Consider the following 57,671-nt stretch of genomic DNA (forward strand, 5'->3'; position numbering starts at 1 on the left):
TCGCGACGCCTTCGTATCGCCGCGCCGAACGCGCAGCGCTAGAACGTGCCGCGTACTGGCTCGAACGCGTGGGTCTGAAGGACGTGGCGAACCGCGAGGCGGGCACGCTGTCGTACGGCCATCAGCGCCGCCTCGAAATCGCGCGCTGCATGATCACGGACCCGCGTCTGCTGATGCTCGACGAACCGGCGGCCGGTCTGAATCCGCAGGAAAAGATCGAGCTGCAGCATATGGTCGATGGACTGCGCAACGAGTTCGGAATCTCCGTACTCCTGATCGAACACGATATGAGCCTCGTGATGGGCGTCTCGGACCGCATCCTCGTGATGGAACACGGCAAACCGATCATGATCGGCAAGCCCGAAGAAGTGCGCAACGACCCGCGCGTGATCAAAGCCTATCTCGGAGAGGACTGATGCTGAAGCTGGACAAGGTCCATACCCATTACGGCGCGGTGGAAGCGCTGGCGGGCGTGTCGATCGAAGTGAACAAGGGCGAGATCGTCACGCTGATCGGCAGCAACGGCGCCGGCAAGACCACGCTGATGATGACCGTGTGCGGCACGCCGCGCGCATCGTCGGGCCACGTGACGTTCGAAGGTCGGGACATCACGCGTATGCCCACGCATGAAATCATGCGTCTGGGCATGGCGATCTCGCCGGAAGGCCGTCGCGTGTTCCCGAGCCTCACCGTGCTCGAAAACCTGCAGATGGGTGGCTTCTTCGCCGCGCAGCACGAGATCGACGCGGGCATCGAGCACGTTTTCAAGCTGTTTCCGCGCCTGAATCAGCGTGCAAAGCAGCGTGCGGGCACGATGTCGGGCGGCGAGCAGCAGATGCTGGCGATCGGCCGTGCGCTCATGAGCAAGCCGCGTCTCTTGCTGCTCGACGAGCCGACGCTCGGCCTCGCGCCGCTCGTGATCGCGCAGATCTTCGACATCATTCGCACGATCCGCGAAGAAGGCGTCACGGTGTTTCTCGTCGAGCAGAACGCGAACAAGGCGCTGCATGTGGCCGATCGCGGCTACGTGCTCGAAACGGGGCGCGTGGTGCTGGCCGATAGCGCCGACAACCTGCTTGCCAACGACGACATCAAACGCGCGTATCTGGGCGGTTAATAGATAGTTAGCGCGCTTTTAGCGCTACAGGGCGTGACGGAACGGCCCGCGCGGTTTCCCTTTAAAGAGGGCGATTGCGCGGGCCGTTCGCATTTGAGGCGGCGATTCAGTCGCCGCGCTCGGTGAACCCGCGCGGCAGTTGCGCGAGTTGGGCAACGAGCCGCATCAGATCGGCCTGGCCGCGCGTGGCGGTCTTGGCGAAGATGTGATGCAGATGCGTGCGCACCGTGGAGGGAAGAATCCGCAACGTCGCCGCGATCGCGCGCGGATTGCCGCCGTTGCCGACTTCGCCGGCGACGCGCGCTTCGGCAGGCGTGAGCGCGTAGAGCGCAATCAGGTGCTGCTCGATGCCGTGCGGCACGGCCTGGGGATCGTTCACCATCAGCATGGCCAGGCCGGGCCGTGCGCCAAGCGGAGAGATGAGCACTTGAAGCGCGATGCCAGGTATGCCCGCCGTCGTGCGCTCGACGAGCATCGCGCTGCCCGTGCGCGTGGATGCGCCGTCGCCGTCGCCTGCGGCGCTGGCGATCGACGCATGGAGCCGCTGCGTGGCTTTCGGTGACGGCGTCTGCAATCCGCGCGGGCTTTCGCGCAATCCTTGCGGCTGCGCCAGCAGCGCGGCGGCGGCGCGATTGGCAAAGACCACTTGTGCTGCGTTATCGACGATCAACACGGCTTGCGCAAGACCGTCCAGCGCATCGAAGGCATCGAGCGCCGCAAGCGCAGTCAGCGGACCATTCGGTTCAGAGCGCACGATGGGGGAATTGCAGCCGCGAGGGTGAGAAGTGTGGCTGCGCAGCAAAAAGGCGCAGAATGAACCGCATGAGCCACGTTAGCAAACGGCCCGCACGCGCCATGCGCCGCAGCAAGCGCAAGCTGTGCCTCAATGAATAGACGATAAAACTTTCAATAAGATTTCGATTTGATGCGTTTCTCTTTCTTCCTGTGACGGAAATGACGGGGACTGGACAACTGGGCCGCGCTCACGATAATGGTTCGTCCCGCGAGGGACGCGGCACCTTATGCCGGCGCCGCGTAAAGAACACATGAGTTAGACCGGAGAGTTGTTGGATGTCTGAAGAGTATGAAGTGCACGGGCCGCACGATCACGCGGTCGAACATGCGGCGGGCGGCCACGGCCATGGCGGCCATGGGGCCGAAGCCGGAAGCGGGCGCGATCCCTTTCCGGGCCGCATGGCGGTGATGACGGCGATCCTGGCGTCGATCGGCGCCATCCTCTCGTATCAGAGCGGCAACAGTGAAAACCTCGCGCTCTATTACAAGAACGAGGCCGCGATTCACAAGACCGAGGCCGCAAATCAGTGGGCTTATTACCAGGCCAAGGGCGAAAAGCAGAATCTCGCCGAACTGGGCGCGTCGCTGGCCGCGCTCGCGCCGAATGCCGCCGAAGCCCAGCGGCATTTCGCCGCCGATGCCGACCGCTATCGCCAGCAGAAGGACCCGATCCGCGTGAAAGCCGAGGCGCTGGAGAAGCAGGTGCAAGCCGACGATGAGCAGGCTGAACATCTCCTGCACGGCCACCATCGCTGGGCGCAAGCCACCACGCTGATCCAGATATCGATTGCCTTGACGGCGATTACCTTGCTCACGCGCCGCAAGTGGCTGCTGCGCACATCGGTGGGTGTTGGCGTTGCGGGTGTGGTGATGGGCGCGCTTGCGTTCTTCGCGGGCTGATTGCGCCAGCGAACGCCGACAAGCGCTGGCACAAACGCTGGCACAAGCGCCGGCAAATTCTAGCCGCCACACACGATGGCGGTCAGCAGCAGCGGCACCACGGATTTGACCGTGGCGTCGCTGTTCGCCTCGCTCACGCGCGTGCGGACCGATTCCGCCGGAGCGGACACCACGACGCCATAGAGCGGCGACTTGATCTCCTTGCCTGCGCCGCGGCGAAACAGGTCGTCGTCGCGCGCATAGCCGAGCACGACATAGATCGGGAAGCCGAACGCGCTCATGCGGCTGCCTTGTGCGGGGCGGAACGCGTTGACCGAATTCGCCTCGACCCGGCTCGGCTTCGGGTCGATGGACTTTTCTTCAATCAGTGTCGAAATAAATTCATGCGGATTCGACGTGCAGTCGAACCGTTTGTCCTGCGCTTGCTGAGGTTGCGCGCCGAGCGGCGCGCAAAATCCCAGCAGCGTCGCGAGGGCGGCGAAGGCGGACAGACAAGGCACCACGGGGACTCGACGCTGTTTCATGGCAGTGACGATGGCAGGAATGGCTACCGCTTGAGTTCCACTGGGGTCCATTCGACACCGAAACCGCCGTCCTGTTCAAGGGGGCGGCATACAAATTGCGCACATCTGCGCCGTGCCGCCCTCCTGCCAGGTGCCATTGCAGCGGTGATTACAGCATCGACTTGGCCTGACTCAGGATCTTGTCGCATACCTGTTTGGTGGCGGCCTGCTTGAGTCCGCTGCCGGAGAGGTCGAGTTGCTGGCCGTTGCCGGCGGTGAGAATGCCGCTGCTGCCTTTCTCGTAGCCGCTATCGGTGGTGGAGGCGCCGCCGGGCAATTTGCTGAGCAGCGAGTCTTTCACGTTGCCGGCCGCGTCCGCGTTCAGGTAATTGTTCTTGATGCAGAACTGCAGCAGGCCCGTGACGTTGCCCATGCTGTTCGAGCTGACCGACGAGCCCGAGAGCGAGCCAAGTCCGCCCAGATTGCCGAGCGCGCCCGAGGTCGAGCCGCTATTGCCGCCCTGGTTGAGCAGGTTGCCGAGTTGGGCCTGCGCGGTATGCCAGGGCGCGAGCAGGGCGGCGGCCATAGCCGCGGTGGCGGTCACGGCGATCAACGCGCGCGTGCCGCGCGATGTGGATGTTTGCATACACGATTCTCCTTGAGGGCCATGGCCTTCGTACTATAGACGGAATCGTCGCGTGGCTTTTGCAAGGTGGCTGTTTGCACATGCGGCCAGCATGAAACAAGCGATACGACCGGCGTGTTGAATGCAATTCATCGCGCTGTCATTTGTTGCGGGCACAACCGAGTTTCGGGAGAGAGGGCGGGACAAAATTGATGCGCGATGTTTGAAGTCGCTGCAATTGAAATTGAAATCGAAATTGCGGAATAAAGGTATTCAAGTGGAGATGGCCGTGCGATGGGGTCGGGCACGCGATGCGGAAAGTAACTCGCATTAACACGCCGATACGACGCTACAGCAGCACAACAGGTGTCTTGCAGGATGCCTACGATGATGAAAATGCCTTATTACAGGGGCTTTTCTGGTAAAACGCCGAGGGCTTGCGCACCGTTTTGCAAGCGCGACCGGGCATATTTCGCGCCACGCAAGCTGTGACTTTGTTTCTAACCGTAACACTTATTACGGTCCTCCTCATTGGCTGGTTTCAGGTGGTATGCTTCCTGCACAAATTCTCCCTTGCACGAGTGAGACCACGTTCTTTGCGTCAATACTGTGAATACGCGCACAGTCAAAGTGCAGCCGGTAACGCAAATGAACAAGTCATATAAGCATATGGTGCAACCGAGCACGCCCACGCGGACAGCAAGATCCGCGAGCGACGCTCCGTCACTGCAGCCCCGGTCCGGCTGCGTGGAGAACAGCATGAATTTCGAAGAACTGAGCGACGACGAGTGGATGGTTGTGTCCTCGCTCGTATCCGATGAACCGCCTATACGGCTCAATCGCCGCGGCCGCCCGCGCGCGGAGCCGCGCGTCGTGGCGAACGCCGTGCTGTGGATCTTGACGACTGGCGAGTCCTGGTCGCGTCTGCCCGCACGCTATCCGTCCGGACCGACTTGCCGCCGCCGTTTCGAAGAATGGCACGTCAGCGGCACGCTTCTTGAGCTGGTGCAGTTGCTCACGCAGCGCGGCCGCAGCTTCATCTATGTGCCCGAGCCTGCTCAGGCGCAGGTCGCGGCGAGCCCGCAGGCTACGCCCGCCGTGGCCGTCGTAGTCGAGGAAGCCACTGAAGACGACGGCTTGCCCGCCGTGTACTGGAAGAGCCCGGAAGCGTGGCAGGCGCCCGCGTCGCTGGCCGATGTGGCTCCCCTGGCTACCAACCCGGCTGCCAACCCGATCGAGAGCATGACCCGTCAGCTTGCCCGTCTGGACGAAGCCTTGACGCAGGCTCAGCATCGCACGCCCGCCGCGAAGGCGGGGCAGGCGTCGCCCATGGTCCCGCCGCAGGCCGACGCTAGTGCCGGCGCCGCGCGTGTGAAGTCGCCTACAGCAGCGCCCACTGTAGTGCCCACAGTCGCGCGCACGCTCGTGCCCGAAGAAAACTTCGAGGTCTCCAGTCTCGCGCCGCAAACCGGGCAGATCGCCGAATGGCGCGGCTACGTGATCCATCTGAGCGTGGAGCGGGCGCGTAGCCGCATGCATCGCGGCATGTATCGCGCGGCAGCGGAAATTCTCAAGGATGGCAGGCGCGTCGAGCGCACCGGCCTTATCGGCCCGGCGTTCGACGATGCCGATGCGGCTCGCCACTATGCGTTCGACTGGGCACGTCAGTGGATCGATCGCGAAGGCCCGCACGCGTCGGGCGGCGGCGTCGATGGTGCCGACGGTGCCGATACGGACCCCGAGGACAAAGGCCCGGATGTTTCGCTCGCGCGTGCTCACGGCAACAACGGCGGCGTGGTCACACGCGCAATGCCGGTAGCCTCGCCGGCTTTGGCGACCGCTGCCTCGCACGTCGTCGCCAACGGCGTGCGTCACGCGCCGCTGCAACGCTATAGCAACAGTGCGCTGCGCACGCCCGGCGATACCCGCGACGGCTCGTCCGCCACCGGTGCCGAGCGCCATCCTCAGGCTTCGCGCTACAGAACGCATCTGAGCTAGGCGGCGGCCTGCTGCATCACCGGCCGCCGCTGTCACCCGCGCTGTTCCGCTGTTCGTCGAACGTAATTCCAGTTCCATCTTTCTGCCCGGCTACGCCGTCAAACGGGTTTTCGATTCGAGGGTTCCGATTCGAAATCGATCATTCCCGTTGCGGCGCATGCCGTGCTGTCTCCGTCTATTTTCATCTGTAGCGGGGCGCTCGCGGGTGCCCCGTCATGTACCAATTCGCCCGAGCCCTTGCGGACCCGGGCGTTTCCATCACTGCCGGCCGTATTGATCGTCGAGACGCACGATATCGTCTTCGCCCAGATACGAACCCGACTGCACCTCGATGATTTCGAGCGGCATCTTGCCCGGATTTTCGAGCCGGTGCGCCACCCCTAACGGGATATAGGCCGATTCGTTCTCCGAAACGATAAATCGTTCCTCGCCGCGCGTGACGAGCGCCGTGCCGCGCACGACGACCCAGTGCTCAGCGCGATGATGGTGCATCTGCAACGACAGGCGCGCGCCGGGTTCGACCACGATGCGCTTGACCTGGAAGCGCTCGCCGCTATCGACGCTGTCGTAGTGACCCCACGGGCGATGCACGAGACGGTGGGCAACCGCTTCGCTGCGGTTCGAGGCTTTCAGGCGCTGGACGATCTTTTTCACGTCCTGCGCGCGCGAACGGTCGGCTACGAGCACTGCGTCGGCGGTTTCGACCACCACGAGATTCTCGGTGCCCAGGCAAGCGATCAACCGGCCGTCCGAGTGCGCAAAGGTGTCGCTCGCGCCTTCGAACATGACTTCGCCCTGGGCCACGTTGCCGGCGTCGTCTTTCGACGCAACCTGCCAGACCGTGTCCCACGAACCGAGATCGGTCCAGCCCGCCGCGAGCGGCACCACGACGCCGTTGGCCACCGACGTATCGCCCGACAGCGGCTCCATCACCGCATAGTCGATCGAGTTCGACGGCGAGCGCGCGAAGCATTCGGGATCCACGCGGAAGAAGTCGCCATCGGCCTTGCCGTGCTCGACCGCTGCCGTGCAAGCCTCGTAAATCGCGGGCTGAAAGTGGCGAATCGCCTTGAGCCAGGTGGAAGCGCGCACGATGAAGATGCCGCTGTTCCACCAGTAGCGCTGCGAGGCGACGTACTGTTGCGCCAGTTCGATATAAGGCTTTTCGACGAAGCCATTGAGGCGCCGTGCGCCATCAGGCTCCTGCGTTGCCAGCGGTTCGCCCACATGGATGTAGCCGTAGCCCGTTTCCGGACGCGTGGGCACGATGCCCATCGTCACGATCTGTCCGTTGGCCGCGTGGCGCACGCCGTCTGCCACGGCGGCCTGAAATGCCGGAAGATCCGCGAGCGCGTGATCCGCTGGCATCACCACCATGATGCCGTCCTGCTGTGTCGAGATCACCGACAAAGCCGCGATTGTCAGCGCCGGCGCCGTGTCGCGCGCGAGCGGTTCGAGAATCAGGCGCGCTTCCTTGCCGGCCGCGCGAACCTGGTCGGCAGTGGTGAAGCGGTGCTCCTCATTGCACACGATCAGGAGCTTGTCGGCGAGCGTCACGCGCTCGGCGAGGGCGTCGAGCCGCCCCGCCGTATCCGCGAGCAGGGAACGCTCGCCGACCAGGTTGATCATCTGCTTCGGGTATTGCTCGCGCGACAGTGGCCACAGCCGCGAACCCGCGCCGCCGGCCAGCACCACGGGACAGACCTGCAATGCGTTATGCGCATCGCCGGGCGCTTCTGCCTGGTGTGCCTGATGAGCCGCGCGTGCCGAGGCCGTTGCGGAACCCGTATCCGTCATCTCGCTCTCCTGAAAAGGGGTTTCGGTTCTGCGATTTGTAGCATGCTTAAAATCGCAATAAAAAGAGTCGTAAAGAAGAAAACGAAAAATATTCGGATTAAATTGAAAAATGTCGATTCGTCATGAATGAATTCGAATAAAAATAAAAAGAAAAATAGGGAATGTGACCGCAGTGTTACGAAATAAATTCAGGCTCATTGTGAGGGATCCGGAAAAATTTTCCGTCCGCAATGCGTGATGAAAGCCTTGCCGGAAAGCCTTCGTGGCAATCGTTGCCGAAAAAATCAGACAAAAAATAGGTCGTTAGCAACGAAACATTTGGAGATACTTTTTGGACTTGCGCGCGGAATTTTTATAGCGCTTTATTAGGGTTTATTCGGATGCGCTTTTGCAGCGCCGGAGCGATCCCGGTGCAGATCCCCTGATTCCCGTAGCGGCGGCCATGATGCAAATCGTATGGCTGCATTTCATTTTTTCAACCGAGGTGCCGGACATGCTGAGCGTTCTAGCCAGGATTATCGATGTTGCCGCCATCGCCGCCGGCGCGCTGCTTGCGGCCGCCCTGCACCACGGACGGTTCGCTGCGCTCTCCGATCCGGAAAGCGTGGCGCTCGCATTTAATTGCGTGCTGGCGATCTGGATGTTTCCCGCCTTCGGCATCTACCAGTCGTGGCGCGGCAAGTCGCTTTATGTGCTGGCGGCGCGCGTGTGCGCCGCATGGATCGCGGTCGAATGCACGGGTATTCTGCTGAGCTTCAGCGTGCACCGTGCCGATTCGCTCTCGCGTGTCTGGCTAGCCTACTGGGTGGTGGCGTCGGTCGCTTTCCTGATCGTTTCCAAGGCGCTCGTGCATATGGTGCTGCGCAGCCTGCGCCGCGAGGGCTACAACCAGAAGGCGGTCGCCGTAGTGGGTGGGCCCCGCTATGCGCGCTTCCTCGTCGAGCAAATGAAGAGCCGCCCGGAAGCGGGTTTTCATCCCGCACTCGTGTACGACGAGGATAGCGATGCCGACGGCGATGCGCGCCTCGACGGCGTGCCGGTCGAGCGCAACCTGCAGGCCATGCTCGAATTCGTGCGCGAGCATGACGTGCGCGAACTGTGGCTTGCGTTGCCGATCACGAAAGAGCGCACGATTCACCGCATCGTCATGGCGATGCGCAACGATTTCGTGAACATCCGCTTCATTCCCGATGTGCGCAGCCTGTCGTTCTTCAGCCAGCCCGTGGTCGATCTGCTTGGCGTACCGGCGATCAATCTCGCGGCTTCGCCGGTGACGGATCTGAGCGTGCTGCCCAAGCGTGTGTTCGACATCCTGTTTGCCGGGGCGGTGCTGGTCGCGCTCGCGCCACTCTTCGCGCTGGTCGGGCTTGCGGTGAAGCTCACGTCGAAGGGGCCGGTGTTTTTCAGGCAGCGCCGCAAGGGGCTCGACGGCAACGAGTTCGAGATCTACAAGTTCCGCTCGATGAAGGTGCACGCGGAAGTCTCGGGCCAGGTCACGCAGGCGCGCCGCAACGATCCGCGCGTGACGCGCGTGGGCGCGTTCCTGCGCCGCACGAGTCTGGACGAACTGCCGCAATTCATCAACGTGCTCAAGGGCGAGATGTCGGTGGTGGGACCGCGTCCGCACGCGCTCGCGCACGACGACATTTACAAGGACCTCGTGCGCGGCTACATGGCGCGCTATCGCATCAAGCCGGGCATTACCGGCTGGGCGCAGGTCAACGGCTTTCGCGGCGAAACCGATCGCGTGGAAAAAATGCGCGACCGTGTGCGCTTCGACCTGCACTACATGCAGCACTGGAGTTTCGCGCTCGATCTGCGCATTGTCGCGATGACCATGTGGAAGGGCTTCGCCGGACAGAACGCGTACTGATCATAAGCATGTCGAAATAATGAATCGAATACGAATTAAACACGCATCGAATTCACATTGAGCATACCAGGCGCGCGCCGTGCGCAGGTGGACGCGGCCCTGGTGGACATCAACAGGCAATCACATTTGAGGTGGGCATGAATCTGACGATCATTGGCAGCGGTTATGTGGGTCTCGTGACGGGCGCGTGTCTGGCCGACATCGGCAACGACGTGTTCTGTCTCGACGTGGACCAGCGCAAGATCGACCTGCTCAATCAGGGCATCGTGCCGATTCACGAGCCGGGCCTGAAGGAAATCATCGAACGCAACGTGCGCGCGCGCCGTCTGACGTTCTCGACCGATGTCGAAGCCGCCGTCGCCCACGGCGACGTGCAGTTCATCGCGGTGGGCACGCCGCCCGACGAGGACGGCTCCGCCGACCTCCAGTACGTGCTGGGCGCCGCGCGCAACATCGGCCGCATGATGAACGGCTTCAAGGTCATCGTCGATAAATCGACGGTGCCGGTCGGCACGGCGGCGCTGGTGCGCGACGCGATCGCCTCCGAGCTGCGCAAGCGCGGCGAGAGCCACATGTTCTCGGTGGTGTCGAATCCGGAGTTCCTGAAGGAAGGGGCCGCCGTGGACGACTTCGCGCGGCCCGATCGCATCGTGCTCGGCTGCGACGAAGACGTGCCGGGCGAGCGTGCCCGCGAGCTGATGAAGCGCCTGTACGCGCCGTTCAACCGTAATCATGAACGCACGCTCTATATGGACGTGCATTCGGCGGAATTCACCAAGTACGCCGCCAACGCGATGCTGGCCACGCGTATTTCGTTCATGAACGAACTGGCGAATCTGGCCGATCGCGTCGGCGCCGATATCGAAGCGGTGCGCCGCGGCATCGGCTCCGATCCGCGTATCGGCTATGACTTCCTCTACGCGGGCTGCGGTTACGGCGGATCGTGCTTCCCGAAGGACGTGAAGGCACTGATGCGCACTGCTGAGGATTTCGGCGAGCCGCTGCAGATCCTGCGTGCCGTGGAAGCGGTGAACGAAACCCAGAAGCAGGTGCTGGCGCAAAAGATCGTCACGCGCTTTGGCTCCGATCTTACGGGCCGGACGTTCGGCCTGTGGGGTCTCGCCTTCAAGCCGAACACCGACGACATGCGCGAAGCGCCGAGCCGCACGCTGATTGCCGAACTGCTTGCGCGCGGCGCACGCGTGCAGGCCTACGATCCGGTGGCGGTCAAGGAGGCGCAGCGCGTACTGGAAATCGATCTGCAGAAGACGCCTGGGCAGCTCGAACGTCTCGTCTATGCGAACGACGCGATGGAAGCCGCGCACGGCGCCGATGCGCTCGTGGTCGCGACCGAATGGAAGGTGTTCAAGGCGCCGGACTTCGAAACGCTCAAGGCGCAGTTGAAAGCGCCCATTGTGTTCGACGGGCGCAATCTGTACGAGCCGCTTTCGCTGCAGGAACTCGGTATCGAATATCACGCCGTGGGCCGCGCGAGCGCCACGCAGGCGAGCCGCGCGCGCGCCGAAGCGGCCACGTCGACGCAATCGACACAATCGCCACAAGCGAAGCAATCGCAGCTGACCGCGTAATTACGCAGTCAAAACGAGGAGTCATGAGTCCATGTTCAACGACGTATTGATCGTCTGCCATGCGAATGTTTGCCGCTCGCCAGCGGCGGAACAGCTCTTTCGTGCACGTCTTCGCGAGCGCGCGGTCGAGCATGCAGGCGCGTTTCATTCGGCGGGTCTGCGCGCGCAGGAAGGCGCGGACATGGACCCGGTGATGCAGCGTCTGCTCGCCGAGCGCGGCGTGGAGGTCGGCGAGCACCGCGCGCGCCGCCTCACGAGCCGCCTCGTGCGTCAGGCCGACCTTGTACTGGTCACGGAGCGCCAGCAGGTGTGGGCGGTCGAGCGGATCGAGCCGACCGCGCGCGGCAAGGTGTACGCGCTCGGCAATTGGGAGAACTCGGACGTCGCCGATCCGCATGGACTCGATGAGGCCATGTATCGCGACAGTCTCGAGTTGATGGATCGTCTGGTTAAGGGATGGCTGAGCCGAATATGCCAATGAGTAAACTCAATCTGATGAGCGCGCTGGCGCTGAGTGTTTTCGTTTCCGCGTGCGCAACCGCGCCCGGCAACTACCTCGATACTTCCAGCCTCAAGGAGCAGCCGGGCAATCAGCCGCAGCAGCAGTACGACGTGCATCTGATCGACTCGCAGCTCGTCATGCAGCAGGCCCAGGATGCCGCGGCGGCGCAGAAGAGCGATCTGCCGCCGTCGAAGTACGCGTCGCCGGCCGACTACGTCTATCACCTCGCGCCTCAGGACATTCTGGGCGTGACGGTGTACGACCACCCGGAACTGTCCACGCCGCAAGGCTCGACGTTCTCGACGGGCGGCAACACCACGCAGACGGTGGGGCAGGCGCTCACGCAGCCGTACACCAATGCGTTGTCGGGGCAGTCCGACCCCTACGGGCAGACCATCGCGAAGGACGGCACGATCTACTTTCCGTTCGTGGGCCGCGTGATGGCCGCGGGCAAGACGCCGGGCCAGTTGCGCGATCAGCTTGCCTCGGGCCTCGGGCCTTACATCAAGAATCCGCAGGTGGACGTGCGCGTGCTCGCCTACCGCAGCCAGAAGATCCAGGTGACGGGCGACGTGAAGACGCCAGGGCCGCTTTCGATGAGCGACGTGCCGCTCACGCTCGTCGACGCCATCACGCGTTCGGGCGGCAGCACCGACAACGCCGACATCAATCGCGTGCGTCTCACGCGTAACGGCAAGCTCTATGTGCTCGACGCCAACCGCATGCTCGATTCGGGCGACGCGACGCAGAACGTGATGCTGCAGGACGGTGACATCGTCAATGTGCCAGATCGTTCGGATAGCAGAGTATTTGTGATGGGCGAAGTGAAGACGCCGCTTCAGACCGGCCTGATTCGCGGCAATCTGACGATTGCCGATGCGCTCACGGCGGCCGGCGGCATTCTCGATACGGATGCCAACCCGCGTCAGATCTTCGTGATGCGCGGGATGAAGAGCAATCCGACCCAGCCGGAGATCTACCGCCTCGACATGACCCAGCCCGACGCGATCATGCTGTCGTCGCAATTCCAGCTCAAGCCGCTGGATGTCGTGTACGTCGGCACGGCCGCCTCGACCACCTTCAACCGTGTGTTGCAGCAGGTTCTGCCGACCGTGCAGACGGTCTTCTACCTGAAGCAGATCACGCGCTAGGAGCGTGGGGTCATTCCTTCCTCGCAACACGAGTTAATACGGGATCGAATCGTGAGCATTCAAGCCAACAGTCAGGCGGCCCCGGCGGCCCGCACAGAGGAAGAGGACGTCGTCCTCGGCCAGTTGCTGCGCGTCATCATCGACGACATCGGCTGGCTCATCGCGATCGCGGCGGTGGTGGTCGGCTGCGCCGTGTTTTATTGCTTCGTCGCCAAGCCGGTCTATACGGCCGACACCCAGGTGCGCGTCGAGCAGGCCGATTACACCTCGCAGGCGCTGACGCAAACGCAGTCGGGCGCCAACATTACGAGCGGTCAGCAGGGCTCCCTGCCGACCGATGCGGAAATCCAGATGATCCAGAGCCGTAGCGTGCTCGAACCGGTCGTCAGGCAGTTCAAGCTGAACTTCACGGTCTCGCCGGTGACGCTGCCGGTGGTCGGCAGCCTTGCCGCGCGTCTGGCGACGCCGGGCACGCCTTCGCGCCCGTGGTTCGGCCTGAGCAGCTATGCGTGGGGCGGCGAAGTCGCCAACGTGGATTCGATCGAAGTCGCGCCCGAACTCGAAGGCAAGAAGCTCACGCTGACCGCTTTGGACGACAATCGCTATGTAGTGTCGAGTCCGAACGGTGTGCGTCTGCTCGAAGGCACAGTCGGTCAGCAGGTGCAGGGCGGCGGCGTCACGATGCTCGTGAGCGATCTGAAGGCCCGCCCCGGCACGCGATTCACCGTTGTGCGCATGAACGACCTGGACGCCGTCACGGGCTTCCAGAACGCGGTCAAGGTACAGGAGCAAGGCAAGCAGACGGGCGTGATCGACATCTCGCTCGAAGACAACGATCCCGATCACGCCGCCCAGGTGGCCAACGCCGTCGCCGAATCGTATCTGCGCGAGCACGTCGCCACCAAGCAGGCCGATGCGAGCAAGATGCTCGACTTCCTGCGCAGCGAGCAACCGCGCCTGAAGTCGGACCTCGAACACGCCGAAGCCGCGCTCACCGCCTATCAGAGCAAGTCCGGCTCGATCAACGCCAGCGACGAAGCCAAGATCTATCTGGACGGCAGCGTGCAGTACGAGCAGCAGATTTCGGCACTGCAACTGCAGATCGCTTCGCTGCAACAGCGCTTTGGCGACCAGCATCCGGTGCTGATCGCGGCGCGCCAGCAGCTCGCGCAACTGCAAGGCGAACGCGCCAAGTACGACACCAAGTTCCGCGACCTGCCCGCGACCGAAGTGAAGGCCGTGCAACTGCAACGCGACGCGAAGGTGGCGGAAGATATTTACGTGCTGCTGCTCAACCGCATTCAGGAGCTTTCGGTGCAGCGCGTGGGCACGGGCGGCAACGTGCATATCGTCGATCCGGCGATGCGTCCGGGCAAGCCCTCCAAGCCCAAGAAGCTGCTGATCATCTCGGCGGCCGCGATGCTTGGCCTGATCCTCGGCACCGGCTTCGTGCTGATGCGCCGGAACATGTTCAAGGGCATCGTCGATCCGGACGTCATCGAGCGCAATTTCCAGTTGCCGGTGTACGGTCTCGTGCCGCTCTCGGCCGAGCAGGCGGTACTGGAAAAGCGCGCGCCCGTGCGCGGCGGCACGCGTCTGCGCGAAGTGCTGGCGAACGCAGCGCCCAAGGACCTCACGGTCGAAAGCCTGCGTTCGTTGCGCACCTCGCTGCAGTTCAGCGTGATGGATGCACGCAATCATGTAGTCGTGCTGACGGGTTCCGTACCGGGCGTGGGCAAGAGTTTCCTCACGGCCAATCTGGCCGTGCTGCTCGCTCATTCTGGCAAGCGCGTGCTGATGATCGACGGCGACATGCGCCGCGGTGCGCTCGAACGTTATCTGGGCGGCCCGCAGGAAAACGGTTTTTCCGAGCTGCTTTCGGGGCAGATCGCGCTGGACGAGGCCATTCGTGCGACCGAAGTGGATAACCTGCACTTCATCTCGTGCGGCCGCCGTCCGCCTAATCCGTCCGAGCTGCTGATGTCGCCGCGCCTGAGCCAATACCTCGAAGGACTCGCTAAACGCTACGATATTCTGCTCATCGATACGCCACCGGTGCTGGCCGTGACCGACGCCGCCATTATCGGCGGCCATGCGGGCTCGACCTTCGTCGTGCTGCGCTCGGGCATGCATACCGAAGGCGAAATCGCCGATACGCTCAAGCGTCTGCGCAACGCAGGCGTGCGCGTGACGGGCGGCGTTTTCAACGGCGTGCCGGCGCGTGCGCGCGGCAGCTATGGCTATGGCTACGCTGCGGTGCAGGAATACCTGAGCGCCTGATGAAGGGAGAACACGTGATGAAAGTGACCGTGCTCGTGCCGACGTATCGGCGTCCTGAAGATCTTGCGCGCTGCCTTTCCGCGCTGCTGTGCCAGCAGCGCGCGCCCGATCAGATCGTGATAGTGGCGCGCGCCGACGACGCCGCCACGCATGCCTGTCTCGCCGAACATGTGACGCCGCGCGTGCTCAATGTGGAAGTGGCGACGGTGGACGAACCGGGCCAGGTGGCCGCGCTCAATCGCGGGCTTGATGCTGCGACGGGCGACGTGATCGCGATCACCGACGACGACGCCGCGCCGCGCGCGGACTGGGTCGCACGTATCGCCGCGCATTTCGAGGCCGATGCGAAACTCGGTGCGCTCGGTGGACGCGACTGGGTGCACGAGGAAGGCCGCGTGCTCGATGGCGAGCGTGAGCTGGTGGGGCGCGTGCAGCGCTCCGGGCGCATTGTCGGCAACCATCATCTGGGCGTGGGCGAGGCGCGCGAAGTCGATCTGCTCAAGGGCGCCAATATGAGCTACCGGCGTGCGGCGATCGGCGAATTGCGCTTCGATCGCCGCCTGCGCGGCACCGGCGCGCAGACCCATAACGACATGGCCTTCAGCATGGGGGTGAAGCGCGCGGGCTGGAAGCTCGTCTACGACCCGCTCGTGGCCGTCGATCACTATCCCGCACCGCGTCCCGGCGAAGACCCGCGCAACGCGCAGACGCTCGCGTCGATCCGCAACGGCGCGTTCAATTTCCATCTGATCCTGCGCGGCAATCTCGCGCCGCTGCACCGCGAAACCGCGTGGTGGTGGTGGACGCTGATCGGCACGCGCGTCTATCCGGGCCTCTTGCATACGGGCCTGAGCGTGGTGCGCTCGGGCTCGGCGGGCGCGGCTTTCGCGCGTTGGCGCGCGGTGCGCGGCGGCGCACGCGAAGCGCGCCGGGCGATGGCGTGAAGGAAGCGGCCTGAACGGCATTGCCGAATGAATCGACGCGTCAGCATACGAATTTACGGAGGACCCCGAATGAGCAGTACGACCGTCCACGTGCACCTGTTTTACGGCGCCGATCCGCGCCACTATCGCAAAGGCGAGCATATCGGCTCGCTGTACGGCTATCATCACGCGGAGTCCGCGGAGTTTTCGCTCAACTACGCGCAGGACGCGCGTGAAGGCAAGCCGATGCGCTTCGTGCGCCGCGCGCTGAAGGCGGCGCTCGGCTTCGACTTCATTCACGCCTGGCGCAACCGCCGCGCGATGCTGGCGTCGGACGTGATCTGGACGCATACGGAGCAGGAGCATCTGGCCGTGGCGCTCGTGCTGTTGATGCAGGCGAAGAAGGGCGGTGCGCGGCCTCTGCTGCTCGCGCAGAGCGTCTGGCTGCTCGACCGCTGGCCTGGCTACGGCGGCTTGCGCCGCGCTTTCTACAAGCGCCTGCTCGCGCGCGCCGACCGCCTCACCACACTCGCCAGTGAAAATGCGGCGCTGTGCAAGGATTACTTCGGCCGTGCCGCGACGCCGCTACTGTACGGGCTGAATACACTCGATTTTCCGCCGTGTCCGCCTTCGCACTGGAAGCCGCACACGCCTGTGCGCGTGGCGGCGATCGGCAATGACCGCGACCGCGACTGGACGACGCTCGTAGCCGCCCTGCGCGACGACGCGCGCTACGAAGTGCGCATCGCGACGCGTCGGCGCATGCCGGCCTCGGCGCGCGCCGCGAACGTGGAGATCGTGCGCGTGTCCGGCATCCAGCAACAGCATGCGCTCTATGATTGGGCCGATATCATCGTCGTGCCGCTGCGTCCCAACACGCACGCGTCGGGCATCACCGTGATGCTGGAGGCGGCAGCGCTCGGCAAGCCGATGATTGTCACGAAGGTCGGCGCGCTCGACGATTACTTCGACGATCAAGCCGCGTTCTACGTCGAGCCGTTCAACCCCAAGCAGTTGCGCGACGCGGTCAACGCGCTCGTGGACGATCCCGCACGCGCGCTCGCCCAGGCGCGCGAGGCCTGCGAGCAACTGAATACGCGCGACCTCACGACGGAGAATTATGCACGCCAGCACGCGCAGCTCACGCGCGAGATGCTGCTCGAACGCGATCCGCGCACGCAGACCGCCGCGCGCGCCACGATGGCGGCAGGCACGACCGGCCAGTTGCCGCGCGGGATGTGATCATGCGCGTGCCGTCCACCCTCCCCGGTGCTATGCCGCCTGGCGCGCCCGCAGCGGCCCAGGTGGCCAGGCGCGCGCCGAAATCGGGCCTGCGCCGCGCACTTGGCCGTGACACGCTGCCGGTCATCGCGCTGTGGATGCTCACGGCGCTGCTGATCCTCGCGCATCAGGGCTCGGTCCTCACGCTCGCGTTCCCGGCGTTGGCCATTGCCACGGGCCTGTGGCTCTATTTCGTGAATCCGGTGCGCTATATCGGCTTCATGTGGTGGCTCTGGTTTTTGAGCCCCGAAGTGCGCCGTCTCGCCGATTACGGCAAAGGCGGCTTCACGCCCACAAGCCTGATTCAGGTCGCGCCGCTCGCGGTCACGATGATCAGTGGGCTGTCGCTGCTGCGCTATTACCCCGTGCTAGCGCAGCGTCGCGGTCTGCCGCTGCTGCTCGCGTTGCTCGGCATCGGCTACGGCTTTGTCGTGGGCGTCGTGGCGAACGGTCCGGCCGCCGCCGTGTTCGACCTGGCGAACTGGGTCTATCCGCTGCTGATCGGCTTTCACATCATGGTACTTACGCGCCAGTACGAAGAAACGCGCGACACCATCGTCAATACCTTTATCTTCGGCATGCTCGTGATGGGAGCCTATGGCCTCGTGCAGTTCTTCATCATGCCGCCGTGGGACGCGATGTGGATGATCGGCTCCGACATGAATTCGCAGGGCGACCCCGTGCCGCTCGGCGTGCGGGTGTTCAGCACGATGAATTCGTCTGGGCCGTTCGCCTTCGCAATGATGGGTGCGATGGTGCTCGTGATGGCGGCGAAGCACCGGATACGCTGGATCGCGGCGGCGTTTGGCTTCTTCTCGTTCGCACTCTCGCTCGTGCGTTCGACGTGGGGCGGCTGGGCGATCGCGATGGTGATCCAGTTGATGAAGTCGAGCAACAAGGTGCGCGTGCGCATCATCGTGAGCGCGATCGTGCTTGCGGGTGTCTGCGTGCCGCTGCTGACTTTCGGGCCGGTCGCCGACCGCATGCAGCAGCGTCTTAACACGCTCGTGAATCTGAGCGACGACCAGAGCTACGAGGCGCGTAACCAGTTCTACGCCGATTTCGCCAAAACGGCCTTTACCGATGTGACGGGCGAGGGCCTGGGCGCGACTGGCGCATCGACGAAGCTCTCCAGCAGCAATGGCCAGCTCGGCCAGTACGGCAGCTTCGACAGCGGCGTGATGAACATTCCGTTCGTGCTGGGCTGGCCCGGCACGCTGATGTACATGTCGGGCGTGCTGTGGCTGCTCGCGCGCGCGGTGCGCGTGGCGCTGCGTATGCCCGAGGACCGCTACGTTTGCGCCTGCCTGAGCCTGATGGTGTCGATCTTCGCGATGCTGGTGTTCACCAATTCGCTGGTGGGCACGGGCGGGCTGCTGCTGTTTTCAAGTGTTTTTTCCATTCTCGGCGCGGGGCACTGGCGCAGGATGATGCGGCGCCAGGCTAGCGGCATTACCCCGGTCATTACCCCGACTACGGAGGTCTCCGATTGAGAGTCGCAATCGTCACGCATGTGGTGCGCCATAACGACGGCCAGGGGCGCGTCAACCATGAAATCGCGCGCGCGGCGCTCGATGAAGGGTTCGAGGTCACGCTGGTGGCTTCGCATGTCGCGCCGGAACTGCTCGCCCATCCCAAGGTGAAATGGGTGCGCGTGCAACCGTCCAGGCTATGGCCGACCAACCTGTTGCGTCAGCAGGTTTTCGCGCTCAGGAGTGCACTCTGGCTCAAAAGCCATCGCAGCGAATACGACGTGTTACACGTGAACGGCTTCATCACGTGGGCGCAGGCCGATGTCAACACCGCGCACTTCGTGCACGGCGGCTGGGCGCGCAGCAAGTACTACCCGTTCGGTCTCACGCGCGGCGTGTGGTCGGCGTACCAGTTTGTCTACACGCGGGCGAATGCTGTGCTGGAGCGCTGGGCCTACCGGCGCTCGCGCGTGATCGCCGCCGTGTCGCGCAAGGTCGCCGACGAGATCCGCACCTCGGGGGGGGACCCGCTCGAACGGCTCGACGTGATTTACAACGGCGTGGATACGCGCGGCTTCTCCGGCGCGAGCGCGGATCGCGCGAAGTTCGAACTGCCCGCCGACAAATTCCTGCTGCTGTTCGTGGGCGATCTACGTACGCCGCGCAAGAATCTCGGCACCGTGCTGCACGCGCTCAAGCAGTTGCCCGAACATGTGCATCTGGCCGTGGCAGGGTATTTGCCCGGTAGCCCGTATCCGGAGATGGCGCGCGAACTCGGCATTGCTTCGCGCGTGCATTTTCTCGGTCTGGTGCGCGAAATGCCGGTATTGATGCGCAGTGTCGATAGTTACGTGTTTCCTTCGCGCTACGAAGCAATGAGTCTTTCGCTGCTGGAAGCGATGGCGTCCGGCTTGCCGGTGGTGACGGCACGCACGGCCGGCGGTGCGGAAATCATCACGCCCGACTGCGGCATCGTGCTGGAAGATCCCGACGACGCGACGGCGCTTGCTGGTGCGATCCAGCAACTCGCCGACGATACGCCACGCCGCGTCGCAATGGGCGCGGCCGCAGTGGAACTGGCCGGCAACTTCGGCTGGGCACGCATGGCCGCGCAATACATCGCGCTTTACCGGCAACTGGCGGGCGAGGCAGGCGCCACGGCGAGCAGCGACCCGTGTGCGGAGCACGCGGAACGCGTTGCGCCCAAAGTTGCATAACAAGTTGAATCACAAGGACACGCGATGACGAAACACTCCATCCATTCGCTACAGATCGGCATGCACTGGTTCCCTGAGCGCGCTGGTGGCCTCGACCGCATGTATTACTCGCTCGTGGGCGCATTGCCGGGTGCGGGCGTTCATGTGCGCGGTGTTGTAGCAGGCTCTCCCAAGGTGGCCGAGGACAGCGGGGGCGCGATCCAGGGCTTCGGCTCGGCGGCGCGCGCGCTGCCGTTCCGCCTGATGGACGCGCGCCGCGCGTTGCGCGCCGAAATCCGCCGCCATCGCCCTGATGTGATTTCCTCGCATTTCGCGCTTTATACCTTTCCTGGACTCGACGTTACGCGCGGCATTCCACAGGTATCGCATTTCCAGGGACCGTGGGCCGACGAAAGCCTTGTTGAAGGCGCGGCCACGCTGAGTCAGCGTATCAAGCATTCGCTGGAACAATCGGTGTACGAACGATCGTCGCGGCTGATCGTATTGTCGAAGGCCTTCGGGGACATTCTCACGAAGCGCTATGCGATCCCTGCCGAGCGCGTGCGGATCGTGCCGGGCTGCGTGGATACGGCGCATTTCGATCCGGCCTGCTCGCAGGGCGAGGCGCGTCTGCGGCTGCAATTGCCGCAGAACCGTCCGATCGTGCTGGCCGTGCGTCGCCTTGTGCGCCGCATGGGGCTGGAGGATCTGATCGATGCGGTAAAGCAGGTCAAGCAGCGGCACCCCGATATTCTGTTGTTGATCGCAGGGCGTGGGCGTCTGGAGGCGGAATTGCAGCAGCGTATCGAAGCGGCTGACCTCACCGATAACGTCAAGCTACTGGGCTTCGTGCCCGATGCGCACCTGCCTTCGCTCTACCGCGCCGCGACCTTGAGTGTCGTGCCTACCGTGGCGCTCGAAGGCTTCGGCCTGATTACCGTGGAGTCGCTTTCCGCAGGCACGCCGGTGTTGGTGACGCCGGTGGGCGGTTTGCCCGAAGCCGTGGCCGGACTGTCGCCGGATCTGGTGCTGCCGGAAACAGGCGCGGCGGCGATAGCCGAAGGTATCGACGCTGCACTTTCTGGCCGCATCAAGCTACCCGACGAAGACGCCTGCAAGCGCTATGCGCGTGAGCATTTCGACAATGCGGTGATTGCAAAGCGCGTGGCCGATGTCTATGCCGAAGCAATCGCCGCGCACTGATCTGATTGAGCCTTGAAACGAAATCGCCGCCCGAAAGAGCGGCGATAAATAAACAGCAAGTTGGAATTTAAACGGGACGCAGCCGTTTGCGCGCTTCCTCGTACATCCAGCGCAGCGTTTCTTCGATGGGCGTGCGTTCGCTATCATCCACCAGCGTGCGCAGTTTCGCGTTCGAGCCGATCAGATGGCGCACCTCGTTTGCCCGCACGAAACGCGGATCGACCTTCACTTCGATCGCATATCCCGCGATACGTGCAAGAGTGGCCAGCAATTCGCCCAGGGTCCAGCCCGTGCCCGAACAGACATTCACGATTTTGCTGCGCGGCGCGACTTCAATGAGCCTGGCGTAAGCATCGACCACATCGCGCACGTCGGAGAAGTCGCGGCTCACATCGGTATTGCCGAGCGAGATCGAGCGATCGCCGCGCGCGTAGTGCTCGACGATCTTGGGCAGCAGGAAATCCGTGCTCTGACCCACGCCCGTGTAATTGAACGGGCGCGCGATCACCAGCGGCAGTTGCGCGTTCCAGCGCTTCGCGACATATTCCATCGCGAGCTTGCTGACCGCGTAATCGTTGGCGGGTTGGGGGGCAACTGTTTCGTCGATGATGCCAGGCGTGACGTTGCCGTAGACGTTCGCGCTACTCGCGACAAGCACCGCGCGCGGCGCATGGCGCTGATGCGCGAGCGTATCGAGCAGATTGCGCGTGCCGACCACGTTGACGACGTAGGTGCGCGCGACATCGCCATCGGCGACATTGGCGACTGCCGCCAGATGCACCACCACATCGGGCTGCGCCGTTTCGACCGCGTGCGCAAGCGCCTCGCGATCGAGCAGGTCGGCGGCGAGCGGCGTCGCATTGCCCGGCAGATCGTGGGCGCTATCGGCTTCGCCTGCGCGCACGGTGCCCCAGACGCGGTAGCCATCGGCCGCGAGACGCGCCGCCATATAGCGGCCCGTGAAGCCGTTCACGCCGGTGATGAGCGCGCGCGGCGCCGGGGGCGCGCTGGAGGAATCAGAACGTGTCATGTCGTTCGTTGCGTGCAAGGTCTGCCGTGACCATCATCTGGCAGAGCTGTTCAAGCGAGGTTTGCGGTTCCCAGCCGAGTTTGCTGCGTGCCTTGTCGGCGTTGCCAATCAGCAGTTCGACTTCGGCGGGGCGGTAAAAACGCGGGCTCACGCGCACCAGCGTGCGGCCCGTCGAGATATCGACGCCCGTTTCGCGTTCGGCGCGACCCGACCATTCGAGCTGGTAACCGGCGGCGGCGAAGGCCATCGTCACGAAATCGCGCACGGTTTCGGTTCGACCCGTCGCGAGGACATAGATATCCGGATCGTTGGCCTGCAACATGCGCCACATGCCCTCGACGTATTCGGAAGCGTAACCCCAGTCGCGTTTGGCGTCCAGGTTGCCGAGTTCGAGCACGCTTTGTTTGCCGAGTCGGATCTTGGCGACGGCGTCGGTGATTTTGCGGGTCACGAATTCACGGCCACGCAGCGGCGATTCGTGATTGAAGAGAATGCCGCTGGTCGCGAAGATATCGTAGGACTCGCGGTAATTGACGGTGGACCAGTGCGCGAACAGCTTGGCGATGCCATACGGGCTGCGTGGATAGAACGGCGTGTCTTCGCGTTGCGGCACGGCCTGGACCTTGCCGAACATTTCGGACGTGGAGGCCTGATAAAAGCGCGTGCGCGGATTGATCACGCGGATCGCCTCCAGCAGATTGAGCGCGCCAATGCCGGTGACTTCGGCGGTCGTGACGGGCTGATCGAACGACACGCCCACGAAGCTCTGCGCGGCGAGGTTGTAGATTTCGCCAGCCTGGGCGCGTTCCAGCAGGCGAATCGTCGAGCCCGCATCGGTGAGATCGTGTTCGACCAGTTCGAGCGACGGATGATCGGTGACGCCGAGTTCGTTCATGCGCCAGAAGTTGACCGAACTGGTGCGCCGATAGGTGCCGATCACCTGATAGCCCTTGTCGAGCAGCAGTTTGGTCAGATACGCGCCGTCCTGGCCGGAGACGCCGGTGATGATCGCTTTGCGTCGTTCGTTCATATGTGTGCCTTTGAAGTAGCGAACATGATGTGGAATCGGTCTTTCAGGACTGCGAGCTGGTTGGGCTCATTGCGTCTCTCACTGTGTTGCGAACAGGGCCCGCAGCAACGGCGTCGCGACGGCTGGGGCCGCGCGTGAGACGCTTTTCGAACAGGAACCAGCTCGCGCTTGCATAGACGAGCGTGATGGCGAGCGCGATGGCCGCGCTCGCCGGGCGGCTGTAGTGCAGGGGCCACACCGCGTAGAGAATCGTGAGGTGAATCAGGTAGATCGTGTAGCTGATGGTGCCGATATAGACGAGCACAGGATGGCTGAGCAGGCGCTTGACGAGGCCCCTCGATTGCAGCGCGAACACCACTGCCGATGTGCAGAGCACCAGCGACACGCTATACAGCAGCGCATTCGACAGCGGCGTATTCATGCCGCGAAAGCGCGGATAGTGCAGATGCAGCCACGCCAGCACGGCGAGCGCCGCAAAAAAGAGGATCGCTGCCGGCAATTTGAAGCGTTCGAGCGCATTGCGGTCACGCCGCACCAGCACGGCGAGCAGCGCGCCAGCCGCAAGCAGGTCCATGCGAAACGGCGTGAGGTAGTAGATCGGCCAGTAAGTCGCGAACCACGGCGTCGCGATGGCGCGCAGCACGGGCACGATAAAGATCAGCGAGGCGGCCACCACGGCGAGAAAACGTTGCGGCAGCAACAGCACCACGAAGGGCCAGAAAATATAGAACTGCTCCTCGACTGCGAGCGACCAGAGGATGTTGAGGCTGTCGTGACCGCTCTGGCCGAGCGCATCGCCGATATTGGTGGCGAAGAACGCATACCAGGGCCAGTAGTGCGCCCAGCCGAAGCCGAATAGCAGCGACGAAACGATCATCAGCAGGATGTACGGCGGCAGGATGCGGCGCACGCGGCGTGCGTAAAAGTAGCTGAAATACGACTGCCCGCGGGCCTTGCGCTCCATCAGGATGCCGGTGATGAGAAAGCCGCTCAGCACGAAGAACAGATCCACGCCCATCCAGAGCGGGGCGCGCAAGGCGTGCTGCGCGAACACGGCGAGCACGGCAATGGCCCGCATGCCGTCGAGCTGGACGATGCGGTGGGCGTGTTGTGGTAATGGGCGGGCGAGGCTGTTGACGGTCATCGGCTATCCGGTGGTTTGCTTGCATGCACAGTCCGGTCGATTCTAGAAAGAATTTAATGGGCAAAAACGCGGTAAAAAATCGAAATATATCGATGCATGGATTTTTAAAACGAATGGGATTTTCATTCGGTAAATTCGGCGAATTACGGAATGGCGCCGGAAAAATTTTCCTCTGAAATGGGCCGGTAAGCGGACGAATTCCCGCGTGGCGTGGGTGGTTTCTGCGTCGCGACATTTATTTGCAATTTGTGCTGCAAGTCATTAAAAAGGCACAAAAAGGCATTGAATTTTTTTGAATTATTTTCGGTTTTTGTGAGGTCATTTTTATCCGGGAATGTACGGCATGATCCAGCCAGATTGCCGTCTTCACGGAGGAATTGCCTTGCCGTTTCCGATTCCCGGCCGCCGTATGCGCAGGACGCTGGCGTTTGCCGCGCTGAGCGCGTTCGTCTGTACCTCGTCGGTACAGACGATTGCCGCGCCGCAACTCAATGTGACGTCCTCGTGGATCGGTAACACCTATGGTTACGGCCAGGGGACGTGGATGCAGATCAACGTCACCGCGATTGCCGTCACGCCGGAAGGCAAGGTCTATACGAATGCGCCTTGGGACGAGAGCGGCGGCGAAATCAGCGTCTATCAGGATGGCAAAGCGCTTGGATTTGCCGGCGGCACGCACGGCTGGGGCGGGCAAGGCGGCAACGCCGTGGCCGTCAATCATCGCTATCTGTATGCGGCGGTCGGTGTAGGCAACGAGAAGGGCCATCTGATCGGCAGCGGCATCTGGCCGGATAAGGGGCGTCAGTGGTTCGGCATCACGCGCAGGCCGCTGGACGATCCCAAACGCGCCGCGGCCTTCCAGGCGTCTCCTCAGCCGCTTAATCCGCATGCGCAGCTCGCCGGCGCGTTCCTCAGGATCGCCGATGTACCCAGCGGTACGCAGTCTGGCATAGGCGGCCTTGCGGCTACCGACACGCTGCTATACGTGAGTAACACGGCAATGAACCGCATCGAGGTGTATGACGCGAACTCGATGCAGCGCAAGTCGCAGTTCGACGTGCACGAGCCGGGCCGCGTCGCCATCGCCGGTGACGGCACGCTCTGGGTGCTCACGGGCGCCGCAACCGATCACGCGCCGCGCGTCGCCCACTATGCCGCCGATGGCAAGCCGTTGAGCGAAACGTTCGAACTGCCCGCCGATTCCGTGGCCGTCGATCTCGCGGTCGATCCTTCGCAACGCATTCTGGTCGCGGACAACGGGCCGCGCCAGCAGATCCTCATCTATTCGCGCGGCGGCAAAGGCTACGTGCAAAGCGGCACGCTGGGCGAACGCGGCGGCATTTTCTCCGGCGTGGCAGGACGGCCAGGTCCCGGACGTTTCAATGGCCTGACGGGTGTGGGCACGGACGCGAAGGGCAATATCTATGTGTCGGGCAACGGTATTGGGCCACGTCACGACACGATCGGCGCGGGCCTGGGCGCGACGCTCGAAAGCTATACACCCGCTGGCCAGCGTCTCTGGAATCTGGAGGGCCTGCTGTTCGTGGACGGCGCCTGGATGGACCCGGCTCGGCCCAATAGCGTTTATACGGGCAACAAGCGCTTCGAACTAGATCTGTCGAAGGCGCCTGGACAGGACTGGAAGTATGCAGGATTCCTGTCGAATCGATTCAGGTACCCGGACGATCCCGTTTTCTATACGGATCAATGGCCCGGCCTGCCGACCGCGCGTTCCCTGAGCGGTCACACGTTCCTGTATCTCACGGACATGTACGCGGATCACCTCAAGATCTACCGCTTCGACGCGCAGCGCGATGGTGAAGTCGCGATTCCTTCGGGCTTCATTGCGGGCCGCGAGCGTCCCGTGCTGCATGTGCCGAACGCGGCGCCAGGCGGCGACTGGATCTGGCGCGACACCAACGGCAATGGTGCTTTCGATACCGATGAATTCACGCGCAACCCTGGCCGCGAAAAACTGGGCGGCGGCTGGGGCTGGTGGATCGACACGCGTGGCGACATCTGGCGCGCGCGCGACGACAAGGGCATCTGGCGCTGGCGCTTTGGCGGACTCGATGCAAAGGGAAATCCAATTTACAGCTACGACAAGCTGGACAAGTACGACATACCCGCGCCCTTCACCGAGGTTCATCGCGCGATCTACGAGCCGGAGACCGACACGCTTTACGTCACCGGCTATACGGCCGATGCGCCGCACGATCCCGGCTTCTGGAAAGAGGCGGGCCGCGTGCTCGTGCGTTACGACAAATGGTCGAGCGGTCATCCGGAGCAGCGCTACGTGCTGCGCCTGCCGTGGGACCCGAAGGCGAAGCCGCCCGTCACGCCTGCGGGCCTGACCGTGGAAGGCCGCTACCTCTTCGTCGTGGAGCCCTCGGGCAATGTCCACGTTTATGACAAGGATTCCGCGAAGGAGATCGGCACCTTCGGCCCTGGCGCGGAAGTGGGCAATACCTCGGGCTGGGTGGACGTGCCGTTCGGCATCACGGCGCATCGCCAGCCCAACGGCGAATACCTGATCTTCGTCGAGGAAGACGCACGCGGCAAGGTGCTCATGTACCGCTGGAAGCCGGTTTAAAGACGCTTCCAGCCCGCACGCTACAGGAAACCGCATGGATAAAGGCTTATTACGCAACGTCGCGATCAATCTGTTCGGACTGGTGCTGCCGACCTTCGTCTCGCTGGTCACGGTCCCGACATACATCAAGATGCTCGGCGTCGAACGCTATGGCGTGATTGCACTCGTCTGGACGCTGATTGGCTATTTCAGCGTGCTCGATCTGGGCATGAGCATGGCCGCGCAGAACCATATTTCGAAGGCCTACGCGTCGAAGGACACCGAGGCTTGCGAGCGCGTGTTCTGGAGTGCGTTCTGGCTCAACTTCACGACCGGCGCGATCGGCGGTCTGCTTATTTATACGGGCGGCGCGCTGTATACCGCGTATTTCACGCACGTGACGCCCGAGTTGCGCCACGAGGTGTATCTCGCGCTGCCGTGGCTCGCGATTGCGATTCCCATTGCCAACGTGTCGTGGGTGTTTGCAGGCGCGATTAACGGCGCGGAACGCTTCGGCATCTACAACACCAACCAGACGCTCGGCACGTTTCTGTTCCAGTTGCTGCCGCTGGGGGCGGCGTGGGCCATCGCGCCAAATCTGCAAACGGTGCTGGCCGCCGCGGTGCTCGCGCGCCTTTTTGCGGGCCTGCTGCTGGGACGCTCGGCATTGCGCGTACTCGGCATTCGTCATATGCGTGGGCCTCGCTTCGACACGTCGAAGGCACTGTTCAATTTCGGCGGCTGGATGCTGATTGCGAGCATCACGACGATGGTGGCCGATTCGCTCGACCGCATGATGCTGGGTGCGGGGCTGGGTGCGCGCTTCGTCACCTACTACACGGTGCCGCAGAACCTCGTGACGCGCCTGAACATGGTGCCGAACGCGCTGGTGCGCACGTTGTTTCCACGCCTGTCCGCGCTGCGCCGCGAGCATGCGGACGAGATCGCGGCGCAGTCGCTGCAATTCCTCAATGCCGTGTTCACACCGGTTGCGATCGGCGCGATCGTCGTGCTGGCGCCATTCCTGCACCTGTGGGTCGGTCCGGTGATCGCAGAGCACGGCGCGCCCGTGGGGCGCTTTCTGATCGTCGCTGTGTGGCTGATCGGGCAGGCCGGCGTCACGCGCATCCTGATCCAGTCGCAGAACAATCCGGCCGCCGCCGCTCGCGTGGGCCTGATCGAGCTGCCGTTGTTCGCGGGGCTGCTGTGGCTAGGTATCGACCGCTTCGGTCTGCCGGGCGCCGCCGCTGCGGTGCTGTTCAGATCGCTGTTCGATTACGTGGTGCTGCTGTGGCTCTCGCGCATTCATAGCCGCGCGATCGTCGTCGATATGTTTGCACACCTGAGTTTTCTGGTCGCCGCGCTGGCAATTGCGTGGTGGCTGCCAGACGCGCTTTATGCGATCGGCGCGGGCGTCGTGCTGGCCCTCGCCAACTGCGTCTGGTCGGTGGCAACCACGCCGCTCCTGCGTGGTTATGCCCGTTCCCTTCTGTTTCGCCTGAATTCACGGAAAAGCGCATGAGTCACGAACTGATTGACGAAGCGGCGCCGTCCGAACGCGCCGCCGTGCCGCTGCAACGGCGCGAACATCTGTCTACCGCACGCGGCGAATTGCGCACCGTGAACGTCACGACGAGTACACGCCCGCTTGCCGCGGCGCGCGACACCGGACGGCGGCCACGCGTGGCCATCGTGCACGACTGGCTCGTCACCTACGCGGGCGCGGAGCGCGTGCTGGAGCAGATCATTGACTGCTTCCCCGACGCGGACCTGTTCTCCGTGGTCGATTTCGTCGACGACAAGGATCGCGCATTCCTGCGCGGCAAGCGCGCGACGACCTCATTTATTCAGCGGCTGCCGAAGGCACGCACGCGTTATCGCGCGTATCTGCCGTTCATGCCGCTCGCCATCGAGCAACTCGACGTGTCGGGCTATGACGTGGTGATCTCCAGCTCCCATGCCGTGGCCAAGGGCGTGCTGACTGGGCCGGATCAATACCACATCAGTTACGTGCATTCCCCGATCCGCTATGCGTGGGATCTGCAGCATCAGTATTTGCAGGAGTCGAAACTCACGCGCGGCCCGAAGTCGATGCTTGCGCGCCTGATCCTCCACTACATTCGCAACTGGGATGTGCGCACGGCCAATTCGGTTGACCAGTTCGTGGCGAATTCAGAATTCATCGCGCGTCGTATTCACAAGGTTTATCAGCGCGATGCGGAGGTGGTGTATCCGCCGGTCGATGTCGATTCGTTCGAACTGGAAACGCGCAAGGAAGACTTCTATCTGACCGCGTCGCGGCTCGTGCCGTACAAGAAAATCGATCTGATAGTCGAGGCGTTCGCGCGCATGCCGGACAAGCGGCTCGTCGTGATCGGCGACGGCCCCGATATGCAGAAGGTGCGCGCCAAAGCGGGCCCGAATGTCGAAGTGATGGGCTATCAACCGTTCTCGGTGCTGCACGATCGCATGCGCCGTGCGAAGGCGTTCGTGTTCGCGGCGGAAGAGGACTTCGGTATTTCGGTGGTGGAGGCCCAGGCGTGCGGCACGCCAGTGATTGCCTACGGCAAGGGCGGGGCGCTCGAAACCGTGCGCGACACTGGATCGCGTCCCACGGGGCTATTTTTCGAGGAGCAGCGCGCGGACGCGATCATCGAAGCGGTCGAAACGTTCGAGCGTGATCCCAAGCGTTTTCGCGCCGAGGATTGCCGCGAGAATGCCGAGCGCTTTTCGTCCGCGCACTTCCGCGATCAGTTCTTTGCGCGCGTCGCGCGCGCGGTGCCGGCGGTTGCGGCGGTGGGGCCGGCGTATCGCGATCCGCAACGCAGGCACGACGATGATGCAGATAATGCGCTGGAAAGCGCCCCGCGCGTGCTGGCGATCGACCAGAGCGGCGTGCTGGGCGGCGCCGAGTTATCGCTGCTAGAAGTGGTGAAAGGCCTGCGCGCCCGCATCGAAGTGCTGCTGTTCAACGATGGCCCGTTCCGCGAAGCGCTGGATGCCGTGGGCGCGCGCGTGGACGTGCTCGATTCGGGTGCGCTGCGCAACGTGCGTCGCGATGGCGGCGCAGTGCCGAAGTTCGGCGTGCTCGCGGGCGTGGCCGGGTTGGTGCGCGAAACGCGCCGCCGCGCGCGTGGTGCGGACGTCCTTTATGCCAACACGCAGCGCGCGATGGTCATCGGCGTGCTGGCAGGCAAGCTGGCACGCAAGCCGGTGGTATGGCATCTGCGCGACATCGTCAGCGAGGAGCATTTCGGCCGTATGCAACGCGCGATCATCAAGGGCTGCGCCAAGCTCGGTCTCGCGCACGTGATCGCGAATTCACATGCGTCAGCGAAGGTGTTCGCGGAGCTGACCAGTTTCGATTCCAGCCGTATCGACGTCGTGCACAACGGCGTGGACGAATCGCCGTTCCGTGCACTCGCGCGCGTGCCGAAGGAACAACTACGCGCGCAGATCGGACTGCCGCAAGGTGCGTTTCTGGTCGGTGCCTTCAGCCGTCTTGCGCGCTGGAAGGGGCAGCATGTGCTGCTTGAGGCGCTCCTGCACGAGCCGCGCGCGCATGCCGTGTTCGTGGGCGCGCCGTTGTTCGGCGAGGATGCCTATGCGCAGGAACTGCATGATTTTGTCTCCAGACATGAACTGCGGGATCGCGTCCATTTTCTCGGCTTCCGTCACGATATCGCGGCCTGTATGCGCGCGATGGATGTGATTGCGCATACGTCGATCACGCCGGAGCCATTTGGCCGCGTCGTGGTCGAAGGCATGCTCGCGCAGCGGCCCGTGGTGGCGTCGCGCGATGGCGGCGTAAAGGAGATCGTCGAACATGGCAAGAGCGGGCTGCTGTGCACGCCGGGCGATGCGGTGGCGCTTGCCGCGACGATTGCCTCGCTGCACGACGACGAAGCGCTGCGCGAGCGGCTGGCGCGCAACGGACTTGCTGTCGCGCGTGAGCGCTTCGGCAAGGAACAATATGTGGAGGCGGTGGGACGCGTGCTGGATGGCGTAGTGACGCGCGCACGATAAGCGCTTACGAAACAGGTCTCAGGGGAAGTGGGTAAAAAGCAGGTAAAAGCAGGGCCGCCAGATAGGCGGCTCTGCTTTTTAGGTATCGAGTATCTTAAGCAGCACGCTTGCGCAGACGCGCCGCGACATTCAGCGCAGGCCGCTCGAATAGGCGATAGAAGACCCACGCAACCGGCAACACGGCGAGCGTGAAGCCGAACGAAGCCCAGATCGAGGTTTGCAGTTCCGAGCGAAACAGCAGTGAGCCGAGCAGCACGAAAAGCGGCAGATGGATCAGATAGAGCGAATAGCTGAATTCGCCGAGTTTCGAGAACACCGGCAACAGCGCGCCGCCCGTTGCGAGCGGACGCGACAGCGCCTTCACCAGATAGCAGGCAAACGCGCAGGCCCAGAGCTGGAACGCGCCATACTGGCCGAAATGGAACGCAATGCAGCCAGCCACGGCAAACGCGGCGGCGGCCACATAAGCCAGGCGGAAGCCTTCGAGGCCGCGCAGGCGCGCTTCCGCGATCCAGGCGCCGAGCATCCACGAGAACCAGTACGACGTGAAGAACGTGACATCGTGCGGTACCAGCGTAAGCGCCGAAACCACGTTAATTACCGCGACGCCGGCCAGCACCGCATGGAGCCCGACGCGGCGACGCGCCGCGAACAGCAGCGGGTAGAGCAGATAGAACTGCACTTCGAGCGATAGCGTCCAGAGCGCGCCGTTGGAGCCGTAAGTCTTGCCGGCGATGCCTTGCAGCGAGAACAGATTGACGAGAAACGCGCGCGGGCCGATGTCGAGAATCTTGTGACTCACGGGCGTCATCGTCAGGCTGATCGAATCGGCCGCGAAGGTGAGCGCGAGCGCCGCGAGCAGAACCGGATAGATACGCACGAGCCGACGCAGCCAGAATTGCCCAGCGTCGAGCCGATAGTGAGGATTGACCAGCAAACGCGCCGCGCCGCTGCGATGAATGCAGTAGCCGCTAATGACGAAAAAAATCGGCACGCCTGTCGAACCCCACGCAATCGGGAACGTCAGCCACGCGGCGATCGTGCTTGGGCTGGCAAGGCTGGCGTGCATTTGATGGAAGGCGCCCATGCCGATCCAGGTGACCTGGCGGCAATGGAAATACGCCACCAGCAGGGCGGCAAAGCCACGCAGCGCATCGATCAGGTGGTCGCCTGCGATGGCGGCGGGCCGGGCGGCGGGCATGACAGATGCTGGCGGCAGGACGGTTTCGAGTGCGGGATCGCTCATCGGATGGGTCGCATATAGGGGTATAGGTGGCCGGGATGGCGCTCGGGGCTCTTAGGGCAGGGTACGCCACGATAATAGGGATCCGGTGCGAGGAAATTATGCAAAAGTTTTTCAAAAATAATTCACGTCGCTTATTCGCCGGGAAGGCTGGATATTCGCCATCGCGTCGAAATCGGGAAATAAAATCTTGTAACGCGAAAGCGATTTATTTGTTCAATTTGAACTGATAGTTTCAAGGGGATCGCCTATGGTCGATGGAGATTTCGATGAACCTGCATTTGCTGGCCGGCATTGCCGTGCTATTGATACTGGTCGCGGTGTCGGCGTATCGCGAGGCGCTGCGCAACGAGCCTATCCGGCGCTCGCGCACGCAAGCGGGCCGCTTGCCGCCCGCCGACGAAGTCGAGTAGACTGCGCGGACATGACACCCTGTTATTGCGCCACGGTCGCGAGCCGATCGTGTATTGGTCAAACGCCGGATCAGGAAATTGATGCCGATTATCCGGGCGCATGGCAATAATTTCCGCTCATCTGCCTGATCTTCGACATTGGCTTCGCATTTTGATTTTTTTCCATTTCTTTATCGCGGAAATGGAAATGCGATAAATCAAAGCGGAACGAGGTCGACGCATTCAATAAAAAAATCTGCCCAACAGAAACCTCGGGGACGCCGGCTTGCCTTGCTGCGAGACCGTTACTCAAACGATCGAACTGGGAATGGACATCATGCTAAAAGTAACCAAAGCGGTATTTCCTGTAGCTGGCCTCGGTACGCGCTTTCTGCCTGCCACCAAGGCCAGTCCCAAGGAAATGCTGCCGATCGTCGACAAGCCGCTGATTCAGTACGCGGTGGAAGAGGCGATCGCCGCCGGCATCACCGAAATGATTTTCGTGACCGGCCGCAGCAAACGCGCCATCGAAGATCATTTCGACAAGTCGTACGAGATCGAAGCCGAACTCGAAGCGCGTAACAAACAGAAGCTGCTCGATGTCGTGCGCAGCATCAAGCCGACCAACGTGGATTGCTTCTATGTGCGCCAGGCTGAAGCGCTCGGTCTGGGACATGCCGTGCTTTGCGCGGAAAAGCTCGTGCAGGGCAGTCCGTTCGCCGTGATTCTCGCCGACGATCTGCTTTATAGCCCCAAGCCGGTGATGAGGCAGCTCGTGGATACTTTCAACCACTATCACAGCTCGGTGGTGGGCGTGGAAGCGATTGCGCGCGAAAACAGCGCTTCGTATGGCATCGTGGATGGCCGCGAGTGGGAAGAGGATGTGTTCAAGCTCTCGGGCATCGTCGAAAAGCCCGCGCCTGAGGTCGCGCCGTCGAATCTCGGCGTGGTGGGCCGTTATGTGCTGATGCCGACTATTTTCGATCATCTGCGCGCACTCAAGCCGGGCGCCGGCGGCGAGCTGCAACTCACCGACGCGCTGCAATCGCTGCTCACGGACGAGCAGGTGCTGGCCTATCGCTATATGGGCACGCGTTTCGATTGCGGGAGCAAGATCGGCTACCTGAAGGCCACCGTGGAATTCGCACTGCGTCACCCCGAGGTGAAGGACGAATTCGAAGCCTATCTGCAGAATCATCTGCCACAGGCGCTGGCCGCTGCGGCATGAAGTCGGCTTAAAGGCGGCTTAAAGCCGCTTTAAAACTGCCTTGAAGGCGGAATGAAAGACGGCGCGCGCCACATCGGTGCGCGCCGCTGTGTATCAGGCGTGCGTTTGCCAGAACGCACGTTGAACCCGCATCACGTCGTCCTCCACATCGGCTACGGGGCCGATCAGTTCGACACGTTTCTGGCAGTGATCGAACACATAACGCGACGATACGCTCATCGTGGGATTCTCCGCGTGATTGCCCGTCGCTTCCAGCAGCAGTTCCTCCGTCATGCCGAATACCACGCGGCCAATATTGGCCCAGTAAGCGGTGCCCGCGCACATGCAGCACGGCTCGACCGAGGTATAGAGCGTGCAACCCCACAGATAGTCCGCGCTGAAATTCATGGCGGCGATGCGCGCGAGCACGGCCTCCGCGTGATTGACCGTATCGACGTTGCCTTGCTCGATCAGCACGGTTTCATGATCGGGGCCGACCAGGATCGCGCCGAACGGATGGTGGCCGAACGACGCGGCCCGCTCGCCCACGGCCGCCGCGCGGCGCAGGTGACGCACGATCTGTTCATGCGTGGGTGCGCTACGGGGCGGAACATGGGTGCTCGTATTCATCGTCTGTCTCCTTGCGAGTGATAGTTTTAGCCCTTGTTTCAGGGCTTATTTTGGCACGGTGCCGTCCACGCCCTCGACGAACCAGTTCAGGCGCAGCAGGTCGGCATCGGCCAGTGACTTGCCCGCGGCCACGCGGACCGTGCCGCCTTGATCCTTGATCGGGCCCGCGAACGGATCGAACTTGCCCGCGACGATCGCATCGCGCTTCGCGGCCAGCGCTTTCTGTGCGGCGGGTGAAACGGCGTTCGTATTGATATCGGCGAGATCGATTGCTTTTTCCTTGAGGCCCCACCAGACCGGCGCATTGGTCCACGTGCCGGCCATGACCTGCTGGACCAGATGCGAGTAGTAGACGCCCCAGTTGCTCACGCATGCACCCAGTTGAGCATTGGGGCCGAACTTCTTCATGTCCGAATCCCAGCCGAAGGCGTGAACCTTTTTCTGCTCGGCGGTCTGCATCGTCGCGGTGGAATCGGTGTTCTGGATGAGCACGTCCGCGCCCTGGCCGATCAACGTTTCGGCGGCCTGTTTTTCGAGGCCCGGATCGTACCAGCTATTGATCCACAAGACCTTGACCTTCGCGTTGGGATTCACCGAACGCGCGCCCATCGTAAAGGCATCAATATTGCGCACGACTTCGGGCACCGGCACGGAACCGACAAAGCCCAATGTATTGGTCTTCGTCGTATAGCCCGCCACGAGGCCCGCGAGATACGCGCTCTGATAGGTGCGCACGTCGTAGGTCGCGAAGTTGGGCGCTTTCTTGTAGCCGGTCGCGTGCATGAAGACGGCATCCGGATAGTCTTTGGCGACCTTTAATTCGAAGTCCTGAAAGCCGAAACTGGAGCCGACGATGATCTTGTTGCCTTTCGCGGCGAGATCGCGGAATACGCGCTCGGAGTCGGCGGATTCGGGCACGTTTTCAACGCGCGTAACCTTGATCTTGTCGCCGTATTGCGTTTCGACCGCCTTCACGCCCTGTTCGTGCGCATAGGTCCAGCCGGCGTCGCCGGGATTGCCGAGGTAGACGAAGGCGACGCCGACGGGGGGCGTGGCGGCGTGACCGATGCCGCTCGCGAGCGCGGCGAACAAGGCGGTGAGGACGGTGGCGCAGGCGCGGCGAACGCGTGTCTTGGGTGCTTTCATGGAGGCTCCGGAAAAGGGCAAAAATCTTGCGATGCCCCATCTTCACGAGCCAAATATTGGGGAAATATTTGTCGACGTTATCGCCGGTATAACAAATGTCATATGAAAGGTCGGCGCACCCGATCGCCAAAGCCATAAAGACCTGCAGGGCGGGCATGCCGTATGCGCACCCTTGTCGTTTTGTGCGCGCATTGCGCGATCCACTGGCCAGCCTGGGGCGATGCGCGATGAGTCGCCAGGCGGTGCCCGGACGAGCAAGGAGCCGCCGCGCGGCGCGTGGAACCTGCACAATCCGACACGTGCTCGCCCGCGAGCGGGGCGCGTATCCATCGAGGAGAAGCGGTTATGACCAGGCATCCCGTGGCAGGCAGTGACCATCCCGTGCCGGCGGGCGCGCAATGCGTGGGCGCATGCGACCCGGCAGAACATTTCGAGGTTGTGCTGATTCTGCGTCGCCAGGATGAAGCGGGCTTCCGCGCGCTGGTGGACGGCATCACGGCGGGCACCAAGGGTGCTCGACCGATTTCACGTGCCGACTACGAACAGCGTTTTGGCGCTGCGGCAGCCGATGTAAAGCGGGCCGAGGATTTCGCCAGATCACATGGCCTCGCGGTCGTGAAGGCCGACGCCGCTGCGCGTCGCATCGTGCTGTCGGGCACGGTGCAGCAGTACAACGACGCATTCGGCGTCGATCTGCAGCGCTTCGAGCATCAGGTTGGCGCACTCAAACAGCATTTTCGCCAGCCCGTTGGCCCCGTGCATCTGCCCGACGACATGCACGACATCGTCACGGCGGTCGTCGGCCTCGACAGCCGCGCGAAAGTGCAACCGCATTTCCGTATCGAGTCCCCAACGACCGGCGACGCGCCCATCCACGCGCCGATCCGTGCCGCGCGCGCCGTGAACCGCTCGTTCACGCCGTTGCAACTCGCCGGCCTATACGGCTTCCCCGCGGGCGACGGCAAGGGCCAGTGCATCGCGCTCATCGAAATGGGCGGCGGCTACGCGCAATCCGATCTGCAGGCTTATTTCAGCGCGCTGGGCGTGCCGCAACCCACCGTGCAGGACGTCTCGGTCGATCAGATGAAGAACGCGCCCACCGGCGACCCGAACGGCCCGGACGGCGAGGTCACGCTGGACGTGGAGATCGTCGGCGCGCTCGCGCCCGCCGCGTTGATCGCCGTCTATTTCGCGCCGAATAGCGAGGCCGGCTTTGTCGATGCCGTGAGCGCCGCGCTGCACGACAGCCAGCGCAAGCCCTCGGTCATCTCGATCAGCTGGGGCGCGCCGGAATCCGCGTGGTCGCAGCAATCGCTCGGCGCGCTCAACGATGCGTTGCAAACCGCCGTGGCGCTGGGCGTGACGGTGTGCGCGGCGTCGGGCGATAGTGGCTCTTCGGACGGCGTGAGCGATGGCGCGGACCATGTCGATTTCCCGGCGTCGAGCCCCTATGCGCTCGGTTGCGGCGGCACACACGTGGCGGCGGCCAACGGGCGCATCTCGCGCGAGACCGTCTGGAGTAGCGGCGACGATGGCGCGACCGGTGGCGGCGTCAGCATGACGTTCGCGCTGCCTGCGTGGCAGAAGGGTTTGCGGCTCGTGCGCGCGAACGGCGGGGCGGGCGCGCTGGTGCGCCGCGGCGTGCCCGACGTGGCCGGCGACGCCGATCCGGCGACGGGCTACGCGGTGCGCATCGGCGGCGCGGACACCGTGGTGGGCGGCACGAGCGCCGTCGCGCCGCTCTGGGCCGCGCTGATCGCCCGCATCAACGCGAACGGCGGCAAATTAGCGGGCTTCGTCAACGCGAAACTCTACGCGCAGGCCGATGCCTTCAACGACGTGACGAGCGGCAGCAACGGCGACTACGCCGCCGCGCCGGGCTGGGACGCCTGCACGGGACTGGGCACGCCGGTGGGCACCAAGGTGGCCGCCGCGCTCGCATAGGGCGGCGTGCGGCGCGTTCGGTATAGCATCAACGTGGGCGTGGCGAGCGATATGGCCGCGTCGCACCTGCAGTGCTGGCTTCCTGTTTCCGATGGTATCCGAGGCGCTTCGGATGTTTCCGAAGCGAAACACGTGCATCGATCGCGCATCGCCAGCCTGGGTGGCGCACCTGGCCGGGGCGATGCAGCAAGGAGACGACATGAACGACGAGGCTCAATCCACTAAAGGAAACGGCCATGCGGCGGGAGCGGCCGGCGGCAATGGCAAGCACCGCAGCCCGGCCGACCAGCCGTGTTTCGATCCCACCGCCTACGGCAACGGCCCCGACGACTTCGTCACCGACATGACCGAGAACGCCGCGATCACGCATCACGCGATCCAGATCGGCAGCGAGGTTATTGCCTATACCGCGACGGCGGGCCATCTCGTCACCGTCGACCCGAGCAGTTCGCAGCCCAACGCCAAGATCTTCTACGTGGCGTTCACGAAGGACGGCGTGCAGGCGCAGGATCGCCCCGTCACTTTCTTTTATAACGGCGGGCCGGGGTCGTCGTCGGTGTTCGTGCTGCTCGGCTCGTTTGCGCCCAGGCGCATCAAGACGTCGATGCCGGGCTTTACGCCGCCCGCGCCCTATACGCTCGAAGACAACCCGGACAGCCTGCTCGATCGCAGCGACCTCATTTTTATCAATCCGGTGGGGACGGGCTATTCGGCGGCGGTGGCGCCGCATCATAACCGCGACTTCTGGGGCGTGGATCAGGACGCGGATTCGCTCAAGCAATTCATCAAGCGCTATCTGAGCGCGAACGATCGCTGGAATTCGCCCAAGTTTCTTTATGGCGAATCGTATGGCACGGCGCGTAGCTGCGTGCTCGCGTATCGCCTGCACGAAGACGGCGTGGACCTGAACGGCATTACGCTGCAATCGTCGATTCTCGATTACACGCAAAGCGGCAACCCGGTGGGCGCGTTGCCGACGGCGGCGGCCGATGCGTGGTTCCATAAGCGCCTGGGCCTGAAGCCCGCGCCCAGGGATCTGGGCGCGTTCGCGGCCCAGGTCGCGCAGTTTGCGCGCACCGATTACCGGTTGGCGCTGCAGAAATTCCCCGATCCGAAAAACACGGTGATTCCCGCGACGCTCAAGACGCTTTCGCAATACACAGGTATCGACACGCAGACGCTCGAATCGTGGAATCTCGATATCGCCGCCTACGATAGTCGCGGCAACTCGCTATTTCTCACGACGCTGCTCAAGGACAAGGGCATGGCGCTCGGCTCGTACGACGGCCGCGTGACGGCCATCGACACGGGTATCGCCGGCAATATCGACCCGAATTCGGGCGGCAACGATCCGACCATGACGGCGGTGAGCGGCGTCTACACGGCGATGTGGAACAGCTACCTGAACGAGCAGCTCAAGTTCCGCACCAACTCGTCGTTCACGGATCTCAACGATCAGGCCTTCAAGAACTGGGACTTCGGCCACATCGATCCCACGGGTGCGCAGAAGGGGCTGGATGCGCAGGGCAACATCGTCCTCTACACGGCAGGCGATCTGGCTGCCGTCATGGCGCTGAATCCCGATTTGCGTGTGCTGTCCGCGAACGGCTATTACGATTTCGTCACGCCGTTCTACCAGACCGTGATCGATCTGCAGAAGATGCCGCTGCTAGACCAGAAAGTGCGCAATAACCTGAGCGCGCGTTTCTATCCTTCGGGCCATATGGTTTATCTCGACGGCGCGTCGCGCACTGCGCTCAAGGCCGATCTGACGAAGCTCTACCAGAGCGCGGTGACGGACCGCCCGGCCATCGCGCGGATCCGCGCCTTGCAGCGCATGAACACGATGAGCGCGATGCATCACTAAAGGCAGGCTCGCGCGGGGCTAGTCGGGGCGCCCGCGCGCCATCGCCTCCAGACACGCGCGTGCGTCGCCCTGTACCACGCGCGCCGCGCAGGCGATCATGAGATTCTTTGGCAGACCGAAATCTTCCACCAGGTAGCCGCGCTCGCAAATACGGCCATGGCCTTTTTGCGGTGCGGGCTGCGCGGGCACGCGCTCGATCAGCGTGCCCTGATCCGCCGTATAGGCCCAGATTTCCTTGCCGAGCGCTGCGGCGTAACCGATTTCGAACGCCGTGCCCGAGTCCGGCTCGCCCGGCCCGCGAAAGTCATCGACATTGGCCATGACGATATTGGCGCTGCGGATCGCGTCGATATTGGCGCGATAAATCCATGCGGCCTGACGCGGGCCGTCGAGATCGGCGGGCACCTGCGCATCGAGCGGATAGAGTCCTTCGAAACCGAATTCGGCACAGGCGGCGACGAGGCGCGCGCCGTGTTCGACAGCGTCGAGGCGGAACACGTCGAAACCCGCAAGATAAACGCGCGGGCGGCGAAGCGAAGCGGCAAGAGTCATGGCGTGCGTTCCTCCAGGCGAGTGTTTCGACGAACTTGAATACCGTGAAACCCGAATGCCGATTCTAGCCCGCCGCCGCCGGCGTCTGCAGATCGGCCTTGTCTTACGAATGGTTGACATCCCTGAAGGCAGGCCGCTACGATCATGCCGGCTTTGATGTCGATTGCATGCTGGCGGCGCGACCGGTAACATCCGCGCTTCCAGCCGAAGTATCCAGAACACGTAGAAGAACCCACGCTCCGATTTTCGGGCATACCATGTGGAGACCATGAATACATTCGCCAGCGGCCTGTCGAGCGCCGCACGACAACAACTCGAATCCCGGGCCTACGCAAAGGCCACTTTGCGCCTGTTGCCATTTCTGTTTCTCTGTTACGTCGCGGCTTACCTCGACCGCGTGAACGTGGGCTTCGCCAAGCTGCAAATGCTTAGTGATCTGCAATTCAGCGAGACCGTTTATGGCCTGGGTGCAGGCATTTTCTTCATCGGCTATTTTTTATTCGAAGTCCCAAGCAATTTGCTCATGCACAAGGTGGGCGCACGTGTGTGGATCGCGCGCATCATGCTCACATGGGCCGTGATCTCGGCGGCTTCACTGTTCGTCAGGACGCCCACGCAGTTCTATATCGTGCGCTTTTTGCTGGGCGTGGCCGAAGCCGGTTTCTTTCCCGGCATCGTGCTCTATCTCACGTACTGGTTCCCGGCCGCGCGGCGTAGCCGCATGAACGCGCTCTTCATGATCGGCATTCCGGTCGCGGGCGTGCTGGGCGGTCCGCTGTCGGGCTGGATTCTCGCGGCCTTCGACGGCCGTGACGGCTGGGCGAGCTGGCAATGGCTGTTTCTGATCGAGGCGGTGCCGTCGTTCGTGCTCGGCGTGATTACGCTGTTCTATCTGCCCAACAGCATTCGCGCGGCCAACTGGCTCACGAATGAAGAGCGCGCCGTGCTCGAAAAGAACATCGAACTCGATCAGGCTGGAAAAGGCCATGCGTCGGTGGCTTCGGTATTCGGCAACGGCCGTGTGTGGCTGATGGCCGGTATCTACTTCTGCTGCATGATGGGCCTCTACGGCATCAGTTTTTATCTGCCGACGCTCATCAAGGCGAGCGGTGTGAAAAACGCCCTCGACGTGGGCCTGCTGACTGCGATTCCGTATGCCTGTGCCGTGTTCAGCATGTTGTTCGTCGCGAAGAGCGCGGACCGCAATGGCGAGCGCCGCTGGCACTTCGCCGTCGCGTCGTTCGCATCGGCGCTCGGGCTGTATTTCAGCACCGTGTTCGCCAGCAACGTGCCGCTCGCGATGCTTGCGCTTTCCGTGGGCGCGGCGGGCATGCTCGCGACCATGCCGGTGTTCTGGGCGTGGCCGAGCGCGATTCTCGCGGGCGGTTCGGCGGCGGCGGCGATCGGCATGATCAATTCGATCGGCAATCTCGCGGGTTTCGTGAGCCCGTCGATCATCGGCTGGATGAAGGACGTTACGCACAGCACCAACGCTGGCATGTACTGCGTGGCGGCGGCGATGGCGCTGGGCGCGGTGCTGGCGCTGCTGCAGCCGAAGGAAATCGTCAATGGCCAGGCGAAGCGCGGCGCTTGATTGTGCTTGATCGCGGCTGATGCGCTCATGCAGCGACCGAAAAGCAGCGGATGCGTCCGCTGCTTTTTTTTCGCCGCGATTTTCGCCTGGCAGGCGCGCACACGCTAACATCGTGGTTCACCCGCACGGCGGGGTTCATGGCTGCTACATCGAAATGGAACAGCGAACATGAGGGAGCGAGACCGAAAATGTGCGGCGCGAGCGCTGACCTTGAGTCTGTGCATGCTGCTGGCTTTATCAGACGCGGTGCGCGCGCAGGTCGCGCAGCCTGCGCTTGAGAAGATCCAGGCCGCCAATCGCATTGCCGTCGGCTATCGCGAGGCCTCCTTGCCCTTTTCGTACCGGGATGCGAACGGCCACGTGATCGGCTTTTCGCAGGACATCTGCAATCGCATCATCGCGGCCGTGAAGGCCAGAACGCAGCGCCCGAATCTGGAGGTGCGCTTCATACCCGTCACGTCGCAGAACCATATTCCGCTCGTGCAAAACGGCACCGTCGATCTGGAATGCGGAGTCACGACGCATCTGCGCGCGCGCCAGAGTCAGGTGACGTTTTCAAATACCTTCTTCGTGGCGGGCACGCGCCTGCTCACGCGCAAGGACTCCGGCATTCACGATTTCAAGGACCTCATGGGCAAGAGCGTGCTCACCAATCAGGGCACCCACTCCGAGCACATACTGCGCACCATGAATTTGCAGAAGCAGATGGATATGCGCGTGATCAGCGTGAAGGACTATATCGAAGGGCGCGAGGCGCTCGAATCGGGCCGCGCCGTCGCCTACATGATGGACGATGTGCTGCTGGCGGGCGTGCGGTCGTTGACGACGCATCCATCGGACTGGGTGATCGTCGGCACGTCGCAATCTTCGGAGGCCTACGCATTCATGATGCGCAACGGCGATCCCGCTTTCCAGCAGCTCGTGAACGATACGATGAGCGCGCTCATGAAGAGCGGCGAGATGGCCGTGCTCTACCACAAGTGGTTCGAGCAGCCGGTACCGCCGCACGGCGTAACGATCGATTTCCCCATGACCGCGCAATTGCGGGCGCTTTATGCGGCGCCCGACGATCAGGCGCTCGATTGAAGGTCCGACGAGGTTTGACGTATAAGCGCGGGCTTTTTTGGGGCTGGCCGCGCAGACATGAGATGATCTCGGTCCTGAACGAAGCGCGCCCGCTGGTGGCAGCGCAGCAATTGACCGATTGGGAGCGGACATGCAGGAACAAGGCAGCACCGTAGTGGGTACGGTAGTCATCGTCGGAGCAGGGCACGCGGGCGGCAACGCGGCGGCCATGCTGCGCCAGTATGGATTCGAAGGGCGCGTCGTGCTGGTGGGCGAAGAGCCGGTGCCGCCGTATCATCGGCCGCCGCTGAGCAAGACCTATCTCAAGGGCGAATCGGACGTCGAGCGGCTCTGGCTCAAGCCGCGCCAGTTCTACGAGGACCAGCGCATCGAGCTGAAACTCGGCGTGGCCGCGCAGTCGCTCGACCGCGCGAATCATACGCTCACGCTCGCCGACGGCACCACGCTGCACTACGACAAGCTGATTCTCGCGAACGGCTCCACGCCGCGCGCCCTGACGGTGCCGGGCCACGATCTGGCCGGCGTGGTGGCGCTGCGCTCGCTGGCGGACGCCGATGTGCTGCGTGAGCGCGTCAAGCCCGGCGAAAAGCTCGTGGTGATCGGCGCGGGTTATATCGGCCTGGAAGCCGCTGCAGCGGCGCGCCAACTTGGCCACGACGTCACGGTGCTCGAAGCCGCGCCGCGCGTGCTGGGCCGCGTGACCGGCGAAACCGTCTCGTCCTTCTATGAAAACGAACATCGCGCGCAAGGCGTCGATCTGCGCCTGAACGCGAAGATCGAGGCGCTCGTGGGCGAGAACGGCAAGCTCACCGGCGTGCGACTGGCCGGCGGCGAGGTCGTGCCCGCCACGCTGGCGCTGATTGGCATCGGCATCCTGCCGAACGTCGCGCTGGCCGAAGGGGCGGGCATCGTCTGCGCTAACGGCGTGCAGGTGGACGACGACGCGCGCACGTCCGACCCGGATGTGTTCGCGATCGGCGACTGCGCGAGCCGTCCGCTTTCGCATTACGGGCGCACGGGCCGTCTGGAAAGCGTGCACAACGCGGTGGAGCAGGCGAAGCTGGCGGCCTCGGCCATCGTCGGCAAGGCGCGTCCGGCGTGCGATGCACCGTGGTTCTGGTCCGATCAGTACGATCTCAAGCTGCAGACCGTGGGCCTGCACGAAGGCTACGACGAGACCGTCGTGCGCGGCGATCCGGCGGCGCGCCGTTTCGCTGTCTACTATCTGAAGAGCGGCGCGCTGCTGGCGGTCGACGCCGTGGCATCGATGCCCGACTTCCTGTGCGGCAAGAAACTCGTGGGTTCGGGCAAGACGCTCGACGTGGCTGCCTTGCGCGATCCGGCCACGGATATCGGCAAGTTCGCGGCGGCCACGCTGGCCTGAAACGCCATGGCACACGCGGGCATGTTCGGACTCAGGCGAATCGCATGAAAGCTTGATCTGCGTGCCGGGGCGCCTGGGCGGCGTTGCACTATCATCGCGCACGCGGTGCGCTGGCGGATATCGCCCGGCGCACCGCCCCGAACCGGCGGCGCATCTCGTGCCGCCTGCACGCGAGATCCCGACGATGAACACGCCCGAGCGCCCCGAATCCTCGCAACCGCCCGCTGAAGTACCGCAAGTTTCCGATCGGCAACGCGGTCAAATCTCGGCCACTTTCGTGGCCGATTCAGCGCGCGATGACACGCCGCTGTTCGCCGGACCCGAGGGCATCCGCTTCGACTTCAACTATGGATGCCGCGTGCAGGTGCCGGTGGCGGGCTGGCGCGTGCGCATGTTCGATCTCGATACACACAATCTCGTTTTCGACGCGACGCTCGCGCCGGGCGAGATCGCGGCTAGCCGCCGCAAGTATTTCGTGCGCTTTCTGCTGGAAGTATTCGATGGCGAACGCCGGGTGTTTTCGCATGCGTTCGACGTGCAGGGCCGACGTGTCTGGATGACGCTCGGTTCCGGGGCGCTTGGCGATGCCATTGCCTGGGTTCCGGCGATTGAGGCGTTCCGGCAGCGTTACGGCGGTGAAGTGAGCGTCGAGATGAAGCCCTGGCTGCATGCGCTGTTCCAGGAAGGCTATCCGGCGTTGCGTTTCGTATCGGAATCGCCGCAGCGGGATCACGAACATGGCGAGCCGATTTACGCGACCTACCGCATAGGCTGCTATTCCCCTTACGCCGATCGCGACCATCAGCCGACCGATCCGCGGGTGAGCAGCCTCCAGGATTTTGCCTCCTACATGCTCGGCGTCCCGGCTGTGGAGCGGCGCACGAACATCGTTGTTGCCGATCGTGCGCGCAGAGTGCCCGAACCTTACGTCTGTATCGCGACGCAGGCCTCGGCGCAGTGCAAATACTGGAACCATCCGGACGGCTGGCGCACGCTCGTTGCGCATCTGAAGTCGCGTGGCTACCGCGTGCTGTGCATCGACCGGGATCGCGAATATGGCCTGCCGGGCGCGCTGAATACGATGCCCGAAGGCGCGGAAGACTTCACCGGCGAGCGGCCCTTGCAGGAGCGCGCAAGCCTGCTGATGCACGCGGACTTCTTCGTCGGACTGGGTAGCGGGCTGTCATGGCTCGCGTGGGCCGTGGGCGTGCCCGTGGTGCTGATCAGCGGCTTTTCGCACCCGAACGCCGAATTTCGCACGCCTTGGCGCGTCATTAATTTCCATGCCTGCAATAGCTGCTACAACGATTTCTCGTTCGAATTCGGCGGCGATTTCAGCTGGTGTCCGCGTCACGCGAACGATGCGCTGCGTTACCAGTGCACCACGGCGATCACGCCGGGCCATGTGATTCGCGTGGTGGATGACCTGATCGCTTCGCATTGAGGCCTCACTGATGCGGTGTGCGCTAACGCCCCTGCCGGCGGCGCGCCTGCATTTCTTCGATCCTGCCGGGGGGATGCGTCTCGGCTAAGCCGGCGATGTCGTAACATGTTGCCTTGGGCCGGCGCAGTGCCGGTCCGTGCCGTGTTTCGCTTTGGAAAGCGGGCGCGGCGCATGATGTTTCTTATCGGCAACAGACACGACCAGGCGACATGGCCGCATCCCTCATGCTTCGAATCCGCGCGCGCGTCGCGCATTTCCCGGTATTGGCCCTTGGGAGCCGCATTTGAGCGCGCGCGAACTGCCCACCGGGCTGATGCTCGTCCACGGCAACGAGCCTGAGCGCCTGCGCGACCTGATCGTCAACTGGATCAGCCAGCATCCGATCGCGCCGCTCGAAAAGGAAATGCTGCTGGTGCAGAGTAACGGCATCGCACAGTGGCTCAAGCTGGCGTTCGCGGCCGATCCGCAGGATGGCGGCTGCGGCATTGCGGCGGCGCTCGAAATGTCGCTGCCTTCGCGTTTTCTCTGGGCCGTCTATCGTGCGGTGCTCGGCGAGAAGGCCGTGCCGGCCGTCTCGCCGTTCGACAAGTCGCGCCTCGTCTGGCGCCTGATGCGGATGCTGCCCGCACTGCTGGACGAACCGGGCTATGGGCCGCTCAAGCGCTTCATGGCGCACGACGAAGAGCAGCGCAAGTGCTTCCAGCTGGCCCAGCGCGTCGCCGATCTGTTCGACCAGTACCAGGTCTATCGCGCCGACTGGCTCGCCGCCTGGGCCGCGCACGACGATGTGGTGATCGATGCACGCAATAACCGCATTGCGCTTGCCGACGACGCACGCTGGCAAGCCGCGCTCTGGCGCGCGCTGTTGGCGGACGTGAGCGAGCGCGCGCCGGAAGGGCTGGAAGGGACCGATGGCAGCGCCTTCGCGCAGACGGGCCGCGCCGCCGTGCACGATCGGTTCATGCAGCGCGCTCAAAGCTGGCAGGAAGGCGACGCGCGCCCGCAGGGGCTGCCGCGCCGTCTCGTGGTGTTCGGCATTTCGAGCCTGCCGCGTCAGTCGCTCGAAGTGCTCGCGGCGCTCGCGCGCTGGAGCCAGGTGCTGCTGTGCGTGCATAACCCCTGCATGTATTACTGGGCCGATATCGTCGCCGACCAGGACTTGCTGCGCGCGCGTCACGCCCGCCAGCGCCGCCGCGCGGGCGCGCCCGCCGTGCTCGACGATTCGCAACTGCATCTGCACGCGCAGCCCTTGCTGGCGGCATGGGGCAAGCAGGGCCGCGACTTCATCGGCCTGCTCGACGAATACGACAGCGACGAAGCGCGCGAGACCTATACGCCGCATTTCACGCGCATCGGCCAGCGTATCGATCTGTTCGATGGCGGCGAGGCGCATACGCTGCTGCAACAGTTGCAGGACGATATACGCGATCTGCGGCCCTTGCCCGAGACGCGCAAGCATTGGCCCGCGGTCGATCCGCAGGTGGACGATTCGATCCGTTTTCACGTCGCGCACAGCGCGCAGCGCGAAGTGGAAATTCTCCATGACCGCCTGCTCGCGGCATTCGCGGCTGACCCCGCCTTGCGCCCGCGCGACGTGATCGTGATGGTGCCCGACATCGAGGTCTATACGCCGCATATTCAGGCTGTATTCGGTCTCGTCGATGGCGACGATCCGCGCTATATCCCGTTCAGCATTGCGGACCGCGAGCAGCGCGCGTTCGATCCGCTGATCGGTGCGCTGGAGATGCTGCTATCGCTGCCGCACGCGCGCGTGACGGTCAGCGACGTGCTCGATCTGCTTGAGGTGCCGGCCGTGCGCTCGCGCTTCGGCATCGATGCCGAAGATGTGCCGACCCTGCGCAACTGGATCGACGGCGCGAATATTCGCTGGGGTCTGCATGCGCAGCAGCGCGCAAGCCTGGGGCTGCCGCAAGGCGAGGAAGACAGCGCGCCCAATAGCTGGATGTTCGGACTGCGACGCATGTTGCTCGGCTACGCGACGGGCGAGCGCGCGCTCGCGTGGCGCGGCATCGAGCCGTATGCCGAAATCGGCGGACTCGACGCTGCCTTGCTCGGGCCGCTCACGCGTCTGATCGATGCGCTCGATAACGCCTGGCGCACGCTGAGCGAAGCGGCCACCGTCGATGAATGGTGCGTGCGCCTGCGCGCGCTCAAGGCCACGTTCTTTGCCGCCGATGAAAGCGAGGATGCCTATACGCTGGAGCGTCTAGACAACGCGTTGCAGACCTGGCGCGATGCCTGCGACGAGGCCGCGCTCACACAAACGCTGCCGCTTGCGATCGTCGCGGAAAACTGGCTCGGCCAGCTCGACGGCGGCGGCCTCGCGCAGCGCTTTTTTGCGGGCGCTGTGACGTTTGCGACGCTCATGCCGATGCGGGCGATTCCGTTTCGCTACGTCTGCCTGCTCGGCATGAACGATGGCGACTATCCGCGCAGCCGCACGCCGCTCGACTTCGACCTGATGCGCCGCGACTATCGTCCCGGCGACCGTTCGCGCCGCGAGGACGACCGCTATCTGTTCCTCGAAGCGCTGCTGTCCGCGCGCGATCATCTGCATATTTCGTGGGTGGGCCGCAGCGTGACCGACAACACGCCGCGTCCGCCTTCGGTGCTCGTCGGGCAGTTGCGCGACCATCTGAAGTCGGGTTGGCGGCTCGAAGGCGAAGAGGCCGACAAGCCGGGCAAACTCGTTGACGCCTTGACGATCGAACATCGCCTGCAACCGTTCAGCGCCGATTACTTTCCGGCCGATCCGCATGATGCGCCGCTCTACACGTTTGCGCACGAATGGAGTCGCCCCGCGCCGCTCGCGAGCGCAACGCGGAGCGATGGACCTTTGTCCCCGCAGGAGCGTGAGGAACCGCTCTCGATTCGCGAACTGGGCGAGTTTCTGCGCGATCCCGTGCGCGGATTTTTCCGGCAGCGCCTGCGCGTGGGCCTCGAAATGCGGGACGAAGCCAGCGAGAACCATGAGCCTTTTGAAGTGGATGCCTTGCAGGCGTGGCAATTGCAGGACGAACTGATTCGCGCGCAGTTGCGCGCGATGGAGCGCGGCGAGGACGACCTCGACGCCGTTGCGCGCGCGCAGCTCGAACGCATGCATCGCAGCGGCGACCTTGCGGCGGGCGGCTTCGGCGAAGTCATCGGAGAAGAGCTGCTCGAACCGATGGAAGAACTGTTCGGCGAATATCGCAAGGCGCTTGCGCGCTGGCCGACGCCGCTCGCGCATCAATACGAAATTCGTCTCGATGCTCAACGTGACGGCCGCGTGCTCGAACTTCGGGACTGGATCGACGACGTGCGGGCAGGCGAGGGCGGTGCGCTCGGGCGCGTGATGCTCGATGCAGGCACGCTCATCAAGGACAACAAGTATCGTGGCGACCGGCTCGTGGCGTACTGGGTGGCGCACGTCGCCGCGCAACTGGCGGCGGGCGAAGTGACGACGGTGATCGTCAGCAAGGTGGGCGTGGCGGAATTCGCGCCGGTGGCGCCTGATGTCGCGCGTGCGTGGCTGCTCGATCTGCTGGCGGCGTGGGACGAAGGTTCGCGCCGACCCTTGCCGCTGGCCGTCAAAACCGCTTTTGCGTGGCTGCGCAAGCTGCCCGTGGATTTTGCGGCGGGTGCTGGTGAAATTCCAGCCGAGGCCTGGGACGCAGCGCGTACGGCGTTCGAAGGCGCGGCGCGCCTGGCGGGTGAACGCGACACGAATCCTTATCTGCGCCGGGCATTCCCGGATTTCGACGCACTTATTGCGGGCGACGAATTCGTTGCGCTCGCAACTTCGCTGCTGATGCCGGTGCAGCGTGCGCCGCTTTCGTCGTCGAAGAATAAACGCACGGCCAACGCCGCCGGTGCAACTGATTCCGCTGGAGAAACCGCATGACCCCGGCCGACGACATGATCGCCGATGTACTGGAGCCGCTGCGCTTTCCGCTCTACGGCAGCCGCTTGATCGAAGCGAGCGCGGGCACCGGCAAGACCTTTACGATTGCGATGCTGTATGTGCGGCTCGTGTTGGGCCATCACGGCGCGACTGAACCGCACGACCCATATGACGAAGATGGCGAGGAAGCCGCAGTTGGGCAAGGCGGCATGCGCCCGCTTACGCCGCCTGAAATTCTCGTCGTGACCTTCACGGACGCCGCGACGAAAGAGCTCCGCGAGCGTATTCGCGCGCGCCTGATCGAAGCCGCGGAGTATTTCCGCGCGCTGCCCGATGAAGTGCCGTTTCGCGCGCCCGGTACCGATCTTCTGCATGATCTGCGCGAAGCGTATGTGCCGGAGCAATGGCCTGGCTGCGCGCGCCGCCTGCAACTGGCCGCCGAGTGGATGGACGAGGCGGCGGTGTCGACCATCCACGGCTGGTGCAACCGAATGCTCAGCGAGCATGCGTTCGATAGCGACAGCCTCTTTTCGCAGACACTGGAAACGGATCAGACCGAACTGCGTGCCGAAGTCGTACGCGACTATTGGCGTACCTTCATGGCGCCGCTCGACGCGCACGGTGCGGGGGAAGTGCGTGCATGGTTCGCGAGCCCCGATGCGTTGCATGGCGCGATTCGCGGCCTGCTCGCACACGCCGAAAAACTGCCCGATGCCGTCGCGCCGGCTGCTGCGCTGCTCGAAGCGCGCGCGCAGGCGCATGAGGAACTCGAAGCGCTGAAATCACCATGGCGCGCGGGCATCGACGAAGCAGAAGGGTTGATCGCCGCGGCGCGCGAAAAAAAGCTGTTCGACGCCAAAAAGCTGAATACGCGCAATTGCGAAAACTGGTTCACGAAGCTGCGCGAATGGGCCAATGATCCGGAAAGCGCCCATCCAGGTTTCAAGGACGATGCCGCCGTGTGGACGCGTCTCACGCCGGACGGTCTCGCGGAAATCTGGAAGGAAGGCAAACCGCCTTCGCACGCGTGCTTCACGGCGATGGAAACCTTGCTGGAGGCGCTGGGCGCGAGACCCGAGGCGAAGCTGCCGATCCTCTGTCACGCGGCGCGCTGGGTCGCGCGGCGTTTCGAGGAGGAAGAAGCGCGCCGCTCGCAGATGGGTTTCGACGATCTGCTCACTCGCCTGCTGGCCGCGCTGAAAAAACCGAACGGCGCGCGGCTTGCCGAAATCATTCGCAAGCAGTATCCCGTGGCGCTGATCGATGAGTTCCAGGACACGGACCCGGTTCAGTATCAGATCTTCGATGCGGTCTATGCGATCGAGTCGAACAACATCGATACGGCAATCGTCTTGATCGGCGATCCGAAGCAGGCCATCTACGCGTTTCGTGGCGCGGATATCTATACGTATCTGCGCGCGCGGCGTGCCTGCGCGGGGCGGCTCTATACGCTCAAGAAGAATTTCCGCTCGACGCGCGCGATGGTCGATGCGGTCAACCGTTGTTTCGACGCAGCGGAAACGCGTCCTGAGGGCAGCGGTGCATTCCTGTTTCGCGGCGCGCACGGCGAGGCAAATGCGTTGCCGTTCGTCGCCGCCGACGCGCAGGGTCGTCCCGACGAACTCGTGGCCAATGGCGAGACGCTTTCGGCGCTCAACGTCTGGTGGCTTCCGGGCACGGACGACGGCAAGCCGTTGAGCAAGACCGCGTATTTTTCGAGTATGGCAGCAAGTTGCGCCACGGAAATGGTGCGCCTGCTCAATCTGGGCCAGATGGGCGCGGCGGGTTTCGAAGGCGAACACGGCCTGAAGCCGCTGCGGCCCGCGCATATGGCTGTGCTGGTGAACAACCGTGACGAAGCGCGCGCGATTCGCGAGGCGCTGGCGGTGCGTGGGGTGCGTAGCGTTTATCTATCGGATCGCGATTCGGTGTATCGCACGCCTCAGGCGGAAGAATTGCGCTACTGGCTGGGCGCTTGCGCCGAACCGGATGATGGCCGGCTCGTGCGCAGCGCGCTCGCCACGGCATCGCTGGGATTGAGCTGGAGCGAACTGGACGCGCTGGGCCATGACGAAATTGTCTGGGAAGCGCGCGTGCTGCAATTCCGCGGCTATCGCGAAGTGTGGCGCAAGAAGGGCGTGCTGCCGATGTTGCGGCGCCTGCTCAACGACTTTCATGTGCCACAGCGCTTGCTTGGCGAGAGCGTGGCGTCCGGCCTGAACGGCGAGCGCGCGCTCACGAATCTGCTGCATCTGGCCGAATTGCTGCAACAGGCGAGCACGCAGCTCGACGGCGAGCACGCGCTCATCCGTTATCTCGACGAGCAGCGCGAGGACGAAAGCGCGGGCGGTGGCGGTGATGCGCGCCAGTTGCGGCTGGAAAGCGATGCCGGGCTGGTGCAGGTGGTGACGATCCACAAGTCGAAGGGGCTGGAGTATCCGCTGGTTTTCCTGCCGTTCGCGTGCGCGCATCGCGCGGTGAAAGCCGACGACGTGCCGTTCAAATGGCATGATCAGGATGGCGAATTAAAAATTACGCTGGAACCGGAACCCGCCGTGCTGACTCAAGCAGACCGCGAACGGCTTGGCGAGGATTTGCGCAAGCTGTATGTGGCGCTCACGCGTGCGTGCTATGCGACCTGGATCGGCTATGCGCCGGTGCAGAACGTGGAGGGGAGTGCTTTCGGCTATCTGGTGAATGGGGGAGAAGCGTTGCCTGCGCAGCAGAGCGATACGCTGCTCGAAGCGTTGCGCGGGCCGTGCAACGATATCGCCATCGCACCGGCGCCGGCGCCCGGCAACGAAGTCTTCGCCATGCAGGGGCCGGGCGCGGTACGCGGACGGGCGCGCACGTTCCCACGCCGCGCGCGCACGCCGTGGTGGATCGCGAGCTATTCGAGCCTCAAGACGGTCGGGGGGGCGCACGGCGCGTTCGCTGCGAAGCTGGAAGACGAAGAACGCGCCGCGCCCGACACGCGTGGCGAGGACGTATTTCTCGAACTGCTGGGCGCGCGCGCGCCCGATGATGGCGATGCGGCGTTCGATGCCGCACAAGCCTCGCAAGGCCATCTGCTAGCGCCCGCCGGTGCGCCGATGCACGGCTTCGAGCGGGGTGCCGATGCAGGCAGCTTTCTGCACGAACTGATGGAGTGGGTGGCAAACGAGGGCTTCGCAGAGATCGCCGACGAAGCCGCGCATGGGCGTTTGCGCGATATGATCGCGCGGCGCTGCAGCGTGCGTGGCTGGGACCGGTGGATCGAGGCGCTCACGCAATGGATGCTGTCTTTCATCAGCGCGCCGCTGCATTTGCCTGATTTCGAGGGCGAGCCGGTGTCGCCGCTTTCGCTCGCGTCGCTCGACAAATCGGCGTATATGGCGGAAATGGAATTCTGGGTGGCCGCGCACAAGGTGGATACGCTCGAACTCGATGCGCTCGTCACGTCGCTGACACTCGACGGCGCCGAGCGGCCGCTACTGGATGCGACGCGCCTGAACGGCATGCTCAAGGGCTTTATCGATCTTGTTTTCGAGCATGAAGGCCGTTACTACGTGGCCGACTACAAATCGAACTGGCTCGGTCCCGACGACGCGTCCTATACCGTGGAGAAAATGCGCTCGCAGATCCTGCATTCACGCTACGAGCTTCAATATGCGCTTTATCTGTTCGCGCTGCACCGCTTGCTCAAGTCACGCCTGCCCAATTACGACTACGACCGGCATATCGGCGGCGCGGTCTATATGTTCCTGCGCGGGGGGAATTCGCCGAGCCAGGGACTGCATTGCGAGCGGCCGCCGCGTGAACTGATCGAAGGACTCGACGCGCTGTTTGCCAATCACGAAACGCTGGAGGGCGCGGTATGACGAAGCGACGCACGACTGCGGCCACAGGGTCGAAAGATGGCATCGGCGTGACGGGCGATCTGTTTGCGCAATTCGACGAGCAGGCGGAAGTCGATGCGCCTGCAGTGGCGCACGCGAGCGAACCGCAAAAATCCGTTGTGCGCGCAACGGCGCAGGATTCGGCTGTTCAGATGCTTGCGACCTTGGACCGCTGGGTCGAGCGCGGCTGGCTGCGCGCGCTCGATGGCGCATTTGCGCGTTTCCTTCTGGAAGAGGCGCCCCACGCGCCGCCGTTGCTGCTACTCGCCGCCGCGCTTGCTAGTCATCAACTCGGGCGCGGCCATGTGTGCCTCGATTTGCAGGCCACGCTTGAAGACCCGGCGTTCGCTTTGTCCTTGCCGCCTGATGGTCCGCAGGTGCTGACCGACGAACCGCCTCAGCCGCCCGCCGAAGTGCTGGCGGGCGTGACGGTGGAGGATTGGCTCGCGGCGCTCGATGTAGCCGATCTGGTGGGTGAGGGCGAAGGTAATACGCCGCTCGTGCTGGCGGGAACGCGCTGCTACCTGCGCCGCTACTGGCAATACGAACAGGATGTGCGTGCCGGTATCGAGGCGCGGCTCGCACAGCGCGCGCGCATCGAAACCGAGTTGCCTGCCGAAGCCGCGCGCGCTGCGCTCGACGCGTTGTTCGCTCCGCGCGCGGCGGCGCAGTCCGCAAGACGCGCCGACTGGCAGAAGCTGGCCTGCGCGCTCGCGGCGCGCAGCGCCTTCAGCATCATCACGGGCGGACCCGGCACGGGGAAGACCACCACGGTCGTGAGGTTGTTGGCACTCCTGCAGACTTTAGCTCTTGGTGACAGGATGTCGGGCCGCCCGCTGCGAATCCGGCTGGCAGCCCCGACGGGCAAGGCGGCCGCCCGGCTGAACGAGTCGATTGCGGGTGCGGTCGCGCGCTTGCCGTTTGAAGCACTCGCGCCGGGCGCGGACGCGGCTGCGTTGCGCAACGCGATCCCCTCCGCTGTGACGACGCTCCACCGGGTACTGGGCACACGTCCTGGCAGCCGGCGCTTTCGCCACGATGCGGCCAACCCGTTGCCAGTCGACGTGCTCGTGATCGACGAAGCCTCGATGGTGGACCTCGAGATGATGGCGGCCGTGCTCGATGCATTGCCACCCACGGCGCGGCTGATTCTGCTTGGCGACAAGGATCAACTGGCTTCGGTGGAAGCGGGCGCGGTGCTGGGCGAGCTATGCGATCGCGCGCGCGAGGGCCACTATACGGAAGCGACGCGCGCGTGGCTGGAAGCCGCCACGGGCGAGCGCATCGACGCGGCGATGCTCGACGAGCACGGCACGCCGCTCGATCAGGCCGTGGCGATGCTGCGCGAGAGTCACCGTTTCGCATCGGAAAGCGGCATCGGCGCGCTCGCCGAACTCGTCAATACGGGCGACGCCACAGGCGTGGCGAAGATCTGGCGGCACGGTTACGCGGATCTCGCGCGCCTCATTTGTCCCGCGCACGACGACGAACCGCTGCGCGCGCTGATTGTCGACGGCAGCGTGGGCGAAGCGCTCGACGTAGAGGACGGAGCCGTGCAACGACGCGGCTATCGCCACTATCTGGCAACGATGCGCACCACGCGTCCCGCACCGGGCGCGACGCCCGGGCAACTCGTCGAATGGGCAGCGGGCGTGCTGAAGGCGCATACGGAATTTCAGTTGCTGTGTGCCTTGCGGCGTGGAGCATGGGGCGTGGAAGGGCTCAACCGGCGCGTCGCGCGGCTTTTGCAGGAGGAGGGGCTGATCGAGCCACTGGGCGACTGGTATGCGGGGCGCCCCGTGCTGGTCACGCACAACGACTACGAGCTTGGCCTGATGAACGGCGATATCGGCATAGCGCTTGATTTGCCAGTGGACGAGGGGATGCCGCCGGTGTTGCGCGTGGCGTTTCCTTCGGGCGACGGCACGGGCGGAGTGAAGTGGGTCTCGCCGAGCCGTCTGCAAGGCGTAGAAACCGTGTTCGCGCTTACCGTGCACAAATCGCAGGGTTCCGAATTCACTCACGCGGCGCTCGTGCTGCCCGACACTTACAGCCCGATCCTCACGCGCGAACTCGTTTATACGGGCATCACGCGGGCGCGTGCTTTCCTGACGCTGGCCGTACCGGAAGGGCGCTCGGTGCTTGACCGGGCCGTCGTCGCCAAGGTGCAGCGCGCGAGCGGCCTGATGGCGGGGCTTGCCCGCGACGCGACGCAATCTACGTGAAGTTTCCGATCCGAAAACGAGAAAACGCGCCGGACGGCGCCGGGTCGGGTCCTGACCTGGCCCGCTCCGTCACCGCCCGGCGCGTTCTATCCGTTTCCTTGCGGTTTCCAATCGGAAATCGGGAAAACTTTTGACGCGTCTTTAGACGATCGTCAGCGTTACGTCGATGTTGCCGCGCGTGGCGTTCGAGTATGGGCACACGATATGTGCCTTGTCGACCAGTGCCTGGGCGGCAGCGCGGTCCAGGCCCGGCAGCGAGACGCGCAGTTCGACTTCGATGCCGAAGCCATTGGGAATCTGGCCGATGCCCACATGGCCGTTGACCGACACGTCCGCCGGGATCGCGATCTTGTCGCGCGCCGCCACGAACTTCATTGCACCGATGAAACAGGCGCTGTAGCCCGCTGCGAACAGTTGTTCCGGATTCGTGCCGTCGCCGCCTGCGCCGCCCAGTTCGCGTGGCGTCGTGAGCTTGAGGTCGAGGTTGCTGGCGGGCACGACTGCGCGGCCATCACGGCCTCCGGTTGCGGTGGCTTCGGCGGTGTAGAGGACTTTTTCGATCGACATGACTGACTCTCCAGTGTGAGCAATGCAGCTTGGCAACTGCGGGTGTTAAATCATTAGTCGTCCAGACCAATGGCGGTCTTCGCGACGGTGCTTGACTGCTTGACATCGACGATAGCGTTCGATCGTGGCATGTACATGATTGTGATCGGAACACCATCGTTATACTTCAAATACTATCTATTACTAGATAGATTGGGGGCGACGACAAAAGCATACGTTAGCCCTCGTCGGGTTTCTCGTCCCTTGATAAGGCTATCTATCAGAAGATAGATAGCCGGTCCTGCAAAAAGGCGGTGAACCGCCTTCCTCGAATCTTTCTCGCCGCCCTGTTGAACTCAGGGGGCGACCTTCCACATCGCTTCCACGTCTTCCAGGCGCGTCTTCGTGTGAAACAGCCGGCTTGCCAGCACGCTGCCTTGCAGCGCTGCGAACAACGTGCGCGCCGCGCTTTCAGGCTTGCCTCGCGCCACCAGCGTGCCTTCCTTGACGCCTTGCGCCAGCACCTTCGCCAGCCACGCCTCGTTCGCGCGGAAGAACGCTTGCACAGCTTCGCGCACGGCGTCAGGCAGTGTTTCGATGTCGGCGGCCAGCATGCCGCACAGGCATATCTGGTTGCCGTCGCCGAGCGTCTTGCCGAAAAAGCGCGTATACATCGCGAGCTTTTCGGCGGCCGGCAACGCCGGATCGACTGCTTGCAGTGCCTGCATGACTTCGTCGCTGTACTGCTTCACCGCCTCAAGCACGAGATCGTCTTTCGACGGGAAGTAGTAGTGGATGCTGGACGTCTTCACGCCCACGAGTTCGGACAGATCGCGATAGCTGAACCCGTTATATCCGCGCAGCATCATCAAGGTGATGGCGTGGTCGAGAACCTGTTCGCGGACTGTCAACTTCGTGTTCATGGACTCTAATTTATCTACTGGAAGATAGACTGTCAAGCATTACCCGGAAATTTTTGTTTCGAGAGAGTGTTTCCTTTGGGAAACAGGCGGCTCGGACACCGCCCGGGCCGCCTTTCAGAGTCCTCGATGCCCCGCGCTGACGATCAGCCGCAGACCCAGCGCAGCGATTGCGCCCGCCGCAATGCGGTCGATCCAGCGTTTCGCACGCAGATAGAGGTCGCGCGGACGCTGGCTCGAAAAGCTGAGCGCAACCACGGTGTACCAGCCCGTTTCGATAGCGAACACCAGCGGCGGCAGGGCGAAATAGCACCAGAGCGGCGGATGTTGCGGCAGCAGCGCGACGAAGATGCTGCCGTAGGCCACCGCCGTCTTGGGATTGCTTAGCTGCGTCGTCAGGCCGGCCCAGAACGATTTGCGCGGATGCGTGGCCTGGGTTTCGCTCTTGCCCATGGTCACAGGCTGGCCCGCGCCGCGCCAGATACGCGAGGCGATGTAGAGCAGATAAATGCCGCCCGCGATCTTGAGCCCCGCATAAAGCCACGCGAGCGTGGCGAGCAACGTATAGAGGCCCGCGAGCGCGATGCCGGCAAAGCAGATGGCGCCGATCCCCATGCCGAGCGCGGTAGCGACGCCGTCGCGCCGTGACAGGCCGATCGAATTGCGCGCGACCATCACGAAGCTGGGTCCGGGACTCATCGC

The 57,671-nt window shown here is 63.5% G+C and carries 42 protein-coding genes (2 of these 42 running past the window's edge); 28 read left to right on the forward strand and 14 right to left on the reverse strand.

The features are described from left to right. Both livG and B0G62_RS06825 read left to right on the forward strand, forming a co-directional pair. Positions 1-416: the 3' portion of a high-affinity branched-chain amino acid ABC transporter ATP-binding protein LivG gene (livG, locus tag B0G62_RS06820; RefSeq protein WP_103703397.1), read on the forward strand. 355 nt of this gene lie to the left of the window's left edge; only the last 416 of its 771 coding nucleotides appear in the window; its start codon lies beyond the left edge, outside the window; it ends in the stop codon at positions 414-416. Continuing rightward, positions 416-1,117, forward strand: coding sequence for an ABC transporter ATP-binding protein (locus B0G62_RS06825; RefSeq protein ID WP_103703398.1), 702 nt, complete (start codon positions 416-418; stop codon positions 1,115-1,117). The genes livG and B0G62_RS06825 overlap by 1 nt, the downstream gene beginning before the upstream one ends. A gap of 106 nt (positions 1,118-1,223) precedes the next feature. Here the strand turns inward: B0G62_RS06825 and B0G62_RS06830 are convergent, their stop codons facing one another. Beyond that, positions 1,224-1,871: a helix-turn-helix transcriptional regulator gene (locus tag B0G62_RS06830; RefSeq protein WP_103703399.1), complete on the reverse strand. Its 648-nt coding sequence runs from the start codon at positions 1,869-1,871 to the stop codon at positions 1,224-1,226. A 317-nt stretch (positions 1,872-2,188) separates the two neighbouring features. Between B0G62_RS06830 and B0G62_RS06835 the strand changes: the two genes are divergently transcribed. Further along, on the forward strand, positions 2,189-2,812 hold the full coding sequence (locus B0G62_RS06835; protein WP_103703400.1) for a DUF4337 domain-containing protein: 624 nt from the start codon (positions 2,189-2,191) through the stop codon (positions 2,810-2,812). Positions 2,813-2,871: 59 nt separating this feature from the next. Here B0G62_RS06835 and B0G62_RS06840 read toward each other — a convergent pair whose 3' ends face one another. After that, a complete protein-coding gene (locus tag B0G62_RS06840; protein ID WP_144270343.1) occupies positions 2,872-3,336 on the reverse strand; it encodes a hypothetical protein in 465 nt (154 codons plus the stop codon). 148 nt (positions 3,337-3,484) lie between these two features. After that, positions 3,485-3,961, reverse strand: coding sequence for a DUF2501 domain-containing protein (locus B0G62_RS06845; protein ID WP_407671131.1), 477 nt, complete (start codon positions 3,959-3,961; stop codon positions 3,485-3,487). Positions 3,962-4,699: 738 nt separating this feature from the next. Between B0G62_RS06845 and B0G62_RS06850 the strand changes: the two genes are divergently transcribed. After that, positions 4,700-5,938: a transposase gene (locus B0G62_RS06850; protein WP_167401196.1), complete on the forward strand. Its 1,239-nt coding sequence runs from the start codon at positions 4,700-4,702 to the stop codon at positions 5,936-5,938. A gap of 258 nt (positions 5,939-6,196) precedes the next feature. Here B0G62_RS06850 and B0G62_RS06855 read toward each other — a convergent pair whose 3' ends face one another. Further along, on the reverse strand, positions 6,197-7,735 hold the full coding sequence (locus B0G62_RS06855; protein ID WP_103703403.1) for a mannose-1-phosphate guanylyltransferase/mannose-6-phosphate isomerase: 1,539 nt from the start codon (positions 7,733-7,735) through the stop codon (positions 6,197-6,199). 493 nt (positions 7,736-8,228) lie between these two features. On the opposite strand from B0G62_RS06855, the gene B0G62_RS06860 reads away from it, so the two are divergent. The 10 genes from B0G62_RS06860 to B0G62_RS06905 all read left to right on the forward strand — a co-directional run bounded on the left by B0G62_RS06860 (position 8,229) and on the right by B0G62_RS06905 (position 21,205). Further along, entirely contained in the window at positions 8,229-9,608 is a 1,380-nt protein-coding gene (locus tag B0G62_RS06860) for an undecaprenyl-phosphate glucose phosphotransferase (RefSeq protein WP_103703660.1), read from the forward strand. A gap of 137 nt (positions 9,609-9,745) precedes the next feature. After that, positions 9,746-11,197 carry a UDP-glucose dehydrogenase family protein gene (locus tag B0G62_RS06865; RefSeq protein ID WP_103703404.1) on the forward strand — a complete coding sequence of 484 codons (1,452 nt, stop codon included), beginning with the start codon at positions 9,746-9,748 and terminating at the stop codon, positions 11,195-11,197. 31 nt (positions 11,198-11,228) lie between these two features. Continuing rightward, on the forward strand, positions 11,229-11,678 hold the full coding sequence (locus tag B0G62_RS06870) for an arsenate reductase/protein-tyrosine-phosphatase family protein (RefSeq protein WP_103703405.1): 450 nt from the start codon (positions 11,229-11,231) through the stop codon (positions 11,676-11,678). Continuing rightward, positions 11,675-12,850: a polysaccharide biosynthesis/export family protein gene (locus B0G62_RS06875; protein ID WP_103703406.1), complete on the forward strand. Its 1,176-nt coding sequence runs from the start codon at positions 11,675-11,677 to the stop codon at positions 12,848-12,850. The genes B0G62_RS06870 and B0G62_RS06875 overlap by 4 nt, the downstream gene beginning before the upstream one ends. A gap of 48 nt (positions 12,851-12,898) precedes the next feature. Continuing rightward, positions 12,899-15,130 (forward strand): polysaccharide biosynthesis tyrosine autokinase, encoded by a 2,232-nt coding sequence (locus tag B0G62_RS06880; protein WP_103703407.1) that lies wholly within the window; start codon positions 12,899-12,901, stop codon positions 15,128-15,130. Between the two features lie 17 nt (positions 15,131-15,147). After that, complete coding sequence (locus tag B0G62_RS06885; RefSeq protein ID WP_103703661.1) at positions 15,148-16,074, forward strand: glycosyltransferase family 2 protein; 927 nt, start codon at positions 15,148-15,150, stop codon at positions 16,072-16,074. Positions 16,075-16,143: 69 nt separating this feature from the next. Then, a complete protein-coding gene (locus B0G62_RS06890) occupies positions 16,144-17,295 on the forward strand; it encodes a glycosyltransferase family 4 protein (RefSeq protein ID WP_103703408.1) in 1,152 nt (383 codons plus the stop codon). Between the two features lie 32 nt (positions 17,296-17,327). Next, on the forward strand, positions 17,328-18,827 hold the full coding sequence (locus B0G62_RS06895) for a glucose-6-phosphate isomerase (protein ID WP_244193149.1): 1,500 nt from the start codon (positions 17,328-17,330) through the stop codon (positions 18,825-18,827). Beyond that, on the forward strand, positions 18,824-20,023 hold the full coding sequence (locus tag B0G62_RS06900; protein ID WP_103703410.1) for a glycosyltransferase family 4 protein: 1,200 nt from the start codon (positions 18,824-18,826) through the stop codon (positions 20,021-20,023). Before B0G62_RS06895 ends, B0G62_RS06900 begins: the two co-directional genes overlap by 4 nt. Before the next feature lie 24 nt (positions 20,024-20,047). Then, on the forward strand, positions 20,048-21,205 hold the full coding sequence (locus tag B0G62_RS06905) for a glycosyltransferase family 4 protein (protein WP_103703411.1): 1,158 nt from the start codon (positions 20,048-20,050) through the stop codon (positions 21,203-21,205). Positions 21,206-21,272: 67 nt separating this feature from the next. Here B0G62_RS06905 and B0G62_RS06910 read toward each other — a convergent pair whose 3' ends face one another. The 3 genes from B0G62_RS06910 to B0G62_RS06920 are packed head-to-tail and all read right to left on the reverse strand — an operon-like array spanning position 21,273 to position 24,409. Further along, complete coding sequence (locus B0G62_RS06910) at positions 21,273-22,235, reverse strand: NAD-dependent epimerase/dehydratase family protein (protein WP_103703412.1); 963 nt, start codon at positions 22,233-22,235, stop codon at positions 21,273-21,275. Then, entirely contained in the window at positions 22,222-23,265 is a 1,044-nt protein-coding gene (gene gmd, locus B0G62_RS06915; protein WP_103703413.1) for a GDP-mannose 4,6-dehydratase, read from the reverse strand. Before gmd ends, B0G62_RS06910 begins: the two co-directional genes overlap by 14 nt. A gap of 43 nt (positions 23,266-23,308) precedes the next feature. Continuing rightward, on the reverse strand, positions 23,309-24,409 hold the full coding sequence (locus B0G62_RS06920; protein ID WP_103703414.1) for an acyltransferase family protein: 1,101 nt from the start codon (positions 24,407-24,409) through the stop codon (positions 23,309-23,311). A gap of 409 nt (positions 24,410-24,818) precedes the next feature. Here B0G62_RS06920 and B0G62_RS06925 point away from each other — a divergent pair, with 409 nt between their 5' ends. The 3 genes from B0G62_RS06925 to B0G62_RS06935 are packed head-to-tail and all read left to right on the forward strand — an operon-like array spanning position 24,819 to position 31,007. Next, positions 24,819-27,002, forward strand: a complete 2,184-nt coding sequence (locus B0G62_RS06925) for an NHL repeat-containing protein (protein ID WP_103703415.1) — start codon at positions 24,819-24,821, stop codon at positions 27,000-27,002. A 34-nt stretch (positions 27,003-27,036) separates the two neighbouring features. Next, the gene (locus B0G62_RS06930) at positions 27,037-28,503 is read left to right on the forward strand and encodes a flippase (RefSeq protein ID WP_103703416.1); all 1,467 of its coding nucleotides are present in this window, start codon (positions 27,037-27,039) and stop codon (positions 28,501-28,503) included. Further along, positions 28,500-31,007, forward strand: a complete 2,508-nt coding sequence (locus tag B0G62_RS06935; protein ID WP_103703417.1) for a glycosyltransferase family 4 protein — start codon at positions 28,500-28,502, stop codon at positions 31,005-31,007. Before B0G62_RS06930 ends, B0G62_RS06935 begins: the two co-directional genes overlap by 4 nt. Before the next feature lie 94 nt (positions 31,008-31,101). Here B0G62_RS06935 and B0G62_RS06940 read toward each other — a convergent pair whose 3' ends face one another. Continuing rightward, positions 31,102-32,253: an acyltransferase family protein gene (locus B0G62_RS06940; protein WP_103703418.1), complete on the reverse strand. Its 1,152-nt coding sequence runs from the start codon at positions 32,251-32,253 to the stop codon at positions 31,102-31,104. A gap of 266 nt (positions 32,254-32,519) precedes the next feature. Here B0G62_RS06940 and B0G62_RS31565 point away from each other — a divergent pair, with 266 nt between their 5' ends. Together B0G62_RS31565 and galU are read left to right on the forward strand one after the other, a co-directional pair. Beyond that, on the forward strand, positions 32,520-32,663 hold the full coding sequence (locus tag B0G62_RS31565; protein WP_167067073.1) for a hypothetical protein: 144 nt from the start codon (positions 32,520-32,522) through the stop codon (positions 32,661-32,663). A gap of 316 nt (positions 32,664-32,979) precedes the next feature. Further along, complete coding sequence (galU, locus tag B0G62_RS06945; protein ID WP_103703662.1) at positions 32,980-33,870, forward strand: UTP--glucose-1-phosphate uridylyltransferase GalU; 891 nt, start codon at positions 32,980-32,982, stop codon at positions 33,868-33,870. A gap of 93 nt (positions 33,871-33,963) precedes the next feature. Here galU and B0G62_RS06950 read toward each other — a convergent pair whose 3' ends face one another. Further along, positions 33,964-34,479: a nucleoside deaminase gene (locus tag B0G62_RS06950; protein ID WP_103703419.1), complete on the reverse strand. Its 516-nt coding sequence runs from the start codon at positions 34,477-34,479 to the stop codon at positions 33,964-33,966. Between the two features lie 45 nt (positions 34,480-34,524). Then, positions 34,525-35,625: a BMP family ABC transporter substrate-binding protein gene (locus B0G62_RS06955; protein WP_103703420.1), complete on the reverse strand. Its 1,101-nt coding sequence runs from the start codon at positions 35,623-35,625 to the stop codon at positions 34,525-34,527. 345 nt (positions 35,626-35,970) lie between these two features. On the opposite strand from B0G62_RS06955, the gene B0G62_RS06960 reads away from it, so the two are divergent. Beyond that, positions 35,971-37,569, forward strand: coding sequence for a S53 family peptidase (locus B0G62_RS06960; protein ID WP_103703421.1), 1,599 nt, complete (start codon positions 35,971-35,973; stop codon positions 37,567-37,569). A 199-nt stretch (positions 37,570-37,768) separates the two neighbouring features. Continuing rightward, entirely contained in the window at positions 37,769-39,436 is a 1,668-nt protein-coding gene (locus B0G62_RS06965) for a S10 family peptidase (protein WP_167401197.1), read from the forward strand. 18 nt (positions 39,437-39,454) lie between these two features. Here the strand turns inward: B0G62_RS06965 and B0G62_RS06970 are convergent, their stop codons facing one another. After that, positions 39,455-39,988, reverse strand: a complete 534-nt coding sequence (locus B0G62_RS06970; RefSeq protein WP_103703422.1) for a nucleoside 2-deoxyribosyltransferase — start codon at positions 39,986-39,988, stop codon at positions 39,455-39,457. 268 nt (positions 39,989-40,256) lie between these two features. On the opposite strand from B0G62_RS06970, the gene B0G62_RS06975 reads away from it, so the two are divergent. From B0G62_RS06975 to recD, 7 genes are all read left to right on the forward strand, one after another. Beyond that, positions 40,257-41,582: an MFS transporter gene (locus B0G62_RS06975; RefSeq protein ID WP_103703423.1), complete on the forward strand. Its 1,326-nt coding sequence runs from the start codon at positions 40,257-40,259 to the stop codon at positions 41,580-41,582. Positions 41,583-41,804: 222 nt separating this feature from the next. Then, on the forward strand, positions 41,805-42,668 hold the full coding sequence (locus B0G62_RS06980) for a transporter substrate-binding domain-containing protein (RefSeq protein WP_244193128.1): 864 nt from the start codon (positions 41,805-41,807) through the stop codon (positions 42,666-42,668). A gap of 130 nt (positions 42,669-42,798) precedes the next feature. Next, positions 42,799-44,052 (forward strand): NAD(P)/FAD-dependent oxidoreductase, encoded by a 1,254-nt coding sequence (locus B0G62_RS06985; RefSeq protein ID WP_103703425.1) that lies wholly within the window; start codon positions 42,799-42,801, stop codon positions 44,050-44,052. Between the two features lie 184 nt (positions 44,053-44,236). Then, positions 44,237-45,496 carry an autotransporter strand-loop-strand O-heptosyltransferase gene (locus tag B0G62_RS06990; RefSeq protein WP_146055214.1) on the forward strand — a complete coding sequence of 420 codons (1,260 nt, stop codon included), beginning with the start codon at positions 44,237-44,239 and terminating at the stop codon, positions 45,494-45,496. 283 nt (positions 45,497-45,779) lie between these two features. After that, complete coding sequence (gene recC, locus B0G62_RS06995) at positions 45,780-49,400, forward strand: exodeoxyribonuclease V subunit gamma (protein WP_244193129.1); 3,621 nt, start codon at positions 45,780-45,782, stop codon at positions 49,398-49,400. Then, positions 49,397-53,260, forward strand: coding sequence for an exodeoxyribonuclease V subunit beta (recB, locus tag B0G62_RS07000; protein WP_103703427.1), 3,864 nt, complete (start codon positions 49,397-49,399; stop codon positions 53,258-53,260). The genes recC and recB overlap by 4 nt, the downstream gene beginning before the upstream one ends. Further along, entirely contained in the window at positions 53,257-55,503 is a 2,247-nt protein-coding gene (recD, locus tag B0G62_RS07005; protein WP_103703428.1) for an exodeoxyribonuclease V subunit alpha, read from the forward strand. Before recB ends, recD begins: the two co-directional genes overlap by 4 nt. A gap of 141 nt (positions 55,504-55,644) precedes the next feature. Here recD and B0G62_RS07010 read toward each other — a convergent pair whose 3' ends face one another. From B0G62_RS07010 to B0G62_RS07020, 3 genes are all read right to left on the reverse strand, one after another. Beyond that, positions 55,645-56,070 (reverse strand): organic hydroperoxide resistance protein, encoded by a 426-nt coding sequence (locus B0G62_RS07010; protein ID WP_103703429.1) that lies wholly within the window; start codon positions 56,068-56,070, stop codon positions 55,645-55,647. A gap of 335 nt (positions 56,071-56,405) precedes the next feature. Continuing rightward, positions 56,406-56,972 carry a TetR/AcrR family transcriptional regulator gene (locus tag B0G62_RS07015; RefSeq protein WP_103703430.1) on the reverse strand — a complete coding sequence of 189 codons (567 nt, stop codon included), beginning with the start codon at positions 56,970-56,972 and terminating at the stop codon, positions 56,406-56,408. 114 nt (positions 56,973-57,086) lie between these two features. Then, positions 57,087-57,671, reverse strand: the 3' portion of a protein-coding gene (locus B0G62_RS07020) for a LysE family translocator (protein ID WP_103703431.1). 51 nt of this gene lie beyond the right edge of the window; only the last 585 of its 636 coding nucleotides appear in the window; the start codon falls outside the window, past its right edge — the gene reads right to left on this strand; its stop codon occupies positions 57,087-57,089.

The organism is Paraburkholderia eburnea, assembly GCF_002917095.1.
Taxonomy (GTDB): domain Bacteria; phylum Pseudomonadota; class Gammaproteobacteria; order Burkholderiales; family Burkholderiaceae; genus Paraburkholderia; species Paraburkholderia eburnea.

Excerpts from the sequence above, each read along its gene's own strand:
- B0G62_RS06935 (WP_103703417.1), top strand. The coding sequence starts at position 28,500 with ATGAGTCACGAACTGATTGACGAAGCGGCGCCGTCCGAACGCGCCGCC.
- B0G62_RS06835 (WP_103703400.1), top strand. The coding sequence starts at position 2,189 with ATGTCTGAAGAGTATGAAGTGCACGGGCCGCACGATCACGCGGTCGAA.
- B0G62_RS06980 (WP_244193128.1), top strand. The coding sequence starts at position 41,805 with ATGCTGCTGGCTTTATCAGACGCGGTGCGCGCGCAGGTCGCGCAGCCT.
- B0G62_RS06960 (WP_103703421.1), top strand. The coding sequence starts at position 35,971 with ATGACCAGGCATCCCGTGGCAGGCAGTGACCATCCCGTGCCGGCGGGC.
- B0G62_RS31565 (WP_167067073.1), top strand. The coding sequence starts at position 32,520 with ATGAACCTGCATTTGCTGGCCGGCATTGCCGTGCTATTGATACTGGTC.
- B0G62_RS06910 (WP_103703412.1), bottom strand. The coding sequence starts at position 22,235 with ATGACACGTTCTGATTCCTCCAGCGCGCCCCCGGCGCCGCGCGCGCTC.
- B0G62_RS06885 (WP_103703661.1), top strand. The coding sequence starts at position 15,148 with ATGAAAGTGACCGTGCTCGTGCCGACGTATCGGCGTCCTGAAGATCTT.
- B0G62_RS06985 (WP_103703425.1), top strand. The coding sequence starts at position 42,799 with ATGCAGGAACAAGGCAGCACCGTAGTGGGTACGGTAGTCATCGTCGGA.
- B0G62_RS06850 (WP_167401196.1), top strand. The coding sequence starts at position 4,700 with ATGAATTTCGAAGAACTGAGCGACGACGAGTGGATGGTTGTGTCCTCG.
- B0G62_RS06950 (WP_103703419.1), bottom strand. The coding sequence starts at position 34,479 with ATGAATACGAGCACCCATGTTCCGCCCCGTAGCGCACCCACGCATGAA.
- B0G62_RS06870 (WP_103703405.1), top strand. The coding sequence starts at position 11,229 with ATGTTCAACGACGTATTGATCGTCTGCCATGCGAATGTTTGCCGCTCG.
- B0G62_RS06895 (WP_244193149.1), top strand. The coding sequence starts at position 17,328 with ATGCCGCCTGGCGCGCCCGCAGCGGCCCAGGTGGCCAGGCGCGCGCCG.
- recB (WP_103703427.1), top strand. The coding sequence starts at position 49,397 with ATGACCCCGGCCGACGACATGATCGCCGATGTACTGGAGCCGCTGCGC.
- B0G62_RS06905 (WP_103703411.1), top strand. The coding sequence starts at position 20,048 with ATGACGAAACACTCCATCCATTCGCTACAGATCGGCATGCACTGGTTC.
- B0G62_RS06840 (WP_144270343.1), bottom strand. The coding sequence starts at position 3,336 with ATGAAACAGCGTCGAGTCCCCGTGGTGCCTTGTCTGTCCGCCTTCGCC.
- B0G62_RS06855 (WP_103703403.1), bottom strand. The coding sequence starts at position 7,735 with ATGACGGATACGGGTTCCGCAACGGCCTCGGCACGCGCGGCTCATCAG.
- B0G62_RS06920 (WP_103703414.1), bottom strand. The coding sequence starts at position 24,409 with ATGACCGTCAACAGCCTCGCCCGCCCATTACCACAACACGCCCACCGC.
- galU (WP_103703662.1), top strand. The coding sequence starts at position 32,980 with ATGCTAAAAGTAACCAAAGCGGTATTTCCTGTAGCTGGCCTCGGTACG.
- B0G62_RS06955 (WP_103703420.1), bottom strand. The coding sequence starts at position 35,625 with ATGAAAGCACCCAAGACACGCGTTCGCCGCGCCTGCGCCACCGTCCTC.
- B0G62_RS07015 (WP_103703430.1), bottom strand. The coding sequence starts at position 56,972 with ATGAACACGAAGTTGACAGTCCGCGAACAGGTTCTCGACCACGCCATC.
- B0G62_RS06930 (WP_103703416.1), top strand. The coding sequence starts at position 27,037 with ATGGATAAAGGCTTATTACGCAACGTCGCGATCAATCTGTTCGGACTG.
- B0G62_RS06990 (WP_146055214.1), top strand. The coding sequence starts at position 44,237 with ATGAACACGCCCGAGCGCCCCGAATCCTCGCAACCGCCCGCTGAAGTA.
- B0G62_RS06845 (WP_407671131.1), bottom strand. The coding sequence starts at position 3,961 with ATGCAAACATCCACATCGCGCGGCACGCGCGCGTTGATCGCCGTGACC.
- B0G62_RS06825 (WP_103703398.1), top strand. The coding sequence starts at position 416 with ATGCTGAAGCTGGACAAGGTCCATACCCATTACGGCGCGGTGGAAGCG.
- gmd (WP_103703413.1), bottom strand. The coding sequence starts at position 23,265 with ATGAACGAACGACGCAAAGCGATCATCACCGGCGTCTCCGGCCAGGAC.
- B0G62_RS06925 (WP_103703415.1), top strand. The coding sequence starts at position 24,819 with ATGCGCAGGACGCTGGCGTTTGCCGCGCTGAGCGCGTTCGTCTGTACC.
- B0G62_RS07010 (WP_103703429.1), bottom strand. The coding sequence starts at position 56,070 with ATGTCGATCGAAAAAGTCCTCTACACCGCCGAAGCCACCGCAACCGGA.
- B0G62_RS06975 (WP_103703423.1), top strand. The coding sequence starts at position 40,257 with ATGAATACATTCGCCAGCGGCCTGTCGAGCGCCGCACGACAACAACTC.
- B0G62_RS06890 (WP_103703408.1), top strand. The coding sequence starts at position 16,144 with ATGAGCAGTACGACCGTCCACGTGCACCTGTTTTACGGCGCCGATCCG.
- B0G62_RS06875 (WP_103703406.1), top strand. The coding sequence starts at position 11,675 with ATGAGTAAACTCAATCTGATGAGCGCGCTGGCGCTGAGTGTTTTCGTT.
- recD (WP_103703428.1), top strand. The coding sequence starts at position 53,257 with ATGACGAAGCGACGCACGACTGCGGCCACAGGGTCGAAAGATGGCATC.
- B0G62_RS06860 (WP_103703660.1), top strand. The coding sequence starts at position 8,229 with ATGCTGAGCGTTCTAGCCAGGATTATCGATGTTGCCGCCATCGCCGCC.
- B0G62_RS06965 (WP_167401197.1), top strand. The coding sequence starts at position 37,769 with ATGAACGACGAGGCTCAATCCACTAAAGGAAACGGCCATGCGGCGGGA.
- B0G62_RS06865 (WP_103703404.1), top strand. The coding sequence starts at position 9,746 with ATGAATCTGACGATCATTGGCAGCGGTTATGTGGGTCTCGTGACGGGC.
- B0G62_RS06940 (WP_103703418.1), bottom strand. The coding sequence starts at position 32,253 with ATGAGCGATCCCGCACTCGAAACCGTCCTGCCGCCAGCATCTGTCATG.
- B0G62_RS06970 (WP_103703422.1), bottom strand. The coding sequence starts at position 39,988 with ATGACTCTTGCCGCTTCGCTTCGCCGCCCGCGCGTTTATCTTGCGGGT.